Origin of the sequence: Marinifilum sp. N1E240 (genome assembly GCF_009295825.1) — a bacterium.
Classification (GTDB): domain Bacteria; phylum Bacteroidota; class Bacteroidia; order Bacteroidales; family Marinifilaceae; genus Marinifilum_A; species Marinifilum_A sediminis.
Window position 1 is genome coordinate 1 of the sequence record NZ_WHKF01000012.1, and the last position, 57,671, is coordinate 57,671.

At 34.2% G+C, this 57,671-nt stretch carries 51 protein-coding genes and 1 tRNA gene (1 of these 52 running past the window's edge); 36 read left to right on the plus strand and 16 right to left on the minus strand.

Translation table 11 applies throughout. The annotated features are described in order from the left end of the window. Nucleotides 1–1,129 precede the first annotated feature (1,129 nt). The 3 genes from GCQ56_RS18365 to GCQ56_RS18375 all read left to right on the plus strand — a co-directional run bounded on the left by GCQ56_RS18365 (nt 1,130) and on the right by GCQ56_RS18375 (nt 5,025). Nucleotides 1,130–2,077 carry a carboxypeptidase-like regulatory domain-containing protein gene (locus tag GCQ56_RS18365; protein ID WP_152735996.1) on the plus strand — a complete coding sequence of 316 codons (948 nt, stop codon included), beginning with the start codon at nt 1,130–1,132 and terminating at the stop codon, nt 2,075–2,077. A gap of 229 nt (nt 2,078–2,306) precedes the next feature. Continuing rightward, entirely contained in the window at nt 2,307–3,770 is a 1,464-nt protein-coding gene (locus tag GCQ56_RS18370; protein ID WP_152735997.1) for a thioredoxin family protein, read from the plus strand. A gap of 313 nt (nt 3,771–4,083) precedes the next feature. After that, nucleotides 4,084–5,025 (plus strand): hypothetical protein, encoded by a 942-nt coding sequence (locus tag GCQ56_RS18375; RefSeq protein WP_152735998.1) that lies wholly within the window; start codon nt 4,084–4,086, stop codon nt 5,023–5,025. A 246-nt stretch (nt 5,026–5,271) separates the two neighbouring features. Here GCQ56_RS18375 and GCQ56_RS18380 read toward each other — a convergent pair whose 3' ends face one another. Both GCQ56_RS18380 and GCQ56_RS18385 read right to left on the minus strand, forming a co-directional pair. After that, nucleotides 5,272–7,161, minus strand: a complete 1,890-nt coding sequence (locus GCQ56_RS18380) for a serine hydrolase (RefSeq protein ID WP_152735999.1) — start codon at nt 7,159–7,161, stop codon at nt 5,272–5,274. 226 nt (nt 7,162–7,387) lie between these two features. Continuing rightward, entirely contained in the window at nt 7,388–7,795 is a 408-nt protein-coding gene (locus GCQ56_RS18385) for a hypothetical protein (protein ID WP_152736000.1), read from the minus strand. A 151-nt stretch (nt 7,796–7,946) separates the two neighbouring features. Between GCQ56_RS18385 and GCQ56_RS18390 the strand changes: the two genes are divergently transcribed. The 9 genes from GCQ56_RS18390 (at nt 7,947) to GCQ56_RS18430 (ending at nt 18,463) form a co-directional block, all read left to right on the plus strand. Continuing rightward, on the plus strand, nt 7,947–8,723 hold the full coding sequence (locus GCQ56_RS18390) for a LytTR family DNA-binding domain-containing protein (RefSeq protein ID WP_152736001.1): 777 nt from the start codon (nt 7,947–7,949) through the stop codon (nt 8,721–8,723). A 120-nt stretch (nt 8,724–8,843) separates the two neighbouring features. Next, complete coding sequence (locus tag GCQ56_RS18395; protein ID WP_152736002.1) at nt 8,844–9,629, plus strand: alpha/beta hydrolase; 786 nt, start codon at nt 8,844–8,846, stop codon at nt 9,627–9,629. Nucleotides 9,630–9,742: 113 nt separating this feature from the next. Further along, a complete protein-coding gene (locus GCQ56_RS18400) occupies nt 9,743–10,855 on the plus strand; it encodes an AraC family transcriptional regulator (RefSeq protein ID WP_152736003.1) in 1,113 nt (370 codons plus the stop codon). A gap of 762 nt (nt 10,856–11,617) precedes the next feature. Then, nucleotides 11,618–13,939: a TonB-dependent receptor gene (locus GCQ56_RS18405; protein WP_152736004.1), complete on the plus strand. Its 2,322-nt coding sequence runs from the start codon at nt 11,618–11,620 to the stop codon at nt 13,937–13,939. Nucleotides 13,940–14,263: 324 nt separating this feature from the next. Continuing rightward, nucleotides 14,264–15,055 (plus strand): AraC family transcriptional regulator, encoded by a 792-nt coding sequence (locus tag GCQ56_RS18410; RefSeq protein ID WP_152736005.1) that lies wholly within the window; start codon nt 14,264–14,266, stop codon nt 15,053–15,055. 72 nt (nt 15,056–15,127) lie between these two features. Beyond that, complete coding sequence (locus GCQ56_RS18415; protein ID WP_152736006.1) at nt 15,128–15,517, plus strand: VOC family protein; 390 nt, start codon at nt 15,128–15,130, stop codon at nt 15,515–15,517. A 248-nt stretch (nt 15,518–15,765) separates the two neighbouring features. After that, complete coding sequence (locus GCQ56_RS18420) at nt 15,766–16,107, plus strand: hypothetical protein (protein WP_152736007.1); 342 nt, start codon at nt 15,766–15,768, stop codon at nt 16,105–16,107. A gap of 205 nt (nt 16,108–16,312) precedes the next feature. After that, nucleotides 16,313–17,896: a MutS-related protein gene (locus tag GCQ56_RS18425; RefSeq protein WP_152736008.1), complete on the plus strand. Its 1,584-nt coding sequence runs from the start codon at nt 16,313–16,315 to the stop codon at nt 17,894–17,896. 69 nt (nt 17,897–17,965) lie between these two features. Beyond that, complete coding sequence (locus tag GCQ56_RS18430) at nt 17,966–18,463, plus strand: thioredoxin family protein (protein ID WP_193323832.1); 498 nt, start codon at nt 17,966–17,968, stop codon at nt 18,461–18,463. A gap of 156 nt (nt 18,464–18,619) precedes the next feature. On the opposite strand, the gene GCQ56_RS18435 is transcribed toward GCQ56_RS18430, so the two are convergent. Beyond that, nucleotides 18,620–19,894: a KamA family radical SAM protein gene (locus tag GCQ56_RS18435; RefSeq protein WP_152736010.1), complete on the minus strand. Its 1,275-nt coding sequence runs from the start codon at nt 19,892–19,894 to the stop codon at nt 18,620–18,622. A 484-nt stretch (nt 19,895–20,378) separates the two neighbouring features. Here GCQ56_RS18435 and GCQ56_RS18440 point away from each other — a divergent pair, with 484 nt between their 5' ends. The 4 genes from GCQ56_RS18440 (at nt 20,379) to GCQ56_RS18455 (ending at nt 24,122) form a co-directional block, all read left to right on the plus strand. Further along, entirely contained in the window at nt 20,379–21,635 is a 1,257-nt protein-coding gene (locus GCQ56_RS18440) for a peptidase U32 family protein (protein ID WP_152736011.1), read from the plus strand. A 47-nt stretch (nt 21,636–21,682) separates the two neighbouring features. Continuing rightward, complete coding sequence (locus GCQ56_RS18445) at nt 21,683–22,186, plus strand: TlpA disulfide reductase family protein (protein ID WP_152736012.1); 504 nt, start codon at nt 21,683–21,685, stop codon at nt 22,184–22,186. 33 nt (nt 22,187–22,219) lie between these two features. Then, a complete protein-coding gene (locus GCQ56_RS18450) occupies nt 22,220–22,993 on the plus strand; it encodes a DUF2797 domain-containing protein (RefSeq protein ID WP_227006114.1) in 774 nt (257 codons plus the stop codon). A 112-nt stretch (nt 22,994–23,105) separates the two neighbouring features. After that, nucleotides 23,106–24,122, plus strand: coding sequence for a branched-chain amino acid aminotransferase (locus GCQ56_RS18455; protein WP_152736014.1), 1,017 nt, complete (start codon nt 23,106–23,108; stop codon nt 24,120–24,122). Between the two features lie 85 nt (nt 24,123–24,207). On the opposite strand, the gene ahpF is transcribed toward GCQ56_RS18455, so the two are convergent. From ahpF to GCQ56_RS18480, 5 genes are all read right to left on the minus strand, one after another. After that, complete coding sequence (ahpF, locus tag GCQ56_RS18460; RefSeq protein ID WP_152736015.1) at nt 24,208–25,767, minus strand: alkyl hydroperoxide reductase subunit F; 1,560 nt, start codon at nt 25,765–25,767, stop codon at nt 24,208–24,210. Nucleotides 25,768–25,829: 62 nt separating this feature from the next. Next, nucleotides 25,830–26,393 carry an alkyl hydroperoxide reductase subunit C gene (gene ahpC, locus GCQ56_RS18465; RefSeq protein ID WP_152736016.1) on the minus strand — a complete coding sequence of 188 codons (564 nt, stop codon included), beginning with the start codon at nt 26,391–26,393 and terminating at the stop codon, nt 25,830–25,832. A 41-nt stretch (nt 26,394–26,434) separates the two neighbouring features. Then, the gene (locus GCQ56_RS18470) at nt 26,435–26,617 is read right to left on the minus strand and encodes a hypothetical protein (protein ID WP_152736017.1); all 183 of its coding nucleotides are present in this window, start codon (nt 26,615–26,617) and stop codon (nt 26,435–26,437) included. Between the two features lie 66 nt (nt 26,618–26,683). Continuing rightward, a complete protein-coding gene (locus GCQ56_RS18475; protein ID WP_152736018.1) occupies nt 26,684–27,907 on the minus strand; it encodes a PLP-dependent aminotransferase family protein in 1,224 nt (407 codons plus the stop codon). A 163-nt stretch (nt 27,908–28,070) separates the two neighbouring features. Beyond that, nucleotides 28,071–29,441 carry an adenylate/guanylate cyclase domain-containing protein gene (locus GCQ56_RS18480; protein WP_152736019.1) on the minus strand — a complete coding sequence of 457 codons (1,371 nt, stop codon included), beginning with the start codon at nt 29,439–29,441 and terminating at the stop codon, nt 28,071–28,073. A gap of 308 nt (nt 29,442–29,749) precedes the next feature. Between GCQ56_RS18480 and GCQ56_RS18485 the strand changes: the two genes are divergently transcribed. The 15 genes from GCQ56_RS18485 to GCQ56_RS20815 all read left to right on the plus strand — a co-directional run bounded on the left by GCQ56_RS18485 (nt 29,750) and on the right by GCQ56_RS20815 (nt 45,572). Beyond that, entirely contained in the window at nt 29,750–30,577 is an 828-nt protein-coding gene (locus tag GCQ56_RS18485; RefSeq protein WP_152736020.1) for a universal stress protein, read from the plus strand. Between the two features lie 83 nt (nt 30,578–30,660). Continuing rightward, nucleotides 30,661–31,239, plus strand: a complete 579-nt coding sequence (locus GCQ56_RS18490) for a non-canonical purine NTP diphosphatase (RefSeq protein WP_152736021.1) — start codon at nt 30,661–30,663, stop codon at nt 31,237–31,239. Between the two features lie 22 nt (nt 31,240–31,261). Next, on the plus strand, nt 31,262–33,532 hold the full coding sequence (locus GCQ56_RS18495) for a T9SS type A sorting domain-containing protein (RefSeq protein WP_152736022.1): 2,271 nt from the start codon (nt 31,262–31,264) through the stop codon (nt 33,530–33,532). 8 nt (nt 33,533–33,540) lie between these two features. Then, nucleotides 33,541–34,266 carry a DNA repair protein RecO gene (gene recO / locus GCQ56_RS18500; RefSeq protein ID WP_152736023.1) on the plus strand — a complete coding sequence of 242 codons (726 nt, stop codon included), beginning with the start codon at nt 33,541–33,543 and terminating at the stop codon, nt 34,264–34,266. A gap of 89 nt (nt 34,267–34,355) precedes the next feature. Then, a tRNA-Arg gene (locus tag GCQ56_RS18505) sits at nt 34,356–34,427 on the plus strand. Between the two features lie 299 nt (nt 34,428–34,726). Further along, nucleotides 34,727–35,740, plus strand: coding sequence for a hypothetical protein (locus tag GCQ56_RS18510; RefSeq protein WP_152736024.1), 1,014 nt, complete (start codon nt 34,727–34,729; stop codon nt 35,738–35,740). A 9-nt stretch (nt 35,741–35,749) separates the two neighbouring features. Continuing rightward, nucleotides 35,750–36,829: a hypothetical protein gene (locus tag GCQ56_RS18515; RefSeq protein ID WP_227006115.1), complete on the plus strand. Its 1,080-nt coding sequence runs from the start codon at nt 35,750–35,752 to the stop codon at nt 36,827–36,829. 354 nt (nt 36,830–37,183) lie between these two features. Next, a complete protein-coding gene (locus GCQ56_RS18520) occupies nt 37,184–38,593 on the plus strand; it encodes an arginine decarboxylase (protein WP_152736026.1) in 1,410 nt (469 codons plus the stop codon). Then, nucleotides 38,590–39,444 (plus strand): agmatinase, encoded by an 855-nt coding sequence (gene speB / locus GCQ56_RS18525; protein ID WP_152736027.1) that lies wholly within the window; start codon nt 38,590–38,592, stop codon nt 39,442–39,444. The genes GCQ56_RS18520 and speB overlap by 4 nt, the downstream gene beginning before the upstream one ends. Further along, nucleotides 39,434–40,411, plus strand: a complete 978-nt coding sequence (locus tag GCQ56_RS18530; RefSeq protein ID WP_152736028.1) for a deoxyhypusine synthase family protein — start codon at nt 39,434–39,436, stop codon at nt 40,409–40,411. Before speB ends, GCQ56_RS18530 begins: the two co-directional genes overlap by 11 nt. A 33-nt stretch (nt 40,412–40,444) precedes the next feature. Then, nucleotides 40,445–40,771, plus strand: coding sequence for a hypothetical protein (locus tag GCQ56_RS18535; RefSeq protein WP_152736029.1), 327 nt, complete (start codon nt 40,445–40,447; stop codon nt 40,769–40,771). A 127-nt stretch (nt 40,772–40,898) separates the two neighbouring features. Further along, the gene (locus tag GCQ56_RS18540) at nt 40,899–41,474 is read left to right on the plus strand and encodes a glutamine amidotransferase-related protein (RefSeq protein WP_152736030.1); all 576 of its coding nucleotides are present in this window, start codon (nt 40,899–40,901) and stop codon (nt 41,472–41,474) included. A 10-nt stretch (nt 41,475–41,484) separates the two neighbouring features. After that, the gene (locus GCQ56_RS18545) at nt 41,485–42,312 is read left to right on the plus strand and encodes a mechanosensitive ion channel family protein (protein WP_227006116.1); all 828 of its coding nucleotides are present in this window, start codon (nt 41,485–41,487) and stop codon (nt 42,310–42,312) included. A gap of 15 nt (nt 42,313–42,327) precedes the next feature. After that, nucleotides 42,328–44,478, plus strand: a complete 2,151-nt coding sequence (locus tag GCQ56_RS18550; RefSeq protein WP_152736032.1) for an ATP-grasp domain-containing protein — start codon at nt 42,328–42,330, stop codon at nt 44,476–44,478. A gap of 533 nt (nt 44,479–45,011) precedes the next feature. Then, entirely contained in the window at nt 45,012–45,572 is a 561-nt protein-coding gene (locus tag GCQ56_RS20815; RefSeq protein WP_152736033.1) for a type II CAAX prenyl endopeptidase Rce1 family protein, read from the plus strand. On the opposite strand, the gene GCQ56_RS20820 is transcribed toward GCQ56_RS20815, so the two are convergent. Further along, nucleotides 45,569–46,291, minus strand: coding sequence for a DUF6320 domain-containing protein (locus GCQ56_RS20820; protein WP_152736034.1), 723 nt, complete (start codon nt 46,289–46,291; stop codon nt 45,569–45,571). The genes GCQ56_RS20815 and GCQ56_RS20820 overlap by 4 nt on opposite strands. Nucleotides 46,292–46,294: 3 nt before the next feature. Beyond that, a complete protein-coding gene (locus tag GCQ56_RS18565) occupies nt 46,295–47,578 on the minus strand; it encodes a hypothetical protein (RefSeq protein WP_152736035.1) in 1,284 nt (427 codons plus the stop codon). A gap of 683 nt (nt 47,579–48,261) precedes the next feature. Here GCQ56_RS18565 and fumC point away from each other — a divergent pair. The 3 genes from fumC (at nt 48,262) to GCQ56_RS18580 (ending at nt 51,541) form a co-directional block, all read left to right on the plus strand. Continuing rightward, entirely contained in the window at nt 48,262–49,659 is a 1,398-nt protein-coding gene (gene fumC / locus GCQ56_RS18570) for a class II fumarate hydratase (protein WP_152736036.1), read from the plus strand. A gap of 184 nt (nt 49,660–49,843) precedes the next feature. Then, complete coding sequence (locus GCQ56_RS18575; RefSeq protein ID WP_152736037.1) at nt 49,844–50,749, plus strand: hypothetical protein; 906 nt, start codon at nt 49,844–49,846, stop codon at nt 50,747–50,749. A gap of 183 nt (nt 50,750–50,932) precedes the next feature. Next, on the plus strand, nt 50,933–51,541 hold the full coding sequence (locus tag GCQ56_RS18580; RefSeq protein ID WP_152736038.1) for a phosphoadenosine phosphosulfate reductase family protein: 609 nt from the start codon (nt 50,933–50,935) through the stop codon (nt 51,539–51,541). A 169-nt stretch (nt 51,542–51,710) separates the two neighbouring features. On the opposite strand, the gene GCQ56_RS20665 is transcribed toward GCQ56_RS18580, so the two are convergent. Both GCQ56_RS20665 and GCQ56_RS18585 read right to left on the minus strand, forming a co-directional pair. Further along, nucleotides 51,711–51,839, minus strand: a complete 129-nt coding sequence (locus GCQ56_RS20665) for a hypothetical protein (RefSeq protein ID WP_255473250.1) — start codon at nt 51,837–51,839, stop codon at nt 51,711–51,713. A gap of 30 nt (nt 51,840–51,869) precedes the next feature. Further along, on the minus strand, nt 51,870–53,114 hold the full coding sequence (locus GCQ56_RS18585; RefSeq protein ID WP_152736039.1) for a hypothetical protein: 1,245 nt from the start codon (nt 53,112–53,114) through the stop codon (nt 51,870–51,872). Nucleotides 53,115–53,350: 236 nt separating this feature from the next. Here GCQ56_RS18585 and GCQ56_RS18590 point away from each other — a divergent pair, with 236 nt between their 5' ends. After that, the gene (locus tag GCQ56_RS18590) at nt 53,351–54,295 is read left to right on the plus strand and encodes an NAD(P)-dependent oxidoreductase (RefSeq protein WP_152736040.1); all 945 of its coding nucleotides are present in this window, start codon (nt 53,351–53,353) and stop codon (nt 54,293–54,295) included. A gap of 63 nt (nt 54,296–54,358) precedes the next feature. On the opposite strand, the gene GCQ56_RS18595 is transcribed toward GCQ56_RS18590, so the two are convergent. Next, nucleotides 54,359–55,054, minus strand: a complete 696-nt coding sequence (locus tag GCQ56_RS18595) for a hypothetical protein (protein ID WP_152736041.1) — start codon at nt 55,052–55,054, stop codon at nt 54,359–54,361. Nucleotides 55,055–55,329: 275 nt separating this feature from the next. On the opposite strand from GCQ56_RS18595, the gene GCQ56_RS18600 reads away from it, so the two are divergent. Next, on the plus strand, nt 55,330–55,761 hold the full coding sequence (locus GCQ56_RS18600; protein ID WP_152736042.1) for a globin: 432 nt from the start codon (nt 55,330–55,332) through the stop codon (nt 55,759–55,761). Nucleotides 55,762–55,811: 50 nt separating this feature from the next. On the opposite strand, the gene GCQ56_RS18605 is transcribed toward GCQ56_RS18600, so the two are convergent. From GCQ56_RS18605 to truB, 3 genes are all read right to left on the minus strand, one after another. Beyond that, nucleotides 55,812–56,036, minus strand: a complete 225-nt coding sequence (locus tag GCQ56_RS18605; RefSeq protein WP_152736043.1) for an NINE protein — start codon at nt 56,034–56,036, stop codon at nt 55,812–55,814. Between the two features lie 128 nt (nt 56,037–56,164). Next, nucleotides 56,165–57,214 (minus strand): tRNA preQ1(34) S-adenosylmethionine ribosyltransferase-isomerase QueA, encoded by a 1,050-nt coding sequence (gene queA / locus GCQ56_RS18610; protein ID WP_152736044.1) that lies wholly within the window; start codon nt 57,212–57,214, stop codon nt 56,165–56,167. Nucleotides 57,215–57,296: 82 nt separating this feature from the next. Beyond that, on the minus strand, nt 57,297–57,671 hold the 3' portion of the coding sequence (truB, locus tag GCQ56_RS18615) for a tRNA pseudouridine(55) synthase TruB (protein ID WP_152736045.1). It continues 330 nt past the right edge of the window; 375 of the gene's 705 nt are visible here — the last part of the coding sequence; the start codon falls outside the window, past its right edge — the gene reads right to left on this strand; it ends in the stop codon at nt 57,297–57,299.

The window sequence follows — 57,671 nt, forward strand, 5'->3', positions numbered from 1 at the left end:
CAAGGTTAACGTAGCAGATGGAGCTTTTATTCCAAGAGTAAATTACTAATTCTAGTTTATTATGCTCTTATTAATCTATAGTATACAAACTAACGATCTGCGAACAAGTTCTTAGCTTCCCGATCTTACTAAGGCATTGCTTCAATTCTAATGATCTTTTTCATGATGCCGAATGGAGAAGGTTCATTTGTATGATTTTATTATTGGTAATTTCTTCCTCTCCTTAAGGAGAAAGGAACACCGCTTTAAGGAATGCCCTGTAGGGGCAGAATATTTATAGCCCAGTGCAACGCCCTGGGTTTTGAGGTAAATGGGAATCCGTTGCAACTCTTGTCTTAATTTGAAATGCTTTGCTTGTTTGCGACGGAAGAGGTCTTGTTTTGGTTTTGTTCTTAAACCAGATTGTCTCCTCCTTCTCCTTTGGTTTGAAAGAGGGAAATAAGAAAGAAAGGGAGGCAGCTTGTCCTTCCAATGTCCTATGTAGTTGGTTCGAACTATGATGTTAATTCGGAAATGACTGTTGGCGGATAGGAAATGTATTGTGGAAATGTGATATGGTATTCTTTGTCGTTATCGATAGGTGATGAAGTGAATGAAATTAGTGCTTGGCTTCGAGAAAAGAATGGGTAAGCAGATGAAATACCATTAGAAATTAAGGAATAGTATGTAAGATTTATTAGAACTTATCACTATCTTAGTGATAGAGTATCAGATGAATAAGAAAAGGTAATTTCCATTTTATTTATGATATAGACTGAAGAAGAAAGGGTGTCTGAGAGAAAAAAAAGGATAGAGTAGAGAGTAAAAACATTGTAGACAATTGGTGAATGGATACCAGCTTGAAATGGATAAGGCTATATTGAAAAAGAGCAGGTACATGAGAAAAACGCGGAGGTAAACCCTTAGGGTGCGAAGGTAGTTGAATGTGTTGCGAAAGGATGGCTTTTATAAGAACATGTCGATGTTTGTGAAGCGAAATTCTTTGTTTGTTGAGCGAAAGCTGATGATTTGCTTGCGCAGGTTGAGTGTTGAAGAGAAAGGGTGGACGATTTGTATGCATAAGTATGTGTACAAAAAGATGAGGTAATACATCAAATTAAAATAAATCCAGTTATTCAAATAACACACAATGGACAAAGCTCAAAAACGAATCTTCGATCAAGCTGGTCGCTTGGTAAGGTTTGGATCAGAAAACCCAAGCTTACAAAGCGATACTTTCTATCAGAAAGTGAATCAGAAACTAATTCAAATTGTCTCTCATCTCGACAAACTTTATAAAAATCAGAACCTTATCAGGACTAGAAAAAGTACTAGCAAAAAGCATAGCCGACAAGAGCTGGAATCGGTTTGTTTACAAGTAGCCAATTTGTTAAAAGGCTATGGAAACTTCTACGAATTTACTCCTTTTGCTTCCTTAAAAGGCTTTGGTAAGAACCAGCTCTACAAGTATTCAGGAATAAATTTACTAATAAATTCAGAAAAACTAAAAGAAATTATCGATCAATATCCTCTTGAGAGTAAGGAAGCTAAGGTTGATTGTGTATTGAAACAAGACTTGATTGGCTGCATTGACAGCTTTGAAGAGTTGTTGGATATGCCTAAGAGAACCAATCAAAATTGTAAGAATACCAGTAAACAGATTCGGGATGGTTTAAAGCAATATCAGAATTTACTGAATGATGTTATCCTTCCCTATGTAAGGGGCAAGTACGAGAAGGATAATAATGATCTCATTAAAAGTTTTGAAAGAGTATTGAAATCTGATAAAATAGCCAGAAGAAAGATCTGTTTGGCAGGAAGGATTACTGATTCGGATGGCAAACCAATTCATAGACCAAGAGTAGCGGTTGACAAGAAAAAGCCGATGGTAAAACGTGGAACAAAGGGCAATTATTTTATTAAGAACCTCACCGGTGGTATTCACACTCTTGAATTTAGCTGCACGAATTACGAGAAGGTAAAAAAGAAAGTACTTATTGCGAAGCCATCCGTTTACAAGTTGGATGTGGTGATGAAACGAAACAGTGAACCGTTATCGGTGAGCAATGATCAACTAGCAGTAAACAGTAAAGAATGAGCAGAGTCATTTATATATTCTCAAAATGCAGTAATTGAAGAGCATTGAAATTGGCAACTAACAAAATCAGCTCTTTTTTAATGCATGTATTTATAATGTGTATAAACATAAAAAACCAATATTGTTGAATGTATTTTTGTAGATTTGGTATTGTGCACTTTTAATCACGATATATTAAAAATAAATTCACTTGCTGGCAAGTTATGGCTTATTAAACTACAGAAACTACATGAAAAAATTAAACATCCTTTTGTTACTCACTTCTATTTTTTGGTATTCATGTAATACTCCCATCGAGAATAAGTTGCTAAAGCCAGTTACTATAACAGGAAAGGTATTAGATTATGTGCCAAATAAAACAGAGGGCGAAATCACTTTCCCAAAATTATGTGGTGAAAACAAAAGAGAGACTATTACGTTTGATAGCTGTGGTAATTTTACCTGTTCTTCTATAAATAATATACCTAGTGATATACGCATATCCATAAATAAAGCATATTTTATAATTCTTGCACATCCAGGAGACAGTATTCAAATTGAATTAGTTTCTAATGTTCCTGACTTTTGGAAAACCATATCTATAAATGGTCAACGAGCTACGGAAAACAGACAAATAATAAAATTTCAAAAACAGTTTAGATCAAATTCAATAAAGAGTGAGGAGCTTGCAGAAGCAAGAGACACAAAAAACGAAGAGGATTTTGTATCCTTCATGGATAGTTTAAGGTCTAAGTCAATGCAAAAATGCGAGCAGTTCATCCAAGAGAATAACTCGAATTTAGAAGTAGAAAATTGGATAAAGTGGCATGTAAATCCGATGTATTATAGTAATATGTATTGGTATCCAATTTACCGAAACGAACTAGAATTAAAAGGAAACTTTTATCGATTCCAAGAGAAGTTATTACCTATAAAAAGAGATATGCTTACAGCTACAAAAAGTTTAAATTTATTTATAGCACAATACTATTTTGGATCTATAAAACCAATAATAGATGAAGAGAATAGCGAATTATTCAATCAATCGAAAGTAACTGAATTAAAAAAGGATTCTGTAACAATTGAAGAAATTATTAACCATTCCAAAGGAGAATTTACAAAAGAACTTGTTTTGTCTTATTGGTTATCGTCAAAAATAAGTACGGGTAATTTAAAACCATATGAATATTTTATTGCAACAAAAAAGAGTGAAATATCAACTGATTTTATTTTTGAAAATTTAGACCAATTTTATAATTCAACAAAAAGAAGACTTACAAGCGGATCAAAATCAATTGTTTTTGCAGATAACACAAAAGGACAGTCGATTAAAACAATTTTAGATTCCATTAAAGAATCATATAAGGATAATATTATAGTTCTAGATTGTTGGGGAACTTATTGTGGACCTTGCATCGCCAATTTTCCAAAAACAAAACAGTTAATCACGGATTTAAAAGACCAGAAAATAATATTTATCTTCTTCTGTCTTAATGCTTCAGCTGACAGTGAACGATGGACTAATTTAGTGAACATCCATAAGCTCGAAGGAATTCATTATTGTTTAGATAAAGAACAAAGTCGCGATTTAACAAAGATCCTGAGCATAGATGGAATTCCTCACTATTCGATATTTGACAAATTGGGAACATTAAGAGGAAACAGTGATTTACATTTAGAAAAAAGTGAATTAATTAAGTTAATAAATGAATAAGGTGCCATAACAAAACCTGTATAATGGGCATTTTCGTGATGATTTCGAACTAAATAACCTTGATTAAAGTATCGGCAATATAGCCGATCCGTTAAGGTAATAAAGAAGAACAGTTCTAATAATCAGATAAATGAACTTTGAATTAATAGTTGGAATAGGAGGTATTTTATTTACAATGTTGATTTTATATGTGGTTAATATGTTTCAGCAAGGAAAAATGTTGATTATGTAAGACGAGGTATCAGTAATATTGGGAATTAAAACATAAAGGCTATTAACTCTGGCTGATATGTAATACATAAACACAAATACAATGAATGCAAAATCAATTCTCTTGGTAAGTTCTTTTCTGCTTTTAGTATGGACATCACTGTTAGGGCAAGAAATAAAATTACCATTAGAGATAAAATCGGGGCATTTGAGTTCTGAATGGGAGTTAAATGATTCATTAAAAGCAAAGGTGTTTTTAGAAACAGGCTTTCCTAAAATTGTGATTAGTCAATCCTTCGCTCAAAATAGATTATCAAACTTGCAAACTGAAAAAGCATCGGAAGATGCCAAAATTGCTTTATGGGGGAATCAAACCAAAATCAAAATTTTATACTTCATAAAAGACACTGTTAAGGTGAATGGTAAACAAAAGGTTTTTGATGCCTTAGTTGCCGATTTTTCGACTGTAAAATCCTGGAAAGATTACGATATCATTTACCCGATACGTGATTTAGCTGGTGCCATTGAATTAAATATCAGAGATAGTTATATGATTGTTGATAAAGATCTGGAAAACCTGAGTTCTGGTTTTATAAAATTTAAGGCAAAATCGGATGAAAAAACAAAAGGGCTTTATATAAATACAAGTTTGATAGTTTACGATACTTTAAATAGCAAGGAAGAATTAAAAGGAGACTTTTTGCTTGATTTGGGAGCGCCAAATGCCATTTTTATAAATAGAAATCGTCCTGAAGTGGAAAGCTTTGTGGCAAGATCCGATAGATTTCTGTTGAAGGATACCACAAAGTTTACGCCCAATCGGAAAATAAAATTGGCTATTATAATGCCGAATAAGTTGCAAGTTGGGAGTGTATCGTTGAAAAACAATTTTATCGTTGCAATGAAAATGTATAATTCTAAAAATTCAAGCAAATATGCAGGAATGATTGGAAATAAATTTTTTAGGAATTTCAATATGCTATTTGATTTCAAAAATAATGATGTTTACATGAAACCGAATTCAGAAGATATTTTTATAGAATAAGAATCTTTATGAGCTTGGAGATGCTTTAAAAGTTGAAACCTATGAATAACTTATTACTGTCAAGAAAGTAAGCGTTGCGCATCCCCATATAATTAGATGACTACAAAGCCTTAAAAGTTTGTCAATGGAAAACTTTTAAGGCTTTGTTTTACTTATCTCAACTCTTTCATTTCAATCGGGACTTTCTCCTACAGGATATGGGTGAGATTTTTTATATCATAGGTTTATGGGTGTTATGTCCATTTCTTAATAATTAAATCCAATTAAATTATAATACATTAACCAGGGAATAAAAACCAGAACTGCAACAGCAATAATCGATTGATATACCAAATCGAAAGTTCTCAGCTCTTTAAATCGAATAGCCTTTGTCAATAAATAGATGGTAACAAGCTCCAATGGAATAATTAAAAAAGGTAACACTAATGCTGTTTTAAAGAGCATAGGGATATCAATGAAGAATTGCATAGGGTCGATAGTAAATAAAGCGTAAGCAAATACTACAACAAATACGACAACTAAAGCAGCCAGCGAGAAATTGACTTTTTTAAGCAAGTGCCTTTCTCGATTACTTACAAATAGTTTACCTATGCCACTTGTAATTATGTAAATCAATAGAATAAGAAGAATACTACCAATCCATATTCTTTGAAATTTAAGGGGTTCGTACCATTTTAACTTCTCATAAGCATGAGCATCGGTAAAGAAATAAGATATATCGCCTTTTTTGTTCTTGCCAAATGCCAAGTGTCTGTCCCATTTACCACGGAATGTTAAATCAGATATAGGAACAAGTTTATCTTGCCATTCTACTATTTCAAGCGTACTATCTTTTGATACCACATGAATTTCAGGAACTATTCCAAATAAAACGCTTATTTTATCCAATGTTGTGTGAGCATACCGTATATACCTATATGCACCGCTAAATAATTCTAATGGTTCATCGACACGCCCTGCCTTGCTTGTAATGGTCGGTCTTGCTTTTTGTACCATGCAATCGGGCATTAATCGTGCAAATAAATCATAAGTAAACTGGTTCATAAATATTCGGCTTTTCTGCTGCTTTGTATTCGATGAATTAACACTAATAAACACACCAATATTTCTTTCAGGCATCAATGTTAATTGACTTCTAAACCCCTGAATACCTCCAGTATGCCATACCGTTCTCTCTCCGTACCATTGTGATTCCGTAAAGCCTAATAGCCAACCATAATTAGCTTTTTCGTACTGCTTAAATCCAGTATTATGCATTTTAGAAACTGTGGAGGAATCTAAAAATTGAGTTTCATTAAAAAAACCACTATTCAGCCACATAGCTATATAGTGCCCCATGTCAGCAGCTGTAGAACGAAATGAGCCCGCAGGATAGAAATGGTGGAAAGCAGTCTTGTATGGAATCAGTTGCTCGCCCTTTTTTAAGTAACTGGTCGCATAGTCTTCTTCGAGTTCTACTTGTCTTCTAAATCCACTATGATTCATTTCCAGAGGATTCAAAACATTTTCTTTTACATACTGATGAAAAGGCATGCCTGATACTTCTTCAACAATAAGCCCCAGTAATGCATAGCCATTGTTTGAGTAGGCTATAGCCTTGCCAGAGGGGCGTATCTGTGGCGACATACGGGTTTTTATATATTGAGCTAGGGGTATTACCTTATCCTCAGAATGAACAATTGTAGCTATGTTATTATCATCAAAACCAGCGGTATGGGTTAAAAGATGTCTTACCGTAATGGAATCATTGAACGGATAACTTAATTGAAAGGATTTAAGGTAATTATTAACATCCCTGTCCAATTCTAATTTTTCATCTTCGTATAGTTTCATAACAGCAGTAGCTACAAAGGTTTTAGAAATAGAGCCTACTCCAAATATGGACCTGTGAGCATCTACCGCTTTTTTCGATTCAATATCAGTTACACCATAGCCATTAAGGTGAAGAATTGAGTCGCCCTGCATGACTACGATAGTAGCCCCCGCAATATTAAGGGATTTCATATTTTCTGTAAATGTAGAATCGATCCAGGCATTTAAATCAGATGTTTGCGCATCTGTATTTTGAGAATATATTTTATTCCCGAATGAAAATAAAGGACATAAAATTAAAAATGTAATGAGTAAGTGTTTCATAATTTTTTGATTTGAATATTAAAGTTTAGGGTGTAAGATGCCTATCGGTTTACAAACCGAGAACGCATACTGATGTATTGAAAATTAGATTTGAACTATTGACCTAGGTCGGATCAAGGCAAGCTATAATTTAGATCCTAAGTTCTTTGCTTAATAATGTTAAGACGATTGAAAACTTACCTGCAGCTTTTCAATAGCAGCTAATAAGCAAGGCCAGTTAACAAGTTTAAGTGGATTCCTGGGGGTGCAGTGTTTTTGCAATCAGTGCTTTTGCAACAAACCACAGCAGAAGTGATAAAAGATAAATAAGGCTTCCGTAAATGGTTACTATTACAGTAGATTCTAGTCCTCTAAATATTGCTGATTGCGCATAATCAATTGATTTTACCATTCCTTCTTCTAATAATAAAAACATAGTAGAGAATCCAAACATCTGACCCAAAATTCCAGTAACCAGGGCAAATAAGCCCATTGATTTTCCATATCCAAGCTTTCGTAAAAAATCTGCTTTATCTGTTTGTTTGGAACTGTAAGCAAGAATGAAATGATAAATAATCCAGGCAATTGTAATAATTAATAAAAGTGTAAGAACCCCCATAAAAAAAGATCCTCCCCTAATAAATAAATCTTTCATAAATAATTAAATTTGCGATTAACACTTCTGCCAAATTATGTGAGATAAGCAAAACCATCAAGGTCGAATCCGTTTCTTAAGCGGTTGTTTGTCTACTTAAAATGGTAATAACGATAGCTTTGCCGAAATTAGCCCCAAATAATTAAATAAAATGCATAAAAAATCGAAAAATATTCATTTACATATTGCTTATTGGATTTTTGCATTGCTCGTGTTGATCCGAGCTTTTGGATTTTCCTGGGAAAACAAAATTACAGCCTTTTTATTTATAAGCATGATTTTTCCAATTGTTATTGGAAGCTCCTATTTTTTCAACTATGTACTGGTACCAAGGTTTTACTTTTCTAAAAGATATGGGAGGTTTGCATTTTATACTTTTTGTACGGCTATTATATCTGTTTACCTCGAATTGTTAGTTTTGGTTTTTACTTATGTCTATCTGGAAAATCTGAATTATCAAAGTTTGGGTCCGGATGCACGACCTATGCTTTTAGCAGTTGTATTGTATTTGTTGGTATTTGTTGGGGCGTTTCTAATAATGATAAATCAAATAAATGAGAACCACCAGGTCATTCATCAACTTTTGGACGAAAAGGAGAAATTGAAGAAATCTTTTCTTGAAATAATGTCGAACCGGAAAATGACCAAAATACCATATGAAGATATTGTCTACATTGAAAGTTTATCCAATCATATCAAGGTAATTACCATCTACAAAGAAATTACAAGCAAGGAGAAAATAAGTCGACTATCGGAAAGGTTACCCAACAATTTTTTAAGAATTCACCGTTCATTTATAATTAATACTGATAGAATCAGGGAACGTTCTCTTGATGAGGTTTTAGTTGATGATATACGGTTAAATATTGGCAGAAGCTATAGAAAGGAAGTAAAGGAGCTGTTGAATAGTAATGTCAAATTAATATAGCAAGTCAATCAACTCAAACTTCTACAGGGGATTAAGAGTAAATTCTAAAAATTAAATTCATTTTCCCATAGGGTATTCTTAAATTGAAACATCATATACATACACACTAAATTAAACCCAATGAATAAGTTCCCCATTTTACTGCTTTTATTAGCGGCATCTTTACTGGCTTGTCAGCCAAAGCAAAAAGATAGCAATGTTGCAAATGCTCAAATAGAGCAGGAAGCCCAATATCCTAAGTTGGTAGAGTTTCCATCTGTTGATTCTGTACTCATTACAGGAAACTTGTATCAAATAGATGATACATCGCCATTCATATTGCTTTGCCACCAGGCACGCTTTAACAAGTTTGAATATGCAGGTACAGTCGAGCGTCTGAATGAAATGGGATTCAATTGCCTGGCTATCGATCAGCGATCGGGTGGACCCATTGGTGATACACAAAACGAGACTTACCTAAGCGCTTTAAAGGCGGGAAAAGGTGTTGATTATGTAGATGCAGAGGTTGATATAGTTGCTGCACTCAATTACATCAAAAAGAATTATTCTGATAAAGTTATTCTTTGGGGATCATCTTATTCATCGACTTTGGCATTGTATTTAGCCGTTGAGAAGGACGAAGTAGCCGCGGTGATATCCTTTAGCCCGGGTAACTATTTAGCGGATAAAAAGGGCTCATTAATAGAAAAACTGGAAGGATTCGAGAAGCCAATGTTCCTGACTTCTTCTAAGTCGGAAGCAAAGTATGTTGAGGCGCTATTGGAAAAGCATAAATTAAGGGAAAAGCAAGTTCAATTTATTCCTGAAGGTGCGGGACATCATGGGTCAAGAGCGCTCTGGAAAAATCAGCAGGGAGGAGAAGAGTATTGGGCAGCTATTACGGATTTTTTAAATCGCATAAAATAGTAGTTAGGATTAGTTTATATAAATACACAGACTTGATTTGGGAATGGCATTTTGCTGTTCCCTTTTCTTTTTAAGGGTTATTATTTATCTAAGAATAATTACATTTGTTGTTAATGGAACATGTACTAGACCCACTAAACTCATTTATCATTATCGTGATAGTAGGATCCTTATTCTTACTATCTTTTTTGTTAATTGTTAACCTTTTAAAAGTAAATCGTAAAGCAAATATACTACTCGCTTGTTTCTTGCTAATTTGGGGGAGTTTTTGGACGGATGAGTTGTTTGGACTGATTGGAATAAAAAGTTATTCACCTTTTTTTATTGAAGCTTTACATGTAATACAAACCTTTTGTGCAGTTCTCTTTTATTATAGTGTTTTGTACTTTACAAACCCATATCGAAAACTTAAAAGAGCTGATTTATTTCACTTAATAGTTCCTATTATAGTGACCATTGCTTACACATCCAATATAGAAATTGAAGAAGGACTTAATCCCAATCACCTATTTGCGGTATTGCTGTTGATTCAAGCTTCTTTTTATATTCTGGCTTCTTTACAGCTTTTGCATAAACATGAAAAAAGAATTGAACTTTTTAACTCAAATCGGGAGTTGGTTGATTTAAAATGGATCAAACAAATTATCCATTCACTTGTTGCCATCAGCATTTTTATTATTGTTTACAACTTAATTGAAAGTGAAGGCAATTTAAACATAGTTGGTAATGGCTTCTCATTGATGATACTTTTGTATTTGGCATATAATACCTTAAAACAGAAAGAGATATTTTTGATTAGCGAAGAAGAGTTGGAAAAGGTGTTGGAAGAAAAGGACAAAGAGCAAAAAACCAAACAGAAGCTTTTATCTGATAAGGAAATAATTGTTTTAAGCGATAAGCTTGAAATACTAATGAAAGATGAAAAACCATATTTAGAAGGAGATTTAAGTTTATCGAAATTGGCAGATTTGTTAAAGATTACACCGCATCATTTGTCTTATCTCTTAAATGAAGGCTTCAATAAAAATTTCTTTCAGTTTGTGAATTACTACAGGGTAGAAGAAGCCAAGAGTCTTCTCTTGAGTGAAGCATACAAGAACATTTCAATAATTGGTATAGCATATGACTCAGGCTTTAACTCCAAAACTGCTTTTAATACGGTTTTTAAAAAACAGACAGGAATGACGCCTTCTTTATTCAAAAAAGTGTCGAATAGCAATTTGTAGTTGGAATTTAGGAATGATAGAGAGCTGTTTATTGTTCTAAAGATACCGCGCTGCTCTGCAGCTTTATTTCAATGGTGCTATAAATACTAGGCCACACTGTGGCTGAATATGGAAGAAATTTAAGGTGGGTAGCATAGTGCTTTGTTAGTATTGGTATTGAAGTAGAAAAGGTGCGTAGCACCGAAGTCTTTATAGCATATAATTAACCTCAAAATTCAAGGTGCATCTCAGCGTGGTATAAAAGATGAAATAAGAAGTATTATTATTTAAATGATATTTTAAGATCAATTCAAATTCGTTGGGATTCTGAATACAGATCAATTTGATAATTATGCAAATGAATACCGCGCTGCTCTGCAGCTTGATTTTCATTGCCCGTATTGTTCTATAAATACTTCGCCACTCTGTGGCTCGGGAATAGTACAAAAGAAGCAAAGGTGCGTAGCACTGTAGTTTTTATAGCAAATAATAGATCTTAAACCTTAAGGTACATCGTACCGCGGTATACGATAGGCGATCAGACAATATTGATCAAATAATCGTTGAAATAAAAGTTCGCTTCGATAAATGCGAACCTGTTTTAGGTGTACTACTTTATAAAAAATGCCCATTTAAATAGCAAAGTATTGTTGGTTTGCAACAAATCATCAATGCTCATGAAATTTCTAAAGTGCTTTCTATTTATCTTATTTCATTTGATAAAAATGCTTGGCTTCATTTTTCGAGTATTGTTGATTAATACAAATAAAAACAGCAATACGTATGAAGATTTTAAAGACGATTCTTTTGATTTTGATTTGTGTAAATCTGCAAGCACAAGAATTCACACAAACAGTAAAGGGAAAAATTGTAAGTAAGGATACAGAAGAACCTTTGGCTTTTGCCAATATTCATATTAAGGATACGGATCCGATAATTGGTGGAACGAGTGATATCGATGGAAATTTTGAGCTTAAAAACGTTCCTGTTGGAAGGGTGAATATAGAGGTTTCTTACATTGGGTATGAATCATTACAAATACTAGATGTTGTCGTAAATTCAGCCAAAGAAGTTCAGCTAGATATTAAATTAAATCCATCGTTTTCTACTTTGGGCGAAATTGTTGTTGCACCCAAAATAAACAAGCAAGAGCCTATTAATGCGATCGCATCGGTAAGTGCACGAATGTTAAGCATTGAAGAAGGCAGTAGGTATGCAGGTGGTTTTGATGATCCAGCCAGATTGGCATCATCATTTGCAGGTGTTGCGAGTGGCAATGGCGAGGATAATTCAATAATTGTTCGTGGTAATGCGCCTAAATTCTTACAATGGAAGATTGAAGGGATTGAGATTCCTAACCCAAACCATTTTGCCAATTTAAACAGTTTTGGAGGAGGTGGTTTAACGGCATTAAGTTCGAGTGTTCTGGCGAATTCCGATTTTATGACAGGAGCTTTTCCTTCGGAATACAACAATGCACTGGCTGGGGTATTCGATATTAAAATGCGAACAGGAAATACAAGTGATTATCAGCACAGTTTTGAAGCTGGATTAATTGGAATTGGTTTTGCTTCGGAAGGACCTTTAACAAAGAACAACGGATCGTATCTGGTAAATTACAGGTATTCTACTTTGGCACTAATTCCATCTATGTTACCCGAAGACGCCGATGGTACGAAATATCAGGATTTATCTTTTAAGCTCAACTTTCCAAACCAAAAGTTGGGTACATTTTCTCTTTGGGGAATAGGCTTAATCGATGAGTCGGATTCAAAACTGGAAAAGGATGTTGCTAAGCGCGAATATTACCAGGATATTGAAGTTGGGGATGTAAAGCAGTATATGGGAGCCATTGGTTTAAATCACAAGTTACGATTTAAGAATTCGGCTTATCTGAATTCAACACTGGCTTTTACCACCGAAGGTATTGATATGTTTACCGATAGGTTGGATGAGAATGAAGTTCTTCAAGCGGAAAACATAGTAAAAAACACCAAATACAATATAGAGTTTAAATCGTATTATAACAGGAGATTTTCAGAGCGTTTATCTAATAGGACAGGAGTTTCGTTGCGTGGAATGGGCTACGATCTGGATATTCAAGAAGCCGATGAAAACAAAACATTGCAAAGCATTAGCGATGAAAATGGCTTTAGCTATTTGGCATCGGCTTACACCAACTTTACAATTTCAGGGAAAAAGCTAAAGTTTAATTTTGGCTTGAATAGTCAGCTGTTTACTCTGAATAATAAGTCTACCATTGAGCCACGTTTGGGCGTGAAATATCAGCTAAACGATAGAAATAGCTTTAGTTTTGGATATGGATTGCATAGTAGACTGGAGCCCTTGCAGGTTTATTTTATTAAACCTTCAAATGGTAAGAGTAATAAGGATCTTGATTTTACCAAATCGCATCACTTTGTTTTGGGCTACGATTGGAATATCAGCGAAAAGCTACATGTGAAAATAGAACCTTACTATCAGGAATTGTACGATGTGCCTATTGCAAACAATAGCAACGAATCACTATTGAACTTACAAGGAGATTGGTTTTTAACCGATACTTATACCAATACTGGTAAAGGCAGAAACTATGGTATTGATCTGACTTTAGAGCAATACATGCACAAAGGATTCTACTATTTACTATCAGGATCACTTTTTAAATCACAATACAAAACAGCCAACTCCGATTGGTTCAATACACGCTACAATAAAAAGTATCTTTTCAATGCTTTGATAGGAAAAGAGTTCTTAATGGGCGATCAGAAACAAAATGCTTTGAGCTTTAACCTTAGATTATCCATTCAGGGAGGAGAAAGGTTTTCAAAAATTGATGAAATTGCCTCTTCAATAGCTAAGGATGTTGAATACGATGAAACAGTACCATTTAACATGCAAACCGATGCCTCAACAGTAGTTCATGCAACAATTAACTACACTTGGAACAAAAAGAAAACAAGTCATAGACTGTCGCTTAAAATACTAAACCTAACGGGTTACGAAGGCTTTCACGGACACAAATACAACATTAAAACGGGAGAAGTTAAAGAGGATAGAGAGGCATTAATGATACCAAATCTGAGTTATAAAATTTCTTTTTAACTTATTAGTAATCAATGAAAATTTGAATAGGGAATAGCGTAGCTGTTCCCTATTTATTTTCTCTCATTTTTCCTGAGGAGAGGGCTAAGTTGAGGATTTGTTTCTTCTGCACCCTCTCGACTGTTGGCACTTTCCCTACAAGGGAAAGAATCTTAAATTAAAATCAATTAATCATTTCACCCTAAACCCCTAAAGGGGCTTAATGTCTGGATGCTAGCGAAAGTCCCCTTTAGGGGATTTAGGGGTTTTCTATAATATTTCTCCCTCTCCTCAAGGAGAGGATCGGGGTGAGGTTTATTAAAAACAAAGTATCTTAGCATACAAATGCTAGCCATTCGAACATATCAACCAAAGCAATATTCCGATTTAATAGAACGGATTTGGATATTGGAGACAGGTGATGAACCAAGTGATGTGATTGTACCACCAAGTCAGTACCTGCAGCTTATTGTTCCTTTGGAAGGATCCAATTACAATCGAAATGGTAAAACTGTAAACAAGATGATTGTTGAAGGAATCAGTTTGCAGACCAATTGTGTACACTATCCTGCAGGAACAAAGCTAATGGGGATTCGGTTTTATCCCTTTGGTATGTATCCTTTTCTAAGTTATGAAGGAAAAGATTTACTGAATGAAATGATTGAGGTATCACTTCCCGAGAATTATAGCTTTAGTGTGGATAAAGATGAGGTATTATTGAACGAGGTTTATCTGTTGCTTGAAGAATTGTACGATGAGGCTGCACATCAAAAAATAAAAATCTTAAAAGAATATTATCAAACAGCCCGGTGGAGCGATGATTCTCTTTCGATAGAAGAATATTGCAAGCTGAATGGAACTAATTATACGACGCTTAACCGAAAGTTTAGGCAGATAACAGGGCTTAGTACCAAAAAGTTTGAACGATTGGTAAAATTCAGAAAATCACTTTGTAAACTAATCGATAGCGAGGATCAATTGACCAGCATTGGAGTAGATTCCGGTTATTTCGATCAGGCGCACTTCATTCGTGAATTCAAATTGTTCCTCAATTGCACTCCATCTACCTATCAATCGCTCATTCAATCTGCCGATGAGGATACCAAAATCATAAATTACAATTTCAGATTGTTCTAGCTGCTTAAAATATACAATTCTCCCAACTTGATCTGCTATAGCTTTGTCTTTCGAAATCAAAAATCAATAGACATGAGAATAGAACATTTGGCAATCTGGACCAGAGATTTGGAAGCAATGAAAGACTTTTATACAAAGTATTTTAACATGCAGGTCAGCGATAAATATCACAATCCTAAAAAAGGATTTACTTCCTATTTTCTCAGCTTCGAAGAATCTTCGAGCAGGTTGGAATTAATGCACAGCATAAATGTAAGTTATGCGATGTGCGGAAGATCGAGTGCACTGGGATTGGCTCATTTTGCAATTTCGCTTGGCAGTAAGCAAAAGGTAGATGAACTCACAGAGCGCCTTCGTAAAGATTCTTATGAAATAGCAGGTGAGCCCAGAACCACTGGCGACGGATATTACGAAAGTGTTGTTTTGGATTGCGAGGGAAATTGTGTTGAGATTAATGAATAGCCAGACAGGGAGAGGCTTCTTTTGTATCAATTCACCCTAAATTCCTAAAGGGGCTTACTATTAGCAAACTTAGGAAATTCCCCTTTAGGGGATTTAGGGATATTCACAGGTTTCGAATCAAATTCAGCTCAGAAATAGTTCTGACCAGTAATTAAACCTTTTCAATATTTAAGAGTCGAACTGCTATCATCAAAATAATGGTGAATGCTGCTTGTAAGCATATTTTATTCATATCAATTCAATACACAATGAAAAAATTAAAATTTGTAGTTCTGGCTCTTATGATTTTTGGCTCAATTAATTTGACAATGGCACAGCGCCGTGATCCTAAGGCAATGATTGAAAAGGAAACCAACTGGATGATTGAAAATTTGGATTTAAGTGATTCTCAGGTAAAAGAGGTGAAAGAGGTGAATGGTGATTTTACAAAGGAGATCCAAGAAATGCTTCAAGGTGGGCGTCCTGATCGCACTAAAATGAAAGAAATGCAAACGGATAAGATGAAGCAAATGGAAGAGATTCTTAGTGAGGAGCAGTTCAAAGAATATGCGGAGTATAAAGAAAAAATGGAATCGAAGAGAAGAAGATAAAATCAATGTGAATATGTAGTTTCAAATAGCATACTACTTATTTGTAATCGGTGGGGTAAGGTGTCGGCTTTTCGGCACCTTTTTTAATTTGCTATTAATCATTGTTAATTATAATGAAATGCACTCTGTGGTTTTGTTTTGGAAAAAATCTCAGCTAAATTGCTGATCACAATTGAACCATAACAACAGCAGATAGAAATATTTCATGCGGAAAAAGAACAAAATAGAGCACTTTAAGGCATCATTTGGGAAGTTAAAAGATGAAGAATACAATTTCGAGCTAATCGAAAAATATTTCAGGGATAAGGATAATTCAGGTTCTTTTCAGGAGCTATCGGATAAAACTTGTTCCGATCTTGATTTTGAAGAGCTGTTTATGTTTCTGGATAGGACAACCTCTAAAATTGGGCAGCAGTGTTTGTACAACAAATTACGTGTTTTGCCGAATAATTCTGATGGTATCGATCGTAAAGAAAAGATCATACAAGCACTGTCTGAGGATTCGGAATTAAGGATTCGTACACAATTACAGCTCGATAAGCTATGCAAGAACGATGTTTATTACGTTTCAACTTTATTTCAGGAAGAGTACGCCAAGCCTCCCAAGTGGTTTTTTGTTATTCGCTTGCTTTCATTCACCAGTCTATTGTCCTTACTTTTATTTCCCTTTAATCCACAACTATTTTTTGTATTTTTTACGGTATTCATTGTCAATCTTATCATCCATTATTGGAATAAGAGAAATCTATACAAGTATTTGGGTTCCATACCACAACTATTGCGCTTACATAAGGTAGCTGTTAATCTCAATAAGGAAAAACTATTTACTGATATTGATCCAAAATTGGATGATTCCATTCGAATTTTGAATCAGGTTCGGAACAGAATGTCATTTTTTAGGTTGGATGCTCATTTGCAAAGCGAAATGGAAGCGGTATTTTGGTTTTTATTGGAGTTATTCAAAATTACTTTTATTCTGGAGCCATTGCTATTGTTTGGTATTTTAGACCGTTTAGATCGCAAGAGAATAGAGATTGAGAAGGTGTTCTCATATGTTGGAGAGGTGGATATCTTGCTTTCTATTGCGTCACTGCGAAAAGGATTAGATACTTACTGTCTGCCCAAAATAAGCGAATCGAATTTTTCTGCAACAGGGGTATGTCATCCTTTAATCTACAATTGTGTTCCCAATAGCATACAGCTTTCCGATAAATCGATATTGCTTACTGGTTCTAATATGTCAGGAAAAACCTCTTTCATACGAGCCATTGGTATAAATACCTTATGTGGATTAACTATTAATACCTGTTTTGCCGAACAAATGACCCTTCCGAGAGTACGGATATTCTCAGCAATACGCATTAGCGACGATTTGTTGAATGATAAAAGCTATTATTTCGAGGAAGTGCTCACCATTAAAGACATGATTGATAATAGTGCGAACGGCAAGCCAAATCTGTTTCTATTGGATGAAATATTTAAGGGAACCAATACGATAGAGAGAATTTCGGCAGGAAAGGCTGTTCTTTCATCATTAGCAAATCGAAACAATATTGTGTTTGTATCAACTCACGATATTGAATTGACAGACTTATTACAACAAGAGTATGAATTGTTTCATTTTAGTGAATTGGTAAACGAGAACAATGTTGATTTTGATTACAAACTTAAGGAAGGAAAGCTACTCAATCGAAATGCCATACGGATTCTTCAAATTAACAATTATCCCAATGATTTAATCGATGAGGCAATTGCTCTATCAAAAACACTTGATAATAAATCATCCTAAAATCTGTAGCTAAAAAATCTTTTCCAACTCAATTACAAGTTGTAACTTATGCTTATAAGCTTAGCTAGCATGAGATACCTACTGTTTACATTTCTATTACTGATTTCCTTTTCATGTACAAAGTCTGTAGATGAGAATCGCGTAATTGACACGCAAAAATTTTCTCAATTGATTACGGAAAAAGATAAAACATTAGTGTATGTATGGACCACATGGTGCAGTGGTTGCCGCAAAAGCTTATCAGAAACATTACCCAAGCTCATGAAAGACATTAACTCTGAAGAGTATCAGTTGATATTAATAGCAGCTAGTAAAAACAGGGTAGAGGTAGATTCTTTGGTAGGAGCAAGTGGTTTAAGCAACAGTTCCTGGTTCCTCGATTTTTTAGGACCAGACAAAGGCAGTTTCCAATCCATTGGCATTCGACAATTTTTATCGGCTAACTTTAAAGGAGAAAAAATCTATACAGGTGGTATTCCTGTATTTTTCCTGGTCGATCGCAATAAAAAAGTTCTGCAAAAGAAATTGCCACATTCTTATGATGAGGTAATGCAGCTTTTGAAATAAAAGTTCCTAACCTCAAACCCCTGGCATTGGGTTCAAATAATAGATCATGGAAAATTAAACGATTGACTTTTCGATTGTTAGATGTTCATAAAACAAAAAGACCCATCAGTTAATTGACAGGTCTAATTTTAAATATCATTAAATCGCTTACGCGTTTTATTCTTCGTACATAAATTTATCCGTGAAAGCAGGTTTTAAATCATCTAACCAAAGTGCTTTTGGATCGTATTTGGCAAAGAATGGTTGTCCTACCCAGTCTGATTTTCTTCCCTGAATAAAGTTTAGAACAAATACTTTTTCGCCATTAATTTCGGTGATACCAGCAACTTGTACTTTACCAGGATTAGCTGACATACTAGGTCCACGAACGGTACGGCAAACACCACTTACCTGAGAATAAGCTTTACGGAAGATGTTCCATGCTTCTTCTAAAGTAATCGCAAAATATTCCTGAGCACCCGTTTCGCGAGCAATAAACATGTAGTAAGGAATCATTCCCATATCTACTTGTTTTCTCCACATGCGAGCCCACATATCCGCATCATCATTCAAATGCTTCATTAGTGGCGACTGAGTTCTGATAACAGCACCTGTTGCACGAATGTTTTTAACGGCTTGGGCTACAGCTTCGGTACTCATTTCGTTAATGTGGTTGAAATGTGCCATAATAGACAAATTCAATCCGTTGTCAGCAATCTTTTGGAATACATCCAATAATTGTTGAGCATCATCATCCGATGTGTAACGGTATGGCCAGTATCCTAATGTTTTGGTACCAATACGAATGGTTTTCAAGTTTGGAATATCAGCCGCAAGAATTGCATCGATATAGTTCTCAAACATTTTCGATTTCATTACCATTGGATCTCCACCCGTAAACAGTAAATCTGTAATTTGTGGATTTTCTCTTAAGTAAGCAATCACCAAATCAACTTGTTTCATGGCAAACTTCAATTCATCGATTCCTGTAAATTGAGGCCAACGGAAACAAAAAGTACAATACGCATGACAAGTTTGTCCCTGAGTTGGGAAAAATAGCATGGTTTCATTGTATTTGTGTTGAATACCAACCAATTTCTCTCCATTCAGTTCGGGAACATTATGAACCTGTCCGGCAGGGTTTGGATTTAAATCCATCCTGATTTGATTGGCAGCTTTGGTAATTTCCGGGCGAGATGCACCACTCTTGATTAATTCAGCCATGCGATCGTAATGCTTGGCCGATAACATATCTTTTTGAGGAAATGTTAGGATGAAAATTGGATCATTTTCAAAATTATCCCAATCAATTAACTCATCAACTACATAGTTATTTGCTTTAAATGGAAGAACCTCTCCAACTACCTCGATGTCAAAAATCTGCTCTTCACTCAATCTACTGATTTGAGGGATTTTCTTAAAGGTCTTCAATGTGTAAGCTCTATACTTCATAGGCTAATATCCGGTTTTGATGTTTTAACATACAATCGAGTTGTGAAAACGATTGCTTTAGTTGTAATTCGTTTATTCAAAATCAAGCTATTAGGATATGGTAGCAACGAAATTGGTGAAAACTCGTGCGAGTCATAGGCTACAATTAGGATTCCTTATATAAAATTAAGGAAAAAATGGGATATTTTCCATATAAACTGTTCATAGTCAGCTGTAAAAGGAAGGCTATTATCCCAGTGTATCAAATAGCTGTGGCACAAAAGTATATTTTTTAAATCTCTTAAACAAGGGGGGAATGCCTATATAAAATGTGCAGTGTTAAGGATTTAACTTTTCAGACCTTCTTATTTGTTTTGCAGGAATGACTCATAAAGATTACTTTTGCTGAGGATCAGACAGAAGATGCACGGCTTGTAAAATCCTTATTTAACAGGTATTTCGTGTATTCTAAATAAAATTTTTTTAGCATTTCGATATTTATTTAATGAAAAGAAGTGAGATAGAGTTAATGGCACCAGTAGGTTCATATGAATCATTAATGGCTGCCGTTCAAGGAGGAGCCAATTCGATATATTTTGGAATTGAGCAATTGAATATGCGTTCCAGATCGGCGAACAATTTTACCTTTGAAGATCTACGCAAGATTGCCTCAATTTGTAAAGAGAATAACATGAAATCTTACTTGACTGTTAATACGGTTTTGTTCGATCATGATATTAAATTAATGTATAAGATTGTTGATGCAGCAAAGAAGAGTGGTGTTACTGCCATTATTGCTTCCGATGTTTCGGCAATCATGTATGCACGATCGATCGATGTTGAAGTTCACATCTCTACACAATGCAATATTACCAATATTGAAGCAGTTAAGTTTTATTCACAGTTTGCCGATGTTGTTGTGCTTGCAAGGGAATTGAATCTAAATCAGGTAAAAGGAATTTACGATCAGATTTTAGAGCAGGACATTCGCGGACCAAAGGGTGAATTGGTTCAAATTGAGATGTTTGCACACGGTGCGCTTTGCATGGCGGTTTCAGGAAAATGCTATTTGAGTTTGCATGAGAAAAATGCTTCGGCAAATCGTGGTGCTTGCATGCAAACCTGTCGTAAGGCGTATACAGTTATCGAAAAGGAATCAGGAAACGAGTTGGAGATTGACAATGAATTTATCATGTCGCCTCAGGATTTGTGTACCATTGGCTTTTTAAATAAGTTAATTGATGCAGGGGTTCGTGTTCTTAAATTTGAAGGTAGAGCTCGCTCTCCGGAATATGTAAAAACAGTTGTTTCTTCGTATAGTGAGGCTGTTGATGCTTATTTGGATGGAACTTACGATGAGGAGAAGATAGATACCTGGATGGAAAAGCTTTCAACGGTTTTTAACCGAGGGTTCTGGAATGGATATTATTTGGGGCAAAAACTAGGAGAGTGGAGTTCGAAATATGGAAATCGAGCGACCAAGCGTAAAATGCTAATTGGTAAAGGAACCAACTATTTTACCAAAATTAAAGTGGCTGAATTCCAATTGGAATCTAACGAGTTAAAAGTTGGTGATGAGATTTTAATTACCGGACCAACTACGGGAGTTGTTGAAACTACAATTAAAGAAATTCGTGTTGATTTAAAACCAGTTGAAAAAGCTGTTAAAGGGGATAGTTTCTCTATTGCTTTGGATACAATGATTCGTCGATCGGATAAACTTTACAAAGTGGTTGAAGTGACCAATGATCTAATTCAATAAACAAAATGTACAGACGCACGGTCGTGCGTCTCTTATCAATAGAAAATATGAAAAAATTACTCTTTACACTAGTTGCGTTAATCGCAGTATCAACTTTGTTTGCTAACGACTACAAAGGTTCTTTGTTGAAAAATGGAGACAATGTTCCAGAATTTAAAGTCACAACTCTTGATGGAAAAGAGATAGCAATTGCTGACTTAAAGGGCAAAGTTGTACTGATTAACTTTTTTGCAACCTGGTGCGGACCTTGTATGAAAGAATTGCCAGAAGTTGAGTCTCAGTTATGGCCTAAATTCAAGAATGAAAATTTTGTGATGGTTTCCATTGGTCGTGAGCACACAAAAGAGCAGTTGTTGAAATGGAACAAGAAGAAAGGTTTTACTTTCCCAATAGCACCAGATCCTAAACGTGAGGTTTATTCAAAATTTGCGAGTCAATACATTCCTCGTAACTTTATCGTTGATAAGAGTGGAAAAATTGTTTGGCAAGGTGTGGGATTCGATCAAAAAGAGTTGGGTCACATGATCAAAACCATTCAGGAAAACTTGTAACAGACGAACAGAATGCAGGGAAATATTAGAAAAATGTATACCCATTTAGGGGAGAATGTTGACTATAAATTGCCTATTGGTGATGAATTAGTTGATATGAACTCGTTGATTGGAAAAGAAATAAGTTTTAAATATTTGGGACAGATAAATTGTATTTATTGTGGAAAGAAAACCAAAACTTCTTTCTCGCAAGGATACTGTTACTCTTGTTTCACTACGCTTCCACAAACCGATCCAAGCATTGTTCGTCCGGAATTGGATTTGTCCTATTTAGGAATATCCCGGGATATGGAGTGGGCTAAGGAGAATTCTTTGAAGCCTCACTATGTATATTTGGCTTATTCAGGTAATTTAAAAGTGGGAGTGACCAGGGAGTCTCAGGTTCCAACTCGTTGGATGGATCAGGGAGCTACCAGGGCTATAAAATTGGCAAAAACACCAAACAGACATATTGCAGGGGTTATTGAGGTGGCTTTAAAGGAGCATTTTTCTGATAAAACCAATTGGAGAGAGATGCTGAAGCAAGAAAATCATACGGATATTGATTTGCTGGCTGAGAAGAACAAGGCAGCAGATCTATTGCATCCTGAGTTGAAGCAGTATCTCAGTAATGAGGATGAGGTTTACAAGATTGCTTTCCCAGTTACCGAAACTCTTGATAAGATCAAAAGCTTTGGTTTTGAGAAAGTCAGTGAGTATACCGGAGTTTTAAAAGGAATTAAGGGGCAATACCTTATTTTTGAAGGAGGACAAGTTATAAATATTCGAAAACATAGCGGATATTTAATCGAATTGAAAGCAGAATAGGTAAAAAAGAGTAAAATTGTAGGCAAAAAGATCAAATTTCTTGATACATTTGCCTTATATCTTTTATACTTAAATAAAAACAAAACACTAATCGCTAAATTCATATCTGAAAATGGAAAACATAGACTGGAAAGAATTTGGTTTTGGTTACACTAAAACCGATTACAATGTTCGTTGTCACTATCGTGATGGAAAATGGGGAGAATTAGAAGTTTCTTCTTCTGATCAGGTTAATGTGCACATTGCAGCTACTGGCTTACATTACGGACAGCAGGCATTCGAAGGTTTAAAAGCATTTAAAGGTCCTGATGGAAAGGTAAGAGTATTTCGCATCGATGAGAACGGAAAACGTCTTCAGAATTCTTCTAATGGTATTATGATGGCTGAAATGCCTCTTGAATTGTTTGAAGAAGCTGTAACTAAGGCAATCAAATTAAACGAAAGATGGGTTCCTCCTTACGAATCGGGTGCTTCTCTTTATATTCGTCCAGTTCTTTTTGGTAATGGTGCACAAGTTGGTGTCAACCCAGCGCCGGAATACACATTTGCTGTATTCGTAATGCCGGTAGGACCTTATTTCAAAGAAGGTTTCAAACCAACTGACTATGTAATTTATCGTGAGTACGATCGTGCTGCTCCACAGGGAACAGGTACTATCAAAGTTGGTGGTAACTATGCTTCATCTTTAAGAGGAGGAACACGTGCACACGATGAGGGATTTTCTGCAGTACTATTCTTAGACGCTAAGGAAAAGAAATATATTGACGAGTGTGGACCTGCTAACTTCTTTGGAATTAAGGATAACTCGTATGTAACTCCAAAATCAAACTCAATTTTACCTTCTATAACAAACAAAAGTTTGTGTCAGATCGCTGAAGATATGGGTATGACTGTAGAGCGTAGACCAATTACTGTTGAAGAATTGGCTGACTTTACGGAAGCTGGTGCTTGTGGTACTGCTGCTGTAATTTCTCCAATTCGTAAGATTGTTGACGCAGATAATAAAATTGATTATTTCTACGGTGATGAGGCTGGTAAGACAAGTTTCAAATTGTATGAAACACTTCGTGGAATTCAGTACGGAACTATTGAAGACAAACACAATTGGAATACAATTATCGAGTTTTAATCGATAATTATTATTCCTTTGATAATATAGAAAAAGCATCAAGGTTAGTACTTGATGCTTTTTTAGTTGTAAGTATTTTGTTTGCTTAGTTTGTCAATTGAAGACCTTTAATCTGATCATCAAAAGCAGAAAGAGCAGCTTTTGATCCTTCGCCCATGGCAATTACAATTTGCTTGTAAGGAACAATTGAAACATCGCCAGCCGCATAAATTCCAGCTTGATTTGTTCTGCAATGTGAATCAATCTCAATTTCACCAATTCTATTCGTTTTTACGGTATCCGAAAAGGCTTTACTGTTCGCGTTAAGACCAATTTGAACAAATACACCATCGGTGGTTAACACTTCTTCTTGTTCGGTTTCTCTGTTCTTATATTTGATCGAATTTACTTTGCTTCCGTCACCTTCGATACTTAATGTTTGAGCATTGGTTCTAACTTTTACATTCGATAATTGCTTAATCTTATCCTGAAGTACCTGGTCACCTTTTAATTCGTCCATAAACTCAAGAACTTCAACTTCCGTAGCTATTGAAGATAAGTCAATGGCAGCTTCTAGTCCAGAGTTTCCTCCTCCAATTACAACCACCTTTTTTCCTTTGTAAAATGGACCGTCGCAATGGGTACAGAATGCAACACCTGAGCCTATGTAATCACTTTCGCCAGGAATATTTAGTTTTTTCCAGCTAGCACCTGTTGCAATAATTAGCGCTGGAGTAGTTAAGCTTTCACTTAATGATGTTGTAAGTGTTTTTATTCCATCTATTACATCCAATTTCTCTATAATACGGTTATCTAATATATCAATTGGGTAATCGTTAAGGTGTTTCATAAGGTTGCCCGATAGTTCAGCGCCACTGGTTTTTGGAATTGAAATCATATTTTCGATAGAAACTGTTTCGGTAACCTGTCCACCAATTTTCTCGGCTACAATGGCAACCGAAAACCCTTTACGGGCTGAATAAACGGCTGCAGAAACTCCTGCAGGACCACCTCCGGCAACAATTATATCATATTTTTTGTCTGGCTGTACCTTTTGAGTAAAATCGGTACCAAATTGCTCTTCTATTTTTCCCAATAATTCACCCAAGGATGAACGACCCACATGCAATTGTTTCCCATTAGCATAAACACTTGGTACTGCCTGTATGTTCAGTTTGTCAACTTCTTCTTGATTAATAGCTCCATCAATTATTTCGTGTGAAATATTTGGATTTAGGAAAGCTAAAATATTTAATGCCTGGACAACATCTGGACAATTGGTACAGGATAGAGAAATAAAACTTTTCAGTTTCACATTTGCTGTTATTGCTTGAATTCTTTTGGTAAGAATTTCATCTGGTAAGTTTTTGCCAATTCCATCCAGATTCAATACAGCCAAAAGTAATGTTGTAAATTCATGTCCGTTTGGAACAGCTTTAAATACTACATTGGTATTTTGATTGTTTTGTAAGATATTGAATGATAAGCTATAAGATTCAAGTATTTCTACCGATACTTTATCGGAACAAGAAGCAACATCTTCTAATAGAGATACTAACTCCTTTTTACTTGAATGAGATGATGCGACATTAATTTGAAAAGTATATTGATTTTTGAGAGAGGAGAATAAATCAATAACCTGTTTTTTTATTGTTTGTTCCAGCATTGTTTTTGATTTTGAAAAAGACAATCTCAAAGAATGTATGAGATTGTCTTGAGTGTGTGTTCTTATATTTTACCAACTAAATCAATACTTGGTTCAAGAGTCTCATTTCCTTCTTTCCATTTGGCAGGACATACTTCCGAAGGATTTTTAGCTACAAATTGCAAGGCTTTTAATCTTCTTAATAATTCTTCTGCATTACGACCTACATTTCCTGCAACAACTTCATAGGCTACAATTTCACCTTCAGGATTTACAATAAAAGTTCCTCGTTCTGCCAAACCAACTTCTTCAATCATTACGTCGAAACCACGAGATAAAACTCCTGTTGGATCAGCTAGCATTGGATATTGAATTTTCTTGATGGTATCAGAAGTATCGTGCCATGCTTTATGAACAAAGTGAGTATCGGTTGATACAGAATAAATTTCTGTGTCAGCAGCTTTAAATTCAGGATAAAGATTTGCAAGATCTTCTAACTCTGTTGGGCATACAAAAGTAAAATCGGCAGGATAAAAGAAAAATACAGACCACTTACCTAATAAATCTGACTTTTTAACGCTTTTAAAATCGTTGTTTACAAATGCTTGTGCTTCAAAATCGACTACTTGCTTTCCAATTTGTGACATATTTTCTGTTTTAATGTAATTATTTATTGTTTTGTTATTTTCTATGGTGCAAATCTATATTGAGCATTGATATAAATCAAATAGATAATAAATACAAAACGATAGATAAAATCAATATCAGTAATTGGAATACCTGATAAATAGATGTTTTTAGAGAAATTATGACTTGGAAAAATAGGTAAAAATAAACGAGCACAATATAAAAATGTGCTCGTTTTTCTCATTGTAAGGTGAGAATTAGGATTTATTAATAAAAAATGTTTGTTTCGATTTATATCAAAAACAAACGATCAAACTTCTACATTGTTTTTCATTAGCAAGTTAATAGATTCTGCCAAACGTTGTACTCCAATTCGGTTATTTTTTTCATCCATAAAGGAAAAATTGATCCTCATGGTATTCTTACCACTTCCATCGCAATGAAATACGGAGCCTAATACAAAAGCTACATTTTTTTCAATTGCTAGCTGGAACAGCTCTTCAGTGTCCATTCCTTCAGGTAAACTAAGAAATAAAAACAATCCTCCTTCTGGTCTGGTCCAACTTACTCCTTTAGGCATAAAATCCTCAAAAGCTTGCAGCATTACATCTCTTTTTTTGTGATACATTTCAATGATTACCTTTAAATTTTTATCGAAGTAACCTTTCTCAATATATTTAGCAGTAATCTTTTGTGTGAATGATGCAGTGCATAAATCGGTGTTCTGTTTTGCTTTCACAAATTTGTCGATTATATTTTCGTGAGCTATCACCCAACCAATTCTAAATCCGGGTACGAAAATTTTAGAAAAAGTTCCCAATGCAATTACATGACCTGTATTGTCCAATTCGTACATCATTCGCTGAGGTTTTCCTTCGAACCGTAATTCTCTGTATGGACTATCCTCAATAATTAAGACATTGAATTTTTTGGCAATATCAATAATCTCTAATCTGCGAAATTCAGGCATGGTAATACCTGCAGGATTCTGGAAATCGGGAATGACATAGATGAATTTAGGCATTTCACCATTATTTTTCATCTTAATAAGAGTTTGGTCTAATATGTCTGAACGCATTCCATACTCGTCCAATTCAATGCCTACCGGAATAGCACCATAACTTGAGAAAGCACCTAAACCACCTAAATAACTAGGCAATCCACAAATAATTTTATCTCCGCGATTGATGAAAATTTTACCTGCTAAATCCAATCCTTGCTGAGATGAGGTGAGGATAACCAAATTGTCGGTGCTAATATTCAAACCTTCTTGCCGATATCTATTGGTAAGAATTTCCCGAAGTTTTGCATCTCCTTCGGTTGCGCCATATTGTAAGGCACACTTGCCATCTTCTTCAAGAACCTCGCAGGAAATTTTTTTTAATTCTTCAATAGGAAAAGAGTTGGGCGCAGGAAGTCCTCCAGCAAATGAGATGATATCATCTCGTTGGGTTAGTTTCAATAATTCTCGAATTACAGACCGTTTCATGCCCTTGGCACTGTCGGAAAGAATGTCTTCTAAATTAGTAATCATTTTTCCCCCGTTTTTAGTAATATTTTTGGATTTTAAGACGAAAAAACCAATATTCGACAGTAATAAATTTACGTTTTTATTACGTCAAAACCTTGAAATTGTAAAAAAAAGGAGGTTTAAAAATACAATTTACAATTAATATGCCTTTAAAAATTTAAAACAGTCAAATTAGCTCTCGTAGCTTTTCCAATTGTTTGTTTTTATTTACATCACGCATATTTCGTGCAGTTTTTGTAAAATATTGATGGTTTGAAATGAACTTAATCTGGAGTCTGTTCCAATCATCGATACTTTTAATTTTTCCATACTCTTTTAATTCGCGGTACAAATTTCCGGAAACAGGAATAAAATCAGTTCTACCCAAATAATCCAAATCGGCATCGCACATGATCATTTCCAACTTTGTTTTTGGCTGTGGTGGATGTTTGGTGTGCATGATTAAGCTTGCAATTTCGTTTATTTGATCTTCGGAATATTTGTACTGTGGAAGAATATGACGAGCCAATTTAACACTGTAGTCTTCATGATCATTGTAGGAAAGAATAAAACCTGTATCGTGGAATAATGCTGCAGTTTTAATCAGTAGCATTTCAGCTTCGGTAATTCCCTCTTTTCTGCCTATAATTTCAACCTCAGTAATCACATCAATGGTGTGTTTCAGATTGTGATAGTAGAGATTTTTAGGTAATTCATTTTCCATTTTGGTAAGGATGCTCTCTTCTAAATCATCATATCGAAGCATCTGAAATCTGGTAATGAAATATTCATTAGGAACCAGTCCTTTTAAATCTGCCGACATGTTAGGCAAAAATCCTTTTACGAAGTACATGTCAATATTACCCTTATATTTTACGGGCATTCTGCCACGATACTCACAAATAAAGAATTCTTTTACGAGCATATAAGTCATTCCCGAGATGTTAATTTCATTAACTGCTCCCGAAGATTCCATCCTACTGGCGGTGTTTACCGTATCTCCCCAAATATCGTAGCTTACTTTTTTAGAACCCACAACACCAGCAATTACAGGACCAGTATGAACACCGACTCTCAATCCCCAAATAGCCTTTCTGGTTTCGCGAGAGTTAATTTTCATACTTTTCATGTATTGCTGAATTTCCATTGCAGCTAAAACTACTTCAATTGGATTGGTTCGGTTTTTATTTGGAATTCCACCTGCACACATGTATGCATCTCCAACTGTTTTTATTTTTTCAATATTAAATTTCTCAACTACCGTATCAAAATGCATGAAGAATTTATCCAATTCATCAATAAGGTCTTCCGGATTCATTTGTTCCACAATTTTAGTGAAACCGTGGATGTCCGAAAACAATACGGTAACCATTCTAAATCGTCGGGAAGATACTTTCCCTTTTGTTTGGAGCTCTTCAGCCGTTTGTTTTGGTAGTAGGTTAGCTAATAATTTTTCTGCTTTTTCTTTTTGATAGATTAACTCCTGGTTTTTATCGTAGAAGTCTTTTTCAATTTCACTTCTTTGCTTTCGCAATTCAATTCTAAACCATAAAAACATAAATACTATGAGGCTAAGGAGAATCAAGACAAATAGTAAAATATTTTGTGATAAAAATGCAATTTCAAATTGTTTGAGAAATTGGAATTGAATTATGAGAGAGTATTGAGTCATGAATTATTAGTTAAGATCAAAATGGTTCAGCGGTAATAAAAATAACCAAGATATTTGAATTATAAGACTTAAACCTAATTTAATCTGATTTGTTCACATGCCTATATAAAATTTGCTACTTTAACAAAAAATGGCTAAATTGATCTCTGGTTATGTTAAGACTTAATATTGCTGATCCTCTTTTACTCTAAACTATGGAAAATACAAAACGATCATTACTTGTAGCATGGGATTTTTCAACAGTAGCAGAATATGCACTGGAACATGCGTTAATTTTTGCGGAGAATGTAAGTGCCGAGGTAATACTTGTTCATATTGTTAAGAAAGAATCTCAAATTGTAGAAGCCAAGGAAAAAATGGCTAAAATGATTGAGGATTTTGAAAAGGAGAAAAATGTTCGTCTGGAATCAATTGTTCGGGAGGGAAGTATTTTTACTACTATTAATGATATTGCCAAGGAGATGAATACTATGTTAGTACTTATGGGAACTCATGGTATTAAAGGAATGCAGAAGCTTACTGGCAGTTGGGCCTTAAAGGTAATTGTTGGATCCAGAGTTCCTTTTGTAGTGGTTCAGGCACCACCGGTGCAGAAAAAATATTCATCTGTAGTTTTGCCTGTCGACTTTAAGAAAGAGAACAAGGAAAAGCTAAGTTGGGCTGAATTTTTAGGTAAATTTTTTAAAGCAAAAATGCGAATCATTACGCCTAAAATGCCTGAAGGTCAGATGCTGCAAAGAACAAAAGCAAACTTGGTTTTTGCTAAGAAGTATTTGGAAAATAGAGGAATTGATTATGAGATTGATACAGCTGATGGAGGAAATGATTTTGCAATGGAAACTGTCGATTTCGCGAAGAAGATTGATGCTGATATTATATTGATTATGACTACAAAAAATATTTCATTCCAGGATTACATGCTGGGAGCTCACGAACAATTTGTTATAGCAAACTCAGCTCATATACCAGTTATGTGTGTAAATCCAAGAACAGATCTTTCCAAATACGGAAGTTTTTATTAATGCTTATTTTATTAATATCTATATTTGAACAACGGTTTTTTAGCCGTTGTTTTTTGTTTGATTAATTTGATAATAGAAGAAAAATGAAGTTAGTTTTTGCGACCAATAACCCGAATAAATTAAAGGAGCTTCAGAACCTTTTAGGTGATGATATTGAATTGCTAAGTCTTGCAGATATTAATTGCAATGATGACATTCCAGAAGATCATGAAACGCTTGAGGAAAATGCGACACAAAAGGCGGAATACATCTACAATAAATTTAAGTTGAATTGTTTTGCTGATGATACAGGATTGGAAATTGAAGCATTAAACAATGAACCGGGCGTCTATTCAGCAAGATACGCAGGTGTTGATAAGGATGCGAAAGCAAACATGAAAAAGGTTCTTAAAAATTTAGAAGGAGAATCGAATCGATTGGCAAGGTTTAGAACTGTAATTTCGTTGTTCTTAAATGATGAAGAGTATCAGTTCGAAGGTATTGTTCATGGTAATATATTGGAAAGTGAAAAGGGAAGAGATGGATTTGGGTATGATCCGATATTTGAACCTAAAGGATATTCAATCTCATTTGCCGAAATGGAAATGTCAGAAAAAAATAGGATAAGCCATAGAGGATTAGCGGTTCAAAAACTAGTAAAATTTCTTTTAAATTATAAATAATAGTCAGTTTTTATAAGTTATTATGCGACAGTTGTATATTGTAGTTTTATTGATGTTTAACTTTATTTATTTAAAGGCTCAGGACTTTACATCATGGACAGAACATTTGCCTTATAGAAAGGCGACACACCTTGTCGCGAATAATAAAAATATATTTTGCCTTACTCAATCCGGTTTGTTTTCTTATTCATTAACCGATAATGAAATTGTAAGTTATACCAAGGCAAAGGGTTTGTCGGATGTTAATATTACAGCAATAGGATGGTCGGAAGAGCAAAATTCTTTATTATTAGGATATGATAATGGCAATTTGGATCTGATAAAAGATAATGAGATCATTAATATCTCTGAGATCAATAAATTTTCCACTATCGATAACAAAACAATTAATTCCATAACAGTTTCAGGAGGTTTTGCTTATTTAGGAACTGATTTTGGAATTGTACTTCTCAATATTGATAAAGAAGAAATAACTGATACTTATATTATTGGGGCAGGAGGAAAAAGATTAAAAGTGAATGATGTTGTTCTAAGTTCGAATGAAATTTGGGCAGCAAGTGAGGAGGGCATTTACAATGCAATGTTAAATTCCACAAATTTAGTTGATTTCAACAACTGGAATCTTGTAACTAATATTCCTGCAAGTAATCGAGAGTGTAAGGATTTGGAATTTATTGGTAACGATTTATTTGTATTGCGATCGACATTTGGTACTACCAGTGAAATTTATAAGCTCACAAATAATATATGGTCAGAATTTCAGTCCAATACAAGTCAAATTTATTCTATTAAAAACATTAATAATAACTTGTGGCTGTGCCAATCGGATATTATTAAAGAGTTAAGTGTTAATGGCACACAACAATCTTCTATCACCTTAAATGATAATGATGATTTTAGAGATGTGTATCAGATAAATGATAGGGTTTTTATTGCCGATTATGAACGTTCATTAATTGAAAATCAGGGATCTTCCTATGAAGTAATCAAACCCGATGGACCTATGAGGTCTGATATTAGCTCGGTACATTCTGTTGGAGATCAAACATGGGCAGTGGCTGGAAATCATGATGATTTGTATCAAAATGTGAACACTCCTGCTGAACTATTTTTATTTGAATCTAAAAATTGGAAAAATTTCACCCAGGAAAATACAGAGGATTTATCTGGAAAGTTTGATTTGGTTGATATTACGTCTAATCAGCGAAATGAATCCAGAATATATACAGCTTCGTGGGGAGATGGAATTTTCTTCTTTGAAAATCAGGAGTTAAAAGCAAATTGGAATTCAAGTAATTCACCATTAGATTCAAAAGGTGTAATTTCAATGTCGTCCGATTCTGATGGAAACTTATGGGTTTTAGATGCAAATTCTAATGATGCCATTAAGGTATTGAGCTATGAAGGAGAATGGAATTCGATCCCTTACAATAGTTTGAGCAATCAGCTTGATATGCAAAAAATTATTGCGCTTGAAAACGGTGACAAATGGGTGTTACGAGCAGTTGGAAAATCCTTGTTTGCATTTAATGAAAATGGGACAATTGCCAACAAGGATGATGATGTTAGCGCTTCATTTTCTGTTCGCGACGAAAACAATTCTACCATTACATCCCAGGTATACGATTTGGTTGAAGATAAGGATGGGAGTGTTTGGTTAGCTACGTCAAGCGGGGTGGTTGTATATGCTGATCCTGGAACAATCTTTCGAAATGGTGATTTTTATGCCTATCGCCCAATAATTACAATAGAAGGATCAACACAATTTTTATTATCAACCGAAAAAGTAATTAGTATTACTACAAATGGAGCTAACCAAAAGTGGTTGGGAACAGAAAGCTCAGGAGCATTCCTGGTTTCAGAAAATGGAGATGAACAGTTGGCACATTTCAATACCAATAACAGCCCATTGCCATCAAATAAAATTGATAAAATCTCGGTAAATCCGGGAACTGGAGAGGTTTTTTTTGTTACTGACAAGGGATTAGTTTCCTATAGAGGTAAAGTGACAGAAGGAACGGATGATTATAGTGATTTGTATGTGTATCCTAATCCGGTACGTGAGACTTATAAGGGAGATGTAACAGTAAGTGGATTGATTACTGATTCTACGGTAAAAATTACTGATGTAAGTGGAAATTTGGTTTGGGAAGGAAAATCGGAAGGTGGACAATTTATTTGGAATGGCAAGAATTTCAATGGTTCACGAGTACATACAGGTGTGTATTTGATATTCTGTTCAAATTCTGATGGATCTAAATCAAAAGTGATTAAATTGTTATTTATTCACTAGAAATAATCATGTTGCATCAAACCAAAGGCATCGTTTTAAATAGGATACAATATGGCGAAACCAGCTTGATTGTGCATGTCTACACGGAGAAATTCGGTAGGCAAGCCTACATGGTAAAAGGGAGTCGCTCCAAAAAATCAAAAAGCAAAAGCAACTTGTTTCGTCCATTTTTTCTTCTCGAAATGGAAGTTTACCACAAGGAGGGAAAGAATATTCAATCCTTAAAAGAGGTCCGACTAACCGAAACCTTAAATAACTTATTCTTTGATATTGAGAAAAGTACGATGGTATTATTTCTTACTGAAGTCTTGTCTAAAGTTTTGCGGGAAGAAGAAGCCAATCAGGAATTATTCGTATTTCTTTACAATTGTATTCGATATTTGGATTTGTGTGAAGATTCCATACAGAATTTTCATTTGTACTTTTTAACCAAGCTAACTCGCTTCCTGGGTTTTTATCCTCAGCTAAATTGGTCCGATAAATACTCTGTTTTTGATATGGATAATGGACGTTTTGTAGAAGAGGTAAATTCTCATGCACATTGCTTGGGAAAACAAGAAAGCGAAACGCTTTATTCTTTATTTAACACTTCAATTGATGATCTTAATGAAATAAAAATCAATAGTAAAGAATTAGATTTAGTTTTGAGAGGAGTTTTAAACTTTTATGCACTGCAAAGTCAAGGTTTTTCTTCCTTAAAGTCCCTTGCGGTTATCAGAGAATTGTTTGAATAGGATTATTTTCACAAAGATTTTATTTTATACATATAGTTTGAATAATTCTTTTGTTGATTAGCAGGAATTTGTATTTTTGCATGTCTTATGGCCCCATAGTTCAAGGGATAGAACAAGTGTTTCCTAAACACTAGATGCAGGTTCGAGTCCTGCTGGGGTCACTAAAGAACTGAAGCTGATAAATTTATCAGCTTTTTTTGTGTAGTCCTGTTTCGACATCATACTTCCTTTGAAATTAATTTCCTTTCTCTTTAGTTATTTAGAAAGCCCAATGGCTCATTTTATCCTGTAAGAAGCATTAAATCTATCAATGTACTTCATATGTAGAGTAATTCTGAAAAGTCTTTTAAAAAGGCTAAAACATGTTGTTTTGTTTCTTATTATCCGTTTATTTAAATCTGAATTTCTTTAGTTAAAATATTAAGCAGTATATTTATTAACAAAGATTTTTATGATTTACATGAAAAAACTACTTCATACTTGCCTAGTCTTTATTTTACCCTTGTTTCTGTATAGTCAGGAAAACAAGAGTACCATTAATTTTTTGAAAATTGAATATTCTGATTTATCAAAGATTATTTTAACCGATCATTACAATGATAATTTTGAAAGAACATGGGGTAGAGTGTATGAAATAGAGTTTTCAAAGGATAGCATTTTACTTTTTCAGACTAGGGAGTATTACTATCCTTATCAGTTTGTAACTAGTTCACTTGATTCTTTGAAAATGTTCTTATTGAGTGAACATGAAATTGATTCTACAGAGATAGAAAAAATTATTTCTGAGGTGAATAAGAGAAACACAAAGAGAAGTATAATGCAATGTTATATCGATTCTACCTATTGGGGATCTACTAACATGCTTGAGAATTGGAGTGAGAAAAGATTCATCAAGAATATTTCAAAAGTTGAAATAGAGAAATTATTAAATCAGATTAATGCCAGACACAACTCACCATTTAAATATTTAAAGGTAAATGGAATTGATAGTATTTGGTTGAAAAAAAATTCTGAAAGATTAATTGACATGTTGTCCAATGGAAGTAAGAAACAAAAGCCATACTGGACTGCATTTTACAAAGATTTATTTACTGATTACGATAATTTTAAATGGAAATATGCATTCTCTCTCTTGAGAAGGAACATGGATAGTTATCCATATTTTGAAATGCAGATGGTTACACGATCAAGTGATACGATTTGTATAAATTCTGAAGGACAGGATTTATATCAAATTCCCTGGACTATGAATGGAGAATATAAGACTTATAATCCTCTTCTTCCAATTAGTATTTCTAATTTAATTCCTGAAGAAGAATGTTGTTCTAGTAAAAATCGGTTAAATCCATCATGGAGTGAGATAGAGACAAATATAATCGATTGGATTAAGTTTAAGAATTACAAAATCGATAAAAAAAAGTGGAGAAAAATTGCCAGTGAGAAAAGAAATAATTGTAAAAAAATAAGAAGATAATTAAATAATATGAGCAAATATATATTATCCATATTGGTGTCTGTATTGTTAATAATGAATACTATACATGCTCAGGATACGTACAAGCTTGGAACCTATACAATTTCTGAAAAATCGGACTCTTCATACCATGTAACACTTAATGGGAAAGTTTATATTGAAGAAATAGAAAAAGAACGGTTTTTGAATTGTATAAACAAGTATGATAGTATTGAGGTAATCCGATCATATAAGCGGTATGGTAACCGATTAATTATTCCAATTGCTCACGGTAAGGATCATTTGGTCAATTCTGATAGGTTGTATTTGAGAGATAATATAGAACAGTCTGAATTTTATGAATTCATAAGTACATCAATTGGTGGACTCAGTTTATTTATCCTTTTAAACGATGATGGTACGTATGAATGGGAAGCGAGTAGCGATTGTAATCATCTTGTTTCTTCGGGTAAGTATACTATAGAACAGGATTCGATAGTAATACTTAATCCAGTATCGTTAAATACCCCATTGAAGAAGGATAATAGAGAAAAGGAAAAAGGGTTTTTATCCCGAAATGAAATTAAGTTTAAGAGTAAAATTTACATTTTACGTGAAGGAAGTCTTTACAATGTTAATCCATCTTGTGCAGTTAAAATATTAAAGGATTCAGATAAAATCAAGCATTTTTCATATCTAATAGGTAAATCACACATAGGTGTATGTGATATTGAAATAGAGAATTTTTATCATGGGCAAGGATTTATATTGGATTCAGAAGTAAATGATGATTACGGAATAACCACGCTAATTAAATCCGATACTACAATTGTGCTTTTCACTAAAACGATAAATAGAACACAGGAAGGAAAGGCAGAGCACTTAATTTTAGATGTAAATTATATTGTGGGAGATTATTATTTAAGTAGACCTGTAGAAAAGAATGGTGAAATTGATAAAGAATTAATTGCTTTTGTTGTGTATAAGGATCAAGAGAAATTCGAGAATATTAAACTTGTTATTAGAGCTAATAGAGTTACTGAGAAATTAGAAGTCGAAAATAAGGCGAGTATAAATTGCTGGAATATGGACTTTGGTATTGAGCCGTGAAGACTTGAAATTCGATAACCCTCTAATATTCAAGGGGGAGTAAATTAGGGTAATTTACTAAGTTGCAATGTTTGTAAGTTACATAAATACAATCAATTACAAAGGGTATTTGCAGTTCTGCTGGGGCTACCCAATCGAAAAGCTGATAGTTATATCAGCTTTTTTTGTGTATTCCTGTTTTCTATTACAATCGATTTTTACAAGGTAGAATTTGTGATATTTTCTTGTTTCAATTCCTAAAAAAAAAGATTATTACTCAAAATATGTAGGAAATGAATTTTAAATGAAAAAATTTATTTTATTTGCAGGGTTAATCTTTTAATTAAAAGCAGTAATTTTTTTATGATTTAGTAAATGAGAAATACATATTTTGATTTGATAGATCAGAGCTACTATTTTCCGCAGGAAGGCTTCGATCTCAGAGACAATTCTCTTACATTTCAGGGAATATCTCTAAAATATCTGATTGAAAAACACGGTACTCCGTTCCGATTTTTTTACCTACCGAAAATTGGAGACCAGATTAAAAAAGCACGCAACTTATTCAATAGGGCGCTCAAAAAAAATGGGTACAAGGGAAATTACAACTATTGCTATTGCACCAAGTGTAATCACTTTGCTCATGTAATTGGAGAAGCGCTAAAACACAATGTCGATCTGGAAACTTCTTCCTCTTTTGATATCGATTTAATTTTAAATTTGTACAAGGAGAATCAAATCGATTTTGATCGCATAATAGTGCATAACGGATACAAGACCGACGAGTATTTAAGAAAGATTCTTGATTTACAGAGGTTCGGGTTCAAGAATACCATTATTATTTTCGATAGTATTAATGAACTAAATAGGCTTGAGAAAATTGCCACCGATCTTACGGTTAAAATCGGTATCAGAATGGCAATAAATGAAGAGCCTCAGTCGGCTTATCACACATCTCGATTAGGTATAAGAGATGTTGAAATCATAGATTTTTACCACAATAAGATAAAGAACAATTCTAATTTGGATTTAAAGATGCTTCACTTTTTTGTCGATTCAGGCATAAAGGATAGTATCTATTATTGGGGAGAATTTCAGAGAGCATTAAAGGTGTACACCGAGCTAAGGAAAGAATGCGAAAGCTTAAATTCTTTTAATTTGGGAGGTGGTTTTCCCATACGTAATCATCTGGGATTCGAGTACAATTACGAATACATGATTAACGAAATTGTATCGAATATTAAAGATGCCTGCGTGCGCGAAGAAATTCCGGAACCGAATATCTATACCGAATTTGGTAAATATACCGTTGGGGAAAGTGGCGCTATCATTTTTAAGGTACTGGAACAAAAACAGCAGAATGATACCGAATCGTGGTACATTATCGACAACAGTTTAATGAATACCATTCCCGATGCTTGGTCGATTCATGAAAAGTTCATTCTTCTACCTATAAACAAGTGGAATAATGAATACAAACGAGTAAATATTGGTGGCATTAGCTGTGATCATTCCGACTATTATAATTCTGAGGATTTGAATCAGGAGGTTTTGTTGCCCGATTATTCGGATGAGGAAAAAGAACCTTTATATGTTGGCTTTTTTCATACGGGAGCTTATCAGGATGCCATTAGTGGATATGGTGGAATCAAACACTGTTTAATACCCTCTCCAAAGCATGTTATTATTGATCGTGACGCAAAAGGGAACTTTTTTGATTACGTGTACAGAAATGAGCAATCGGCAGATGAAATGTTTAAACTTTTAGGTTATAACAAAGAATGAGAAATTTTGCAGGAATAGAAGACGAATATTGCGGTTTTGATGCTGCGGCAACACTTCTGCAATCCATACCATACGACGGAACAAGCACTTGGGGCAAGGGAGCAGATAAAGCTTTCCCGGCTTTATTGGATGCTCTGGAAAATATGGAGCTTTACGATATCGAAACCAATTCGGAAGTGTACAAAACAGGTGTGCATATCTTGCCCGAGATTTTAGAAGACGCATCGCCCGAGGCAATGGTCGATACAGTTTATAAAGCAAGCAAAGAGATTCTACATACAGGAAAATTTCCAACATTCTTTGGTGGTGAACACTCTGTTAGTATTGGTATTATTAAGGCTTTTGCCGAGAAGTACAAAGATCTTACTGTCTTGCAATTGGATGCTCATGCCGATTTGCGCTCAGAGTATGATGGAACACCCTATAATCATGCTTGTGCAGTGCACCAGGCAAGTAAAACTTGTAACTTGATTCAAGTGGGAATCCGTAGTATGGATTCAAGTGAATTGGCATATTTGAATCAGGAGAAATGCTTTTTTGCAGAAGACATTCATCAGAAAACTGAGTGGATGGATCATTCCATAGATTTAATGACTCAGGATGTTTATGTAACTATCGATTTGGATGTTTTTGATCCGTCAATCATGCCATCAACCGGAACGCCGGAGCCCGGAGGACTCGATTGGTATACGGTTATTCGATATCTGCGAAACGTATTTCAGAATAGAAATGTGGTGGGATTTGATATTGTTGAACTGGCACCACAGGAAGGACATAAAGCTTCCGACTTTTTATGCGCTAAACTTTATTACAAACTATTAAGCTACAAATTCGAAAATCATGGAAAATAGAGGACCCATATCCAAATTTATAGTAGAGCATTACCGTCATTTTAACTCAGCAACTTTGGTAGATGCAGCTCAGGCTTACGAGAAGCATTTGGAAGGTGGTAAGAAGATGATGATCACCCTTGCCGGAGCAATGAGTACGGCGGAATTAGGGAGATCGTTGGCTGAAATGATCCGTCAGGACAAGGTGCAAATAATCACTTGTACCGGAGCTAATTTGGAAGAAGATATTATGAATCTTGTGGCTCATTCGCATTACGAGAGAGTTCCGAATTACCGCGATTTAACGCCACAACAGGAATGGGATTTACTGGAGAAAGGCTTGAATCGTGTGACGGATACTTGTATTCCCGAAGAGGAGGCTTTTAGACGTTTGCAGGATCATGTCTTTCAAATTTGGAAAGATGCTGAAGTGAAGGGGGAACGTTATTTCCCTCATGAGTTCATGTATAAGTTGCTATTGTCTGGAGTATTGGAACAGTATTATGAGATAGATCCTAAAAATTCATGGATGCTGGAAGCTGCTAAAAAAAATTTACCAATAGTAGTTCCAGGATGGGAAGATTCTACCATGGGGAATATTTTTGCTTCTTATTGTATTAAAGGAGAATTGAAAGCCTCAACCATGAAATCGGGTATCGAATACATGACCTGGTTGGCTGATTGGTATACAAATAATGCGGAAGACAAAGGAATTGGCTTTTTCCAGATTGGTGGAGGAATTGCAGGTGATTTCCCAATCTGTGTAGTGCCAATGCTTTATCAGGATATGGAAAGAACCGATACTCCATTCTGGTCTTATTTCTGCCAGATTTCGGATTCAACTACAAGTTACGGATCGTACTCCGGAGCGGTGCCAAATGAAAAGATTACCTGGGGAAAGCTGGGAATCGACACACCTAAGTTTATTATTGAATCAGATGCAACAATTGTTGCTCCATTGATATTCGCCTATTTATTGAGATGGTGATACGAATAAAATAAACCCTAATTAAATCCAAAAATGAATGCTAATAGTAAGCCTAAGGTAATTCAGAATTACGAAAAGCTAAGTAAAGAGATTCAGGAACAAATAAAGCTATATTATCCTGATGGTTATATGGATCATTTGATCGAGTTTACCAACCCTAAAGGTGAGCGTGTAAGTGCATTGCCATTTGAAACTGATGAAAAGATCTATATGGTTCGAATGTCGGTTCGTAAGGCACAGGAACTTATCGAAGAAGATTCTGATTACGATGAGGATGGTGTTTTACTTTCTAACCGTCGTGAAAAATATGAAGACAAGTATGCTGATGTAGACTACTTGTTTGATGATGAAGAGGATTAATGCTGGTTTATTTGGTTACTGATAGGCAATAACGGGAACTTTGGAAAGAAACCAGTTATTGCCTGCAAATGAGTATAATGATAAAGCTTTTTTGTAATTTATACTTACATCATTAAGCTTGTGTCATATGCTATTGGTAATAGATAATCAGAGTGCTTTTATAAAGAAGTTCAAACGTCAATTTTTGGCAGAGCAAGATTTTGATTATGTGTTTTTTGATCATAACCAACCTATTACTTTGTCTGCAAAATCTAAGATTAAAGGGATCATTCTGTCGGGCGGGAGAGGAAATCCGTACGAACCATTAAATCTGACGTCAAATTTTATTGCTCTAATGAATTTTGATGTGCCAGTGTTGGGGGTTTGTTTGGGGCATGAAATTATTGCCGTTAGCTATCGTGGCAGGATTAAAAGATTATCAGAGTATCATGGAGGAAAGGAGGAAGTTATAATCACCCAACCCGATGACCCTATTTTCAATGGTCTGAAATCTAACTCGGTAAACTTAATGAAGAGGCATAATTTTCACGTTTCTGAGTTACCAGAGGAATTCATAAGCTTAGCAGAATCAAATACTTGTTTGAATGAGATTATTAAGCACAAGCACAAACCAATTTATGGTTTTCAATCTCATCCTGAAGTATCCGGAAAAGAAGGAATCCTGATGGTACAGAATTTTTTAAAGATATGTGAAATCATGTAAATGTATGATTATGAATTGGAAGTATTGGATAATAATCAGTTCTATTTTAATAGGTGCATATGTTCTTGCCTTTGTTTTGAGAAAGTTGATTAATTTATTTGTTAAGCGACAATCAAAAAAGGTAAATGTAGATCCAACAAATTTTTCATTTATTAAAAACTCAGTCTCATTCTTTGTTTATACTGGTGGATTAATAGCTGTTTTTTATGTAACTCCTTCATTAAAGAACATTAGTGCAGCCCTATTTGCTAGTGCGGGTATATTTGCAGCTATTGCAGGTTTTGCTTCACAAAAGGCATTTAGCAATATTGTTGGAGGAATATTTATTTTAATATTTAGACCATTCGGAGTGCGGGATACTATAGAAATTGATAATATGCATAAAGGAGTTGTAGAAGAAATTACACTTCGTCATACTATAATTCGAAATTATGAAAACAGAAGAATTGTTATTCCCAATTCAATAATAAGTGATGCAACAATTATCAACAGTAATATTATTGATGAAAAGATTAAAAAATTTGTTGAGTTTGAAATAAGTTATGATTCGGATATTGATAAAGCAAAACAAATAATAAGAGAAGAAGCAGCCAAACACCCATTTTTATTAGATATGCGTTCCGACGAAGAAAAAGCAAACAATACTGATCAAGTTATTGTAAGAGTAGTTGGCTTGGGAGAATATTCAGTAAAATTAAGATCTTATTTATGGGCTGATTGTAATGATAATGCATTCGTTTTGCATTGTGACTTAAATGAATCAGTAAAGAAAAGGTTCGATGAAAATGGTATTGAGATTCCTTTCCCTTACCGTACAATAATCAATAAGACTAAATAATTAATTGTATAAAAAGTGAAAATTGCACTAATTTATAATAAAGACATTCAGGGTGTAATCAATACCTTCGGAATGCAAAACAAAGAGTTCTACAATGAGGCAACAGTTAAAAAAGTTGCTCAAAGTTTGGAGAAGGCTGGTCATAATGTATCCGTTCTTGACGGAAATATGTATGTAATAGAACGCTTACAGAATTTTATGCCACGCACCATTGAAGGAGAACAAATGGGAATGGTGTTTAATATGGCGTATGGCATACAAGGTGAGAGTCGTTATACACATATTCCTTCTATGCTTGAAATGCTCGGAATTCCATATGTAGGATCTAGTCCATCTGGTCATGCTCTTGCTTTAGATAAGGTAATGACAAAGATTATTTGGCAAAGCAAAGGTTTACCAACGCCTGATTTTTGGGTATTTAATTCCCCCAATGATGATCTTTCGGATGTAAAATATCCTGTTATTGTAAAGCCTAAAATGGAAAGTGTTTCCTTTGGTTTGAAGATTGTTTACAATGAGGAAGATTTAAGAGAATCAATCAATTTTGTGACGACAGAGTTTCAGCAACAAGCATTAGTCGAGCAATTTATCAGAGGTAGAGAATTTTGCGTTGGTTTATTGGGAAATACTCCAATAGAAGCCTTTCCAGTATTGGAGATTGATTTGGAAGGTGATCCTGATGGAATACAAACAGTAACCGATAAAAAGGAAAAGCCAAAACAAAAGGTTTGTCCTGCCAATCTGTCTTCTGACTTGGCTGAGCAAATGGTTAATTTCAGTAAACAAGCCTTTAATGCTTTGGAGCTGCGTGATTTTGCCAGGGTTGATATCCGTTTGGATGAACAGGGGAATATTTACCTTTTGGAAATTAATTCTATGGCTAGTTTGGGAGAATCGGGTTCCTATCCAACAGCAGCTAAAGTAGCTGGTTACGATTTTCAGAAATTGGTTAATAAGATGTTGGATGTTGCTGCGGTGAGGTATTTTTCCAATAGTTTGTTATCGGAAATGCCAGAGGAGAAAAACAAAAGATTGTCTTTTAATTCCCGATTACGTTCCTATTTAAGAAGTCGCCAGCAGAATACTGAGATTTTACTCAAGAAATTGGTGAATATTGATTCACATGTAAGAAATATTGAAGGAGTAAATAAGTGTACAGCTTTGATAAAATCGGAGTTAACACAACTCGGGTTTACCAATGAAATATTTCCACAGTATGAGGTGGGAAATATGATGTATTTCACCAATTCCTATAACGAAGAGGTAGATTATTTAATCTTAATGCCTATTGATGATTTTCTAACCATGGCAGATCATGATAATTATCAGGAAACAGAACATCGTTTATATGGAACTGGTATTTGGGAAAATAAAGGTGGTGTTGTCACGTGTATATCGGCATTACAGTCTTTACGCTTTTCTAAACTGATAAGAAAAATAAAAATTGGAATATTCCTTATTACAGATTCTTCGATTAGCGGGAAATTTTCAAGAAATCTGATAAAAGGAAAATCTTTATATGCAAAAAAAGTATTGTCGATGCATGGAGGAGGAATTGAAGATACAATTATTACTTCACGTTCGGGCTCTGCTTTATTTTCTTACGATATAAAATTAATTGACTCAAGTGCATCCGAAAATGTAACTAGTGCTTCACAAACTTTCTTTAAGACAATAGCTGGGATTATTGATTTGAGTAAGAACAATCCTGATAGTGTAATTGCTCCTTATCAGTCTGATTTTAAATCGAATATTTTTAAAGTTCAGGCTTATGGTACTTCAAAAATCAGTACTCGTTTTAACTCCAAAGAAGAATTTACACAAGTAGAATCTAAAATTAAAAAACTTGTAGCACTTCCTAAAAGCAAACAAAAATTGTATCAAATGCATTTTGATGGAGGTGTAACTCGTCCTCCAATGATTGGTAATGATGTCACCAGTGAGCTATTCCAAAAAATAAAAGAAATTGCAAAAGGAATAGATACAAGAATTAGGGAAGAACACAGATGGAGTTCATCTGACATTTGTTCAATAGGTTCAGATAAACCTAAAATTGATGGATTAGGAGCCATAGGCGGTTTCGACAAACAGAAATCCGAGTTTATTATGAGACATAGTCTTGTTGATAGAGCTTTGCTTCTATCCTTGATATTAAAAGAAATCTAAAAAAATGAAAACCAATGCAAGTCATTTATACTTATAAAAGACAAGTTAATGAATCAATGTTTAATTCATGGACATTGATTCAGGTTTTCTTAATTGCTTAGTATACAATGAAGTATAAATAAAACTTGTAGTCCTTCTGGAGCTACTAATAAATTAAAGCTGATAGTGTTATCAGCTTTTTTTGTACTCTTGTTTTAACTCAATTTTATCCACAAGATTTGTCTAGACATTAAATCAGTTACTCCAATGTATTCTAGATAAGAATTATTGATGATGCTTTAGTATTTTGCATTACCTTACAAAGTATTTCAGTGATTATCAACAAAAATAATCTGCTGATATAGCATTAGAGTTTTAAATGCTTAAAAGCAGAATTATGACATCATAAGATTTGAGAACTATAATACGGAAAAAGAAATTTAGTTTATCCTCAGTATGAATTTATAAATTAATACTATCCATTGAATTTAAACAATCAATATCACTTCGAGATACTGGCAGTTATAATAACTGCTGTATTCAAGTTCATCCTAATGGATTGGATAAATTTAAGAGCATTCTATACATTTGGGGTTATTCTCTTTTGGTTGATTTACATTTTGTACAAAGTAAAAACGAATCCAAAAAGCTTGCACATTTGGGGTTTTAAGAAAGAGCACTTCAAGCAAACAATTATTTATTTAATCCCTTTAATTCTTATAAGTATTGTAATATCTATTATTTACGGTAGTTATAATAGTAAGCTGTCTTTTTCCTGGCATTTTATTTTGATATTCTTACTTTATCCGTGTTGGGGTATTATTCAACAATTTATGATGTTGAGTATTATATCACATTATCTGGTAGCCATTTCAGAGTTAAAAATTAACAGGTATTTTATTATTTTTCTAGTGTCAATTTTATTTAGCCTAATTCATTACCCAAGTTATTCGCTAATGATTTTCACCTTCTTTTTAGAAATGGTGTTTATTACGGTATATCTAAAATGGAGAAACTTGTGGGCTATAGGTCTAGCCCATGGTTGGATAGCAACATTTATATTGTACTTTATTTTGAATCGCGATCTTTGGTCTGAACTCTTTGCACGATTCTAAATGTCAAAGAATCTACGCAACTTTATTTCAACCTTGAGCCTGTAATGTACAAATAACAATAATGTTGATATTGGTATAAGGCATGACCCTGCAATGATACTCCATCGAAGTTGGATAGCATTTTTAAAATAGAATGATATGAAAAATTCGGTGCATATAAGAAATATGCCAATTGCTAAAAATATCACAGCTAAGATGTTGAAACCATGATGTTTTGATATTTTTACAATCCACAATACCATTATCAATAGAGCATATAGCGAAACAAGAATTGGTATGCCAAGCTTTATTCCCCATCCTGTGTTTGAACTTATCAAGTCTAGAAGTATAATGAGAAGAGCATTGGAAAATAAATTGCCCAAGACTAAAAAAAAGGCTTTGTTCAGACAGAATATGAAACAGCTAATGTTGGCAAAAAGTGCAATCGAGACAACTATATTATACAATGACCAAGTGATGGTTTTGTTTAAAATTAAATTGATAATCATTGTTGCAATACTTCCGGATAGCAAAATTATGCCAGATATTTCCCAAAATAGTTTTCGTTTCTGAGCATTTGTCAGGTTCTTACCACCATTCTGGATTTCACTCTCAAAATTAACTTGTTTTGATTTCGATGCACAAGGGACACTCGTTTTCTCTCCTGCGGATAAGCCACACAATGGGCAAGAAGTCATATCGATGTCCAATTCTACACCACAATAATTGCAAAAGCTCATATCCTAAATTTTATTTTTCAGTTTCACATTTATTCCCTGCTGACTAAGAAAGTGAAGGAATTTTTGCTCAAATTCTTTTGATTTGGAAATATTTCCAAAACTCAAAACAAGTTTATTACCATATCCAATAACTCCACAATTTAATTTAAGCTTTTTATTTGGAGGAGGTGGTGTAATAGCAAAAAAATTGACTTTATTGCTAATTAAAGATGGCAACTCTACCTTTCCCAAATTGGTTACTACTCCGCTGTATTGGTTGGCTCCTTCTGAATAGTATTTTAGATGCAGAACAAGATTTTTTAACCATAAAGGTATTCCTCTGAGCAATATTTTTTTTTCGCTGCCAACATTGCGAGAGATTATTTTACTAATGAGTTTTTCGTTTGTTTCCACCTGCATTTTATGATAGACGATTTTGAGTATCTCTTCAAATGAATATTTGCCCAAGCGAAAATCTATTTCGGGCATTACAAAAAGTGAAAAATTACGCATTGTCTTACTTGGGTACATTTTTCTGAGATTAACAGGAACTTGGATTCGAGCAATATGATTCCTTAGAGATTTGCCTTTTCCCTTACATTCAAAATAAATGTTTTGCAGAACTAAAAGATATACCGCGACTAAGTATTCGGTTATGCTTACGTCTTTTTCTTGTGCTTTTTGTTGAATTTCTTTGATTGGTAAAATGGCGTACAAAATATCAAAGCGTGGCTTGTTACTTAGTTGGAAAGGCAAATGAAATGCCTTTGTTTGCCTTGTAATTGTTGGGATGTTTTCTTTAAAATAGCGATGATATGCATCTTCAAATTCTTCTTTATCGTAATCATTAATAGAAAATTGATCTATTTGATTATTATGTATTAATCCTCTCTCATTAAAATAGTAGATAAGAATTGATTTTAGAAAGACGAACAGACCGTGACCATCCGTCAGGATGTGCGAGAACTCAACACTTAGCTTATTTTTAAAGACAAGGATTCTTAGTAATAATTTATTTTCTTTATTCGTACAAAATGCTCTGCAAGGTAGGTTGTCATCAGGCATAACTTTTACTGAATCTTTTACCTGTTCGAGGTAATACCAGAAAAATCCTTTACGTAATTGTACTTTAAAATAATGAAATCTAATTTCTGCCTTTTTAATAGCAATAAGAAGATTGCTTATGACAATCTTTTCTGTTAGCACTGCCGATAATCTTATAACTGTAGTATGCTCCTTGTTGCGAATAGCTGGAAATATTTTTGCTGCATTATCCAAAGGACTCCAGAAGGGTTTATTCTTTTTCATTGTATAATGGTTTGTTTGAAAACCAAATCTTTAGATTAAAGTTAGCAATAAAATAAACCATTGAATAATTAAAATCCCTAACTTGTTATTCAAGCTTTTCAGTAGTTACTGCTGAATGTAATAAGTTTAATATATCGTGAGGGAAATTTTAATCATTTTTTTCAGTAGTTGGAAATTTGCAGCAGTTTTTCCAATTGCCATATATGGATTTGAAATGTCTTTTTTTGAGACAATACTATACACCAATATTGGTGGGTTAGTTGGACTCGTGTTATTTACATTTACTTCTAAAGGTTTAATTAAAATTTACGATGTTTTATTACCTGTTATTTTCAAAAATAGGATAAAACCTAAGAGAATATTTACAAAAAGAAGGCGGCGAATTATAAAATTTAAAGCCAAGTATGGATTGCCCGGAATAGTTCTACTCACGCATGTGGTCTTGTCTATTCCTATTGGGATTTTCCTAATAACAAAATACTTTGGGAATAATAAATATAGTTACTTGTATATGGTTTTGGGGCAAGTTTTCTGGTCATTTATTTTCACACTTTTTTATACTGAGGTAAGGACCTTGATTTCAATATGACAGTAATTTTTTTGTATTCAATGAGCAACTATATTGAATCGATTATTAAAGTTTAAATATTGAAAGAATTAGTTTTTATTTATAAATGGAAATCATGAAACACAGAATTGAAAATGATACAATGGGCGCAGTTAAGGTTCCTCAAAGTAAATATTGGGGTGCTCAAACTCAAAGATCACTGGATAATTTCAAAATTGGCGTTTCAGGATCAATGCCTAAAGAAATTGTGCATTCTTATGCTTATGTGAAAAAAGCAGTTGCTCTTATAAATGGGGAATTAGGATTGTTATCTAAAAAAAAATCTACATTAATTGCCAAAGTATGTGATGAAATTATAGAGGGTAAATTGAATGAACATTTCCCATTAGTTGTTTGGCAAACAGGATCAGGAACTCATACAAACATGAATTGTAATGAGGTTATTGCTAATCGCAGTCATGTTATTCTTGGTGGAAACCTTAATGAAGGAAAACGTTTCATACATCCAATCGATGACGTTAATAAATCACAATCATCGAATGATACCTTCCCAACTGCCATGCATATTGCGGCTTATACAAAAATCATCAGTTATTTAATTCCTAAAATAGAGTTATTGAAAGAGACGTTTGCCCTTAAGTCTGATTCTATGAAGGATATAGTTAAAATTGGTCGTACTCATTGGATGGATGCAACTCCATTAACTTTAGGACAAGAATTTTCGGGATATGTATCGCAATTAGAACATGGATTGCAGGCTTTAAAAAATACATTGCCGCACCTTTCGGAACTGGCAATAGGCGGAACGTCTGTGGGCACAGGAATAAATACTGTGCAAGGATATACAGAAAAAGTTGTAGATGAAATTGCAAAATTTACTTCCCTTCCTTTTGTTCCTGCAAAAAATAAATTTGAAGCCTTGGCTGCCAATGATGCAATTGTAGAATCTCATGGAGCACTTAAGCAATTGGCTGTAAGTATAATGAAGATTGCGAATGATATTAGATTTCTTGCTTCTGGACCAAGATCTGGAATAGGTGAAATTATCCTTCCAACCAATGAACCAGGTTCGTCAATAATGCCTGGAAAAGTAAATCCAACTCAAATAGAGGCTTTAACTATGGTGTGTGCACAAGTTATTGGAAATGATACAACGATCAGTATTGCTGGTTCAAATGGACATTTAGAGCTAAATGCTTTTAAACCAGTAATGATTAAAGCCTTTTTAGAGTCTGCATCATTACTTGCAGATGCATGTCAATCATTTAACGATAATTGTTTAGTTGATCTTGTTCCTAACAGAACAAGAATTAATACTAACTTAAAAAATTCATTAATGTTGGTTACCGCCCTTACTCCACATATTGGCTATGATAATGCTGCCAAAATTGCTAAAAAAGCATATGTTGATAATATTACTTTAAAGGAGGCAGCCATTGAACTTAAATTCCTAACAGATGAACAGTTTGAATTTTGGGTAGATACTTTCAAAATGACAGGTCTGACCAAATAGATGTTGAAATTGGAATTTCGTACAAATAATCGGTATCATTTTTTATTTTCCTCTTCAATAGCCATACTTCCTTAAAAACTGTAAATCCTGGGTATGTTATTTCTCTGTTAATTTTTCTTTTGTAGACTAAATCTAAATAATAAAACAATAGATTTAGTAGTTCAATTAAAATGTAAACTATAGTATGAAAGGAAAAATAATCGTAGGTAGTATATTGGCAATTGCATCATTTGTTTTTGTTGCCTGTTCGAGTGATAGTGATAAAATGGATTTTGACAAGGACTTGTATGTTACTATTCCTGATTCAAGTTTTGAAGCAGAATTAATTGAACAAGGGATCGATTCAGATGGTATAGTGAACCAGGAAATTCTCAAATCAGACGCTGAGAAAGTTAGTGAATTGGATTTAAGTAATTCCAAAGCGGATAAAATAAAAGACTTAACGGGAATCGAAGCTTTTACAAATTTACATTATTTGGTTGCAAATCAACATGAAATTGCGAGTATCGATTTAAGCGCTAATACCTTATTAGATACAATTTACTTTAGTGGTAATTACTTAAACAGTATCGACTTAAGTGAAAATACAAATCTAATTTTAGTGGATGTTCAGGCTAATGGATTGAAATCAATTACAGGAATTTCGGAATTGACACATCTAAAAAAACTGAATGTTTCCTGGAATGATTTGGAACAATTGACTGTTCAAAATGAATCGATTGAGGTTTTGCATGCTAGCCAAAATCTGTTAAGCTCTTTAAATACTGAAGGATCGGTCAATCTGAAGAATATTTTACTGAGAACGAATAAATTGGCAACAGTAAATTTTAGCTCCAATGTATTGTTAGAAACCTTAGTGCTTCCTGACAATAAGCTTGAAAACATTAATTTAGAGCAGAATAGTAAGCTAACGCACTTTCATATTTTTGACAATTTACTTTCGGATTTGGATTTATCTAACAATCTTGACTTGGTAGAAATAAAAGTAGATCGAAACGAGTCTTTAACTTGCATTAAAATTAATGAGGGACAATATATTCCAAGTGTTTCCATATCTGATTATCAAAAGTTAAGTAGTACTTGTGATTGATTTTGTGAAATTCTAGGAAAAGGTGATTAGTAGTAGTAATGATCAGATAAAAATGTATAGAATTCAAGTAAATCATATGAAATTATCTTTTCGCATACTTATTAATTAATTCCATTTTAAAGCATATTTTTTATAATTTCGTTGCTGCAATAGGGTAAAAATAAACGATTAATAAGCATAAAAATGGATATTAAAGCACTTAATGAAGAGTTAAGAGGTAAATCACCAAAGGAGATTATTGAATGGGCAGTTGAGTTCGGTAAAAAACCTGTAGTTACTACAAATTTCAGACCTTACGAAGCGGTTATTCTGCATGCTTGTGCCGAGGTGAAAAAGGATATGGAAGTTATTTGGTGCGATTCAGGGTACAATACATCCAATACCTATCGTCATGCCGAAGAAACAATAAAGCAATTGGACTTAAATGTAAAATTGTATGTTCCTAAGCAAACTGCAGCACATCGCGATGTGGTTATGGGTATTCCTGATATTAATGATCCGAAACATGCTGAGTTTACCGAGCAAGTGAAGCTTGAACCTTTCAGAAGAGCTATGTCTGAGCACAAGCCAGATGTATGGTTTACAAACTTGAGAAAAGGACAAACTGCTTTCCGTGATTCTATTGACATTCTTTCACTTTCTGCTGATGGTATGCTTAAAGTAAGCCCATTTTACGATTGGAGCGACGAGCAAATGGATCAATATCTTGCGGAGAATAATTTGGGAATTGAAACCAAGTATTTCGATCCTACAAAAGTTCTTGGTAATCGCGAGTGCGGATTACATGGTTAATCATATTAACTAGGCTTATTTATGAGTCTATTGAGAAAATAAAATTTAAAAAAACGCTTTTGTCCGTATCTGGATAAAAGCGTTTTTTTATGCAATGCCATAAAACCTCTTACGGAGGTATAAAATCATCGCAGAAGCGAACCTACGCTTGCAGAATCCAATCGAACGATCAAATCATCGATTTTACCAATAAATATGTCAATTCTACCTTAAAAGTTGTCGATTCTGATCTTGCAGCATCAATTTTACCACTTACATTGCCGATTTTACCATTCACAAAATGCATTTTGAGCTTCATTTATCAATGCTACCATTAAATCCAGCTTATTTAAGTTTGACTTTGGCTATTAAACTCAAAAGAACCTTCTTTTTTGAACTCCTCTAATTTCTTCTCAAAAATTGCAGAGAAGTTATTCAATTCATCTTTGTGTTTATCAGCAAAAGAAAATCGAAAAGGAGAGTGGCGTTCACATAATTCTATAAATTCCGGACTAAAATCTTTTGGATTACTTACAACCGAAGAGGCGAATAATAATCCGAAACTTCTTTTTATTAATCCCTGAAAAGACAACTGCTTCGGATAGATTTTTTCAATTGTGGCATGTACTTCTTTACCCAAATGATAGGTTTTGCATAGCATTCTGTCTAAATATTGAGAGTGAAGATTTCTGGAAAAGCATGTAAAAACTCCTTCGTACAAATCGTCTCTGGCATCTTGTAAATCATCTAATATTTGCAGGTAAGCACCATATTCGTATAGAAACTGAAGCTGATCCATATTTAACTCTCCGGCAATTAAATAGCCATCGGCAATAACCGAAGTTGCACCTTTGGTCACGGCAATTTCAAAACATTCCAAATCGCTCAAAACCTGCTTTGAACTGGTTAAGGCAATGCTTTTGGTTTGTGCATTGTGAATGTCTAGTAAGCTCTCATATACTTTTGGGAATTGGGATCTTTCGAAATCACTTTCTATCAAAGCAACTAAGTCGTAAATTTTCTGCTCGCTATCATTCTCTGCATTCACATTTTCACCTGCCAGTCGAAGTGCAAATCGTTTCGAAAATTCTATTTTTTCATGATGAGATATTCGGGAAGAATCAATAAAATTATCGGTATACGGATATAGTAAACTATAAGCTAAAGTAGCCTGTGTGGTTTGCACAGGGTAGCCAAATAAGGATTGTAAGCCGAACACTATCCACTGGTTTCTTAATGCCTGAAACAGTTCCTCACTTTCCAATTCGGGATCAAACTGAAGTGCTTTTTGAATAAAATCTTTAGTTGCATCAACCATGTCATCGGAAAAGATCATTTCAAGCTGGTCGTTTGTATAAGACAATTCATCTTTAAAGAACGATTTGCATTTGCTGAGTAGCAGGAGGTTCTCTTTCGTTTCTGTTTCGCTATATGAACGAACATAGTTTAGAAATCGATCGCACTTCATCTCCCAAATAAATTTTTCAATACTAGAAAATCTTTTTTTATTGTTTGGAAAATCTTCAGAGCAATTCAACCATTTGTTGGTAAATTGATTTAGGAATTTGTTGTATGTTTTTGTGTGGTCTATCATTTTGGGTCTTTTAATTTGTTGATACAAATTGAGAAAAATACTTGAGCTTGAAAATTTAAATCGTTCAATGAAGCTTATCACTTGTCGAAATGGATTTTTGCATTGATGTTGTTTGCAGAACACTTGTTAAATCATTGAAAGTGATGGTCAATTTTTTTACTTTAGCAACTTGTGTACCGATCACTGGTGATTTAGAGATCTTGTGATCAGATTACTTTAATCAAAAATTCAGAAGAATGAAATTTACTATACTTGAACCAATTGGAATGACTGCTTGTAAATATGGTCAATTCAAAAAGGAATTTGAGGAACTTGGACACGAATTGGTGTTTTTTGGAGATCGAAATGAAAATGAAGAAGAGCTAATTAAACGTGCTGAAGGAGCCGATGCAATTGTTGTCAGCAATATTCCTATTAGCAAAAACTTTATCGATGCCTGTCCAAATCTTTCGATGATTTCGGTTGCATTTACTGGAGTTGATCATATCGACATGAAAGCTTGTAATGAGCGTAATATTTTGGTGTCGAATGCTGCAGGTTTCTCTACTGAATCTGTTGCAGAATTGACCATTGGTATGATTTTATCGGTTTACCGCAAGATTGTTGGTGGAGATGCCATGACTCGTTTTGGTGGCGATAGAGGAGGATTTTTAGGAATCGAATTAAATGGAAAGACACTTGGGATTATTGGAGCTGGTGAAATAGGTCTTAGAGTAGCTGAGATTGCCAAAGTATTCAAATGTAAGGTTCTTGCTTATAGTAGAAGTGAAAAGAGCGTAGAAGGTCTTACATTCGTTGATAAGGAAACTCTGTTAAAAGAATCTGATATTGTTTCTTTACATGTTCCATTGAGTGAAGCAACCAAAGGTTTAATTTCAACCGATGAGTTTAAAATGATGAAACCTGAAGCGATTTTAATTAATACTGCTCGCGGACCAGTTGTGGATAGTGAGGCTTTATGTGTTGCTTTGGAAGAGAGTGAAATTGCAGGTGCTGCGGTTGATGTTTACGAAAAAGAACCGCCATTGGATAAAGAGCATATCTTGTTTACTGCACCAAATTTAATCATGCTTCCACATATTGCTTACGCAACCAACGAATCGTTCGATAAGCGAATTAATATCGTAATGGAGAATATTAAATTGTGGTTACAAGGAAAACCAAGAAATATAATGAATTAAAGAAATTCCAAACATCAAATCCCAAGCTCCAATTCAGGAATTTGGGATTTGTATTTTGGAGCTTTATTTTACAATCTTCACTAACTGTGTAATTCCCGTTAGTTTTCCTTTCTTGTTATACGATTCGCTACGAATTGTGCCAATATCTTTCGATATCCACATTACATTGTGCATTCTAACATTTACAAATCCGGTTTTACTCTGCACATCCTCTGAAAGTTTATAGGTGTTAAAAGTACCAGCAGGAGTATCAATACTTTCCTTAGCCTCAACTTTTCGATTGATAATATTAGTCGTCATGTTCATATTCATCATGCCACCTTCAATACTAATAGTGATGGATCCATCTTTTAAGGATTGACCAGGAGACAGTTTTGCAGGATAGATTAAATCATCTGTGGTGATTTTGACTTCCATATCTTTGAAAGCTTCCATCTGTTTCTGATTCATGTATTTATCCATATCAATATAAAATTCATTTCCCTTACATCTAAAAGTAATGGTATCCTGCATGATGACTTCATCTTTCGATTTTGCATCCTTTGTAGTCTGAAGCAAGGAATAAATGGTTTCGCCACCTTTGTTTTTTATGGATAAAAGTTTCTGACTGTAACTTCCCATTAGCTTTCCTTTGGCATTGGTCATTTCGTAATGTAATTCTGTGCCAACAGTATTTGGAATATAAATGGTGCATTCCTGTGCTAATGTGATAATACTACTCGCTAAAACTAGTAGTAGCATATAAAGTAACTTCTTCATGAAAGTTTATATTTTGACTATTTAAGTGGAATAATAGTCTTGTTTAAAGTGAATTGGTATGAATTGCGAATGCAAATAAGAGTTTGAGGATCAAAACTGAATACTAAATTTAAGGATAATGGCAGGAATGATAAAATAAAATTTAGCAATGATTTGATAAATTAAGACTATATGGTCTTATTTTATGCTACTTTTCTTAGATAGGCTCAAAAAGTTTGATAATTTTATAAAAGAATAGGCTGAATGGTATTATCAGCTACAAACTATGAGATAAAATGAAATTGGAAATACAAGAATTTGAATTTGGTGAGCGACCACAAGTTACGCGTCCAAATCGAGAAATATTAACGCTTTTGGGCGAAGAAGGAATACGAAAGCTGGTCGATGATCATTACAACATGCTTCGGGAAAGTAGTTTTTTCCATTTGTTCCCGCAAGGTGATGCCGATTTTGAGGCAGCAAAATTACGATCATCAGATTTCTTTATTCAGATTTTGGGAGGACCGCAATATTTTAATCAGAATAGGGGAGAGCCGATGTTGGTGCGACGTCACCGTCCGTTTCAAATTACACCCGAAGCACGCAGAGTGTGGTTGCAATGTTATCAGCAATTGTTACCGGAATTGAATTTGCCAGAGGAGATGTTACTCTCATACTGGAATTATTTGAATGTATTTTCTACCTGGATGATAAACACCGAAGAATAAAAAAAGAGATCTGCATTGCAGATCTCTTTTGGTATAAGCATAACTATAGCTTAGTTCTTTATGTAACGTCCTTCTTTATCCTTAAAGCTTCCAACAGCAATAATAATAAAATCGATAAGTGTCCAAATTCCTAAACCTCCTAAGGTTAATAACATTAAAACTCCAGTACCAATTTTCCCGGCATAGAAACGGTGAACTCCTAATCCGCCAAGGAAGAAACAAAGTAATAGCATTGCGACAAAATTTCTATCGCTTCTTTGATCTACGATTTCCATAAATTATAATTTATACATATTAAACAAGCATGTAAAGTACATAAAAATTAGAATAATTACAGAACAGAATGCACAAAAAAAGCTACTGATAATTACCAGTAGCTTTCTATTATGCAAATATTTTAGTCTTAGATGATTAGCATTGCATCACCATAAGTTCCAAATCTGTATTTTTCTTTAATAGCTTCTTCGTAAGCAGCCATTACATTATCGTAACCTCCAAATGCACAAACCATCATCATTAAAGTAGATAAAGGAAGGTGAAAGTTGGTAATCATTCTGTTTGGCACGTGGAATTCGTATGGAGGGAAAATAAATTTATTTGTCCATCCTTCGAAAGGTTTCAATGTTCCCATTGTTGAAACAGAGCTTTCTAAAGTTCTCATTACAGTTGTTCCAACTGCACAAACATTCTTTTTCTTCTTCTTAGCAGCATTTACTTTTTCAACAGCTTCATCTTCAATAAAGATTTGCTCTGAATCCATTTTGTGCTTGGTTAAATCTTCAACATCAACGGTTCTAAAGTTACCCAAACCAACATGAAGAGTTACTTCAGCAAAGTCGATACCTTTAATTTCCAAACGCTTCATCAACTCACGGCTAAAGTGCATACCTGCAGTTGGAGCAGCAACAGCACCTTCGTGTTTTGCGAAAATAGTTTGGTAACGATCTGCATCTTCAGGTTCAACTGAACGATCGATGAATTTTGGAAGTGGAGTTTCTCCTAATCCAAAAAGCGTCTTTTTGAAATCTTCGTAAGGACCGTCGTAAAGGAAACGTAAAGTTCTACCTCTCGAAGTTGTGTTATCAATTACCTCAGCAACCAATAAATCATCATCACCAAAGTACAATTTATTACCAATTCTGATCTTACGTGCAGGATCAACCAAAACGTCCCATAATCTTTGCTCACGGTTCAATTCTCTCAACAAGAATACTTCAATTTCCGCTCCGGTTTTTTCTTTGTTACCGTATAAACGAGCAGGAAATACTTTGGTATTGTTGAACACCATTACATCTTCATCGTCGAAATACTCGATCAAATCTTTAAAGATTTTGTGTTCAATTTTACCCGTCTCTTTGTGAAGTACCATTAAGCGAGATTCATCTCTATTATAGGCTGGATGTAAAGCAATAAGTTCTGTAGGCAATTTATACTTAAACTTAGATAACTTCATAAGGCTGAATGACTTTTATGTTATATTTTTTGATAATGGGAAAGTGCAAAGCTTTCCTTTTTACGAAAAAGTTGCAAGATAGTTATAAATTTTCTAAGAATTTTATAAAATCTTCAATTTCAATAGCATCGTCGATTTTGAAATCGCCGATTTGAGTACGTTGCAGAGCCGTTAAGTGAGCACCACTATTTAGTGCTTGCCCAATATCTCTTGCTAAAGCTCTGATATAAGTTCCTTTGCTACAGACTACTCTGATTTTCAGGATGTTCTTTTCGAACTCTAAAACTTCAATTTCATCTATAACCAATGTTTTTTTCTTGATCTCAACTTCCTGACCTTTACGAGCATACTCGTAAGCTCTTTTTCCATTTACTTTTACCGCAGAATAATCTGGCGGACGTTGTTCAATGGTTCCAATAAAACCTTTTAAAGTTTCATCAACAAGTTCACGAGTAAT

Bases quoted from the DNA above. Each gene is read 5' to 3' on its own strand.
- GCQ56_RS18410 (WP_152736005.1), top strand. From the start codon at position 14,264: ATGCTAGCCATTCGAACATATCAACCAAAGCAATATTCCGATTTAATA.
- speB (WP_152736027.1), top strand. From the start codon at position 38,590: ATGAGAAATTTTGCAGGAATAGAAGACGAATATTGCGGTTTTGATGCT.
- GCQ56_RS18600 (WP_152736042.1), top strand. From the start codon at position 55,330: ATGAAATTGGAAATACAAGAATTTGAATTTGGTGAGCGACCACAAGTT.
- GCQ56_RS18580 (WP_152736038.1), top strand. From the start codon at position 50,933: ATGGATATTAAAGCACTTAATGAAGAGTTAAGAGGTAAATCACCAAAG.
- GCQ56_RS18375 (WP_152735998.1), top strand. From the start codon at position 4,084: ATGAATGCAAAATCAATTCTCTTGGTAAGTTCTTTTCTGCTTTTAGTA.
- recO (WP_152736023.1), top strand. From the start codon at position 33,541: ATGTTGCATCAAACCAAAGGCATCGTTTTAAATAGGATACAATATGGC.
- GCQ56_RS18450 (WP_227006114.1), top strand. From the start codon at position 22,220: ATGTATACCCATTTAGGGGAGAATGTTGACTATAAATTGCCTATTGGT.
- GCQ56_RS18440 (WP_152736011.1), top strand. From the start codon at position 20,379: ATGAAAAGAAGTGAGATAGAGTTAATGGCACCAGTAGGTTCATATGAA.
- GCQ56_RS18455 (WP_152736014.1), top strand. From the start codon at position 23,106: ATGGAAAACATAGACTGGAAAGAATTTGGTTTTGGTTACACTAAAACC.
- queA (WP_152736044.1), bottom strand. From the start codon at position 57,214: ATGAAGTTATCTAAGTTTAAGTATAAATTGCCTACAGAACTTATTGCT.
- GCQ56_RS18485 (WP_152736020.1), top strand. From the start codon at position 29,750: ATGGAAAATACAAAACGATCATTACTTGTAGCATGGGATTTTTCAACA.
- GCQ56_RS18365 (WP_152735996.1), top strand. From the start codon at position 1,130: ATGGACAAAGCTCAAAAACGAATCTTCGATCAAGCTGGTCGCTTGGTA.
- GCQ56_RS18490 (WP_152736021.1), top strand. From the start codon at position 30,661: ATGAAGTTAGTTTTTGCGACCAATAACCCGAATAAATTAAAGGAGCTT.
- GCQ56_RS18575 (WP_152736037.1), top strand. From the start codon at position 49,844: ATGAAAGGAAAAATAATCGTAGGTAGTATATTGGCAATTGCATCATTT.
- GCQ56_RS18565 (WP_152736035.1), bottom strand. From the start codon at position 47,578: ATGAAAAAGAATAAACCCTTCTGGAGTCCTTTGGATAATGCAGCAAAA.
- GCQ56_RS18590 (WP_152736040.1), top strand. From the start codon at position 53,351: ATGAAATTTACTATACTTGAACCAATTGGAATGACTGCTTGTAAATAT.
- GCQ56_RS18475 (WP_152736018.1), bottom strand. From the start codon at position 27,907: ATGATTACTAATTTAGAAGACATTCTTTCCGACAGTGCCAAGGGCATG.
- GCQ56_RS18585 (WP_152736039.1), bottom strand. From the start codon at position 53,114: ATGATAGACCACACAAAAACATACAACAAATTCCTAAATCAATTTACC.
- GCQ56_RS18480 (WP_152736019.1), bottom strand. From the start codon at position 29,441: ATGTTTTTATGGTTTAGAATTGAATTGCGAAAGCAAAGAAGTGAAATT.
- fumC (WP_152736036.1), top strand. From the start codon at position 48,262: ATGAAACACAGAATTGAAAATGATACAATGGGCGCAGTTAAGGTTCCT.
- ahpC (WP_152736016.1), bottom strand. From the start codon at position 26,393: ATGTCACAAATTGGAAAGCAAGTAGTCGATTTTGAAGCACAAGCATTT.
- GCQ56_RS18545 (WP_227006116.1), top strand. From the start codon at position 41,485: ATGAATTGGAAGTATTGGATAATAATCAGTTCTATTTTAATAGGTGCA.
- GCQ56_RS20820 (WP_152736034.1), bottom strand. From the start codon at position 46,291: ATGAGCTTTTGCAATTATTGTGGTGTAGAATTGGACATCGATATGACT.
- GCQ56_RS18510 (WP_152736024.1), top strand. From the start codon at position 34,727: ATGAAAAAACTACTTCATACTTGCCTAGTCTTTATTTTACCCTTGTTT.
- GCQ56_RS18430 (WP_193323832.1), top strand. From the start codon at position 17,966: ATGAGATACCTACTGTTTACATTTCTATTACTGATTTCCTTTTCATGT.
- GCQ56_RS18415 (WP_152736006.1), top strand. From the start codon at position 15,128: ATGAGAATAGAACATTTGGCAATCTGGACCAGAGATTTGGAAGCAATG.
- GCQ56_RS18420 (WP_152736007.1), top strand. From the start codon at position 15,766: ATGAAAAAATTAAAATTTGTAGTTCTGGCTCTTATGATTTTTGGCTCA.
- GCQ56_RS18400 (WP_152736003.1), top strand. From the start codon at position 9,743: ATGGAACATGTACTAGACCCACTAAACTCATTTATCATTATCGTGATA.
- GCQ56_RS18535 (WP_152736029.1), top strand. From the start codon at position 40,445: ATGAATGCTAATAGTAAGCCTAAGGTAATTCAGAATTACGAAAAGCTA.
- GCQ56_RS18540 (WP_152736030.1), top strand. From the start codon at position 40,899: ATGCTATTGGTAATAGATAATCAGAGTGCTTTTATAAAGAAGTTCAAA.
- GCQ56_RS18405 (WP_152736004.1), top strand. From the start codon at position 11,618: ATGAAGATTTTAAAGACGATTCTTTTGATTTTGATTTGTGTAAATCTG.
- GCQ56_RS20815 (WP_152736033.1), top strand. From the start codon at position 45,012: ATGGATTGGATAAATTTAAGAGCATTCTATACATTTGGGGTTATTCTC.
- GCQ56_RS18470 (WP_152736017.1), bottom strand. From the start codon at position 26,617: ATGAGAAAAACGAGCACATTTTTATATTGTGCTCGTTTATTTTTACCT.
- GCQ56_RS18385 (WP_152736000.1), bottom strand. From the start codon at position 7,795: ATGAAAGATTTATTTATTAGGGGAGGATCTTTTTTTATGGGGGTTCTT.
- GCQ56_RS20665 (WP_255473250.1), bottom strand. From the start codon at position 51,839: ATGAAGCTCAAAATGCATTTTGTGAATGGTAAAATCGGCAATGTAAGT.
- GCQ56_RS18520 (WP_152736026.1), top strand. From the start codon at position 37,184: ATGAGAAATACATATTTTGATTTGATAGATCAGAGCTACTATTTTCCG.
- GCQ56_RS18395 (WP_152736002.1), top strand. From the start codon at position 8,844: ATGAATAAGTTCCCCATTTTACTGCTTTTATTAGCGGCATCTTTACTG.
- GCQ56_RS18445 (WP_152736012.1), top strand. From the start codon at position 21,683: ATGAAAAAATTACTCTTTACACTAGTTGCGTTAATCGCAGTATCAACT.
- GCQ56_RS18515 (WP_227006115.1), top strand. From the start codon at position 35,750: ATGAGCAAATATATATTATCCATATTGGTGTCTGTATTGTTAATAATG.
- GCQ56_RS18530 (WP_152736028.1), top strand. From the start codon at position 39,434: ATGGAAAATAGAGGACCCATATCCAAATTTATAGTAGAGCATTACCGT.
- GCQ56_RS18495 (WP_152736022.1), top strand. From the start codon at position 31,262: ATGCGACAGTTGTATATTGTAGTTTTATTGATGTTTAACTTTATTTAT.
- GCQ56_RS18605 (WP_152736043.1), bottom strand. From the start codon at position 56,036: ATGGAAATCGTAGATCAAAGAAGCGATAGAAATTTTGTCGCAATGCTA.
- GCQ56_RS18370 (WP_152735997.1), top strand. From the start codon at position 2,307: ATGAAAAAATTAAACATCCTTTTGTTACTCACTTCTATTTTTTGGTAT.
- GCQ56_RS18435 (WP_152736010.1), bottom strand. From the start codon at position 19,894: ATGAAGTATAGAGCTTACACATTGAAGACCTTTAAGAAAATCCCTCAA.
- ahpF (WP_152736015.1), bottom strand. From the start codon at position 25,767: ATGCTGGAACAAACAATAAAAAAACAGGTTATTGATTTATTCTCCTCT.
- GCQ56_RS18390 (WP_152736001.1), top strand. From the start codon at position 7,947: ATGCATAAAAAATCGAAAAATATTCATTTACATATTGCTTATTGGATT.
- GCQ56_RS18425 (WP_152736008.1), top strand. From the start codon at position 16,313: ATGCGGAAAAAGAACAAAATAGAGCACTTTAAGGCATCATTTGGGAAG.
- GCQ56_RS18595 (WP_152736041.1), bottom strand. From the start codon at position 55,054: ATGAAGAAGTTACTTTATATGCTACTACTAGTTTTAGCGAGTAGTATT.
- GCQ56_RS18380 (WP_152735999.1), bottom strand. From the start codon at position 7,161: ATGAAACACTTACTCATTACATTTTTAATTTTATGTCCTTTATTTTCA.